At 36.5% G+C, this 42,383-nt stretch carries 34 protein-coding genes and 5 tRNA genes (1 of these 39 only partly in view); 6 read left to right on the forward strand and 33 right to left on the reverse strand.

The window, feature by feature from the left end; all coding sequences use genetic code 11:
- On the forward strand, window positions 1–1,497 hold the 3' portion of the coding sequence (locus WH267_RS21075) for a GH3 auxin-responsive promoter family protein (protein ID WP_123320184.1). The gene continues 18 nt to the left of window position 1, outside the view; the window shows 1,497 of its 1,515 coding nt (coding positions 19–1,515); its start codon lies beyond the left edge, outside the window; the stop codon is at window positions 1,495–1,497.
- Between the two features lie 101 nt (window positions 1,498–1,598).
- Here WH267_RS21075 and WH267_RS21080 read toward each other — a convergent pair whose 3' ends face one another.
- The 19 genes from WH267_RS21080 to WH267_RS21170 all read right to left on the reverse strand — a co-directional run bounded on the left by WH267_RS21080 (window position 1,599) and on the right by WH267_RS21170 (window position 24,815).
- Window positions 1,599–2,936: a M12 family metallopeptidase gene (locus WH267_RS21080; protein ID WP_340010785.1), complete on the reverse strand. Its 1,338-nt coding sequence runs from the start codon at window positions 2,934–2,936 to the stop codon at window positions 1,599–1,601.
- Window positions 2,937–3,243: 307 nt separating this feature from the next.
- Window positions 3,244–3,690, reverse strand: coding sequence for a hypothetical protein (locus tag WH267_RS21085; protein WP_123320186.1), 447 nt, complete (start codon window positions 3,688–3,690; stop codon window positions 3,244–3,246).
- A gap of 30 nt (window positions 3,691–3,720) precedes the next feature.
- On the reverse strand, window positions 3,721–4,083 hold the full coding sequence (locus tag WH267_RS21090) for a hypothetical protein (protein WP_123320187.1): 363 nt from the start codon (window positions 4,081–4,083) through the stop codon (window positions 3,721–3,723).
- A gap of 4 nt (window positions 4,084–4,087) precedes the next feature.
- Entirely contained in the window at window positions 4,088–5,059 is a 972-nt protein-coding gene (locus WH267_RS21095) for an endonuclease/exonuclease/phosphatase family protein (RefSeq protein WP_115972071.1), read from the reverse strand.
- Window positions 5,060–5,132: 73 nt separating this feature from the next.
- Window positions 5,133–6,134 carry an endonuclease/exonuclease/phosphatase family protein gene (locus WH267_RS21100; RefSeq protein ID WP_340010788.1) on the reverse strand — a complete coding sequence of 334 codons (1,002 nt, stop codon included), beginning with the start codon at window positions 6,132–6,134 and terminating at the stop codon, window positions 5,133–5,135.
- 9 nt (window positions 6,135–6,143) lie between these two features.
- Window positions 6,144–6,872 carry a rhomboid family intramembrane serine protease gene (locus WH267_RS21105; protein WP_115972112.1) on the reverse strand — a complete coding sequence of 243 codons (729 nt, stop codon included), beginning with the start codon at window positions 6,870–6,872 and terminating at the stop codon, window positions 6,144–6,146.
- 4 nt (window positions 6,873–6,876) lie between these two features.
- The gene (mutL, locus tag WH267_RS21110; protein ID WP_115972072.1) at window positions 6,877–8,673 is read right to left on the reverse strand and encodes a DNA mismatch repair endonuclease MutL; all 1,797 of its coding nucleotides are present in this window, start codon (window positions 8,671–8,673) and stop codon (window positions 6,877–6,879) included.
- Window positions 8,674–8,912: 239 nt separating this feature from the next.
- Window positions 8,913–9,740 carry a YoaK family protein gene (locus WH267_RS21115; protein WP_340010790.1) on the reverse strand — a complete coding sequence of 276 codons (828 nt, stop codon included), beginning with the start codon at window positions 9,738–9,740 and terminating at the stop codon, window positions 8,913–8,915.
- 32 nt (window positions 9,741–9,772) lie between these two features.
- A complete protein-coding gene (locus WH267_RS21120; protein WP_340010792.1) occupies window positions 9,773–10,267 on the reverse strand; it encodes a hypothetical protein in 495 nt (164 codons plus the stop codon).
- Between the two features lie 372 nt (window positions 10,268–10,639).
- Window positions 10,640–12,043, reverse strand: coding sequence for a sensor histidine kinase (locus WH267_RS21125; RefSeq protein WP_340010793.1), 1,404 nt, complete (start codon window positions 12,041–12,043; stop codon window positions 10,640–10,642).
- Window positions 12,044–12,046: 3 nt separating this feature from the next.
- Window positions 12,047–12,754, reverse strand: coding sequence for a response regulator transcription factor (locus WH267_RS21130; protein ID WP_115972076.1), 708 nt, complete (start codon window positions 12,752–12,754; stop codon window positions 12,047–12,049).
- A gap of 318 nt (window positions 12,755–13,072) precedes the next feature.
- A complete protein-coding gene (locus tag WH267_RS21135) occupies window positions 13,073–13,549 on the reverse strand; it encodes a GNAT family N-acetyltransferase (RefSeq protein WP_340010796.1) in 477 nt (158 codons plus the stop codon).
- Between the two features lie 17 nt (window positions 13,550–13,566).
- Entirely contained in the window at window positions 13,567–14,985 is a 1,419-nt protein-coding gene (locus tag WH267_RS21140; RefSeq protein WP_340010798.1) for an aminotransferase-like domain-containing protein, read from the reverse strand.
- 43 nt (window positions 14,986–15,028) lie between these two features.
- On the reverse strand, window positions 15,029–15,394 hold the full coding sequence (locus tag WH267_RS21145; protein ID WP_340010800.1) for a hypothetical protein: 366 nt from the start codon (window positions 15,392–15,394) through the stop codon (window positions 15,029–15,031).
- Between the two features lie 530 nt (window positions 15,395–15,924).
- A complete protein-coding gene (locus WH267_RS21150; RefSeq protein WP_340010801.1) occupies window positions 15,925–20,727 on the reverse strand; it encodes a DNA repair ATPase in 4,803 nt (1,600 codons plus the stop codon).
- Window positions 20,728–20,905: 178 nt separating this feature from the next.
- A complete protein-coding gene (locus WH267_RS21155) occupies window positions 20,906–22,927 on the reverse strand; it encodes a flotillin family protein (protein ID WP_340010803.1) in 2,022 nt (673 codons plus the stop codon).
- A gap of 113 nt (window positions 22,928–23,040) precedes the next feature.
- Window positions 23,041–23,697, reverse strand: coding sequence for a hypothetical protein (locus WH267_RS21160; protein ID WP_340010805.1), 657 nt, complete (start codon window positions 23,695–23,697; stop codon window positions 23,041–23,043).
- Window position 23,698: 1 nt separating this feature from the next.
- Window positions 23,699–24,400, reverse strand: a complete 702-nt coding sequence (locus tag WH267_RS21165; protein WP_340010807.1) for a PspA/IM30 family protein — start codon at window positions 24,398–24,400, stop codon at window positions 23,699–23,701.
- A gap of 19 nt (window positions 24,401–24,419) precedes the next feature.
- Window positions 24,420–24,815 (reverse strand): YbjN domain-containing protein, encoded by a 396-nt coding sequence (locus WH267_RS21170; RefSeq protein WP_115972085.1) that lies wholly within the window; start codon window positions 24,813–24,815, stop codon window positions 24,420–24,422.
- A gap of 126 nt (window positions 24,816–24,941) precedes the next feature.
- Here WH267_RS21170 and WH267_RS21175 point away from each other — a divergent pair, with 126 nt between their 5' ends.
- Complete coding sequence (locus WH267_RS21175) at window positions 24,942–25,547, forward strand: helix-turn-helix domain-containing protein (protein ID WP_340010809.1); 606 nt, start codon at window positions 24,942–24,944, stop codon at window positions 25,545–25,547.
- Window positions 25,548–25,743: 196 nt separating this feature from the next.
- Here the strand turns inward: WH267_RS21175 and WH267_RS21180 are convergent.
- From WH267_RS21180 to WH267_RS21200, 5 genes are all read right to left on the reverse strand, one after another.
- Window positions 25,744–25,827: transfer RNA gene (locus tag WH267_RS21180), tRNA-Leu, on the reverse strand.
- A gap of 49 nt (window positions 25,828–25,876) precedes the next feature.
- Window positions 25,877–25,961: transfer RNA gene (locus tag WH267_RS21185), tRNA-Leu, on the reverse strand.
- 121 nt (window positions 25,962–26,082) lie between these two features.
- Window positions 26,083–26,166 (reverse strand) — tRNA-Leu (locus WH267_RS21190).
- Between the two features lie 6 nt (window positions 26,167–26,172).
- Window positions 26,173–26,248, reverse strand: a tRNA-Gly gene (locus tag WH267_RS21195).
- A gap of 4 nt (window positions 26,249–26,252) precedes the next feature.
- Window positions 26,253–26,334: transfer RNA gene (locus WH267_RS21200), tRNA-Leu, on the reverse strand.
- Between the two features lie 178 nt (window positions 26,335–26,512).
- On the opposite strand from WH267_RS21200, the gene WH267_RS21205 reads away from it, so the two are divergent.
- The 3 genes from WH267_RS21205 to WH267_RS21215 all read left to right on the forward strand — a co-directional run bounded on the left by WH267_RS21205 (window position 26,513) and on the right by WH267_RS21215 (window position 28,470).
- Entirely contained in the window at window positions 26,513–26,890 is a 378-nt protein-coding gene (locus tag WH267_RS21205; RefSeq protein ID WP_045492249.1) for a DUF3127 domain-containing protein, read from the forward strand.
- Between the two features lie 61 nt (window positions 26,891–26,951).
- The gene (gene aat, locus WH267_RS21210; RefSeq protein ID WP_340010813.1) at window positions 26,952–27,605 is read left to right on the forward strand and encodes a leucyl/phenylalanyl-tRNA--protein transferase; all 654 of its coding nucleotides are present in this window, start codon (window positions 26,952–26,954) and stop codon (window positions 27,603–27,605) included.
- On the forward strand, window positions 27,592–28,470 hold the full coding sequence (locus WH267_RS21215) for a DMT family transporter (protein WP_340010815.1): 879 nt from the start codon (window positions 27,592–27,594) through the stop codon (window positions 28,468–28,470). Before aat ends, WH267_RS21215 begins: the two co-directional genes overlap by 14 nt.
- A gap of 443 nt (window positions 28,471–28,913) precedes the next feature.
- Here the strand turns inward: WH267_RS21215 and WH267_RS21220 are convergent, their stop codons facing one another.
- The 8 genes from WH267_RS21220 to WH267_RS21255 all read right to left on the reverse strand — a co-directional run bounded on the left by WH267_RS21220 (window position 28,914) and on the right by WH267_RS21255 (window position 38,648).
- Window positions 28,914–30,296, reverse strand: a complete 1,383-nt coding sequence (locus WH267_RS21220) for a tetratricopeptide repeat protein (protein WP_115972089.1) — start codon at window positions 30,294–30,296, stop codon at window positions 28,914–28,916.
- 210 nt (window positions 30,297–30,506) lie between these two features.
- On the reverse strand, window positions 30,507–31,478 hold the full coding sequence (locus tag WH267_RS21225; RefSeq protein WP_115972090.1) for a quinone oxidoreductase family protein: 972 nt from the start codon (window positions 31,476–31,478) through the stop codon (window positions 30,507–30,509).
- A 535-nt stretch (window positions 31,479–32,013) separates the two neighbouring features.
- Entirely contained in the window at window positions 32,014–32,595 is a 582-nt protein-coding gene (locus WH267_RS21230; protein ID WP_123320205.1) for a Crp/Fnr family transcriptional regulator, read from the reverse strand.
- Between the two features lie 45 nt (window positions 32,596–32,640).
- Window positions 32,641–34,023 carry a phosphoglucosamine mutase gene (gene glmM, locus WH267_RS21235; RefSeq protein ID WP_115972092.1) on the reverse strand — a complete coding sequence of 461 codons (1,383 nt, stop codon included), beginning with the start codon at window positions 34,021–34,023 and terminating at the stop codon, window positions 32,641–32,643.
- Between the two features lie 69 nt (window positions 34,024–34,092).
- Window positions 34,093–35,106, reverse strand: coding sequence for a DUF4421 family protein (locus WH267_RS21240; protein ID WP_340010820.1), 1,014 nt, complete (start codon window positions 35,104–35,106; stop codon window positions 34,093–34,095).
- Between the two features lie 219 nt (window positions 35,107–35,325).
- Window positions 35,326–37,359, reverse strand: coding sequence for a ferrous iron transport protein B (feoB, locus tag WH267_RS21245; protein WP_340010822.1), 2,034 nt, complete (start codon window positions 37,357–37,359; stop codon window positions 35,326–35,328).
- A complete protein-coding gene (locus tag WH267_RS21250; RefSeq protein WP_123320209.1) occupies window positions 37,359–37,613 on the reverse strand; it encodes a FeoA family protein in 255 nt (84 codons plus the stop codon). The genes feoB and WH267_RS21250 overlap by 1 nt, the downstream gene beginning before the upstream one ends.
- Before the next feature lie 135 nt (window positions 37,614–37,748).
- On the reverse strand, window positions 37,749–38,648 hold the full coding sequence (locus WH267_RS21255) for a GLPGLI family protein (protein WP_340010825.1): 900 nt from the start codon (window positions 38,646–38,648) through the stop codon (window positions 37,749–37,751).
- A 213-nt stretch (window positions 38,649–38,861) separates the two neighbouring features.
- Here WH267_RS21255 and WH267_RS21260 point away from each other — a divergent pair, with 213 nt between their 5' ends.
- Window positions 38,862–39,359: a DinB family protein gene (locus WH267_RS21260; protein ID WP_115972097.1), complete on the forward strand. Its 498-nt coding sequence runs from the start codon at window positions 38,862–38,864 to the stop codon at window positions 39,357–39,359.
- A gap of 53 nt (window positions 39,360–39,412) precedes the next feature.
- Here WH267_RS21260 and WH267_RS21265 read toward each other — a convergent pair whose 3' ends face one another.
- Window positions 39,413–42,124, reverse strand: coding sequence for a hypothetical protein (locus WH267_RS21265; protein ID WP_340010827.1), 2,712 nt, complete (start codon window positions 42,122–42,124; stop codon window positions 39,413–39,415).
- Window positions 42,125–42,383 lie beyond the last annotated feature (259 nt).

The following is a 42,383-nucleotide window of genomic DNA, read 5'->3' on the forward strand; positions in this document are numbered from 1 at the left end:
TTTAATACTGTAGTCAACTGGTTTATCCGCCAAAGGATAGATCAGATTCAGAACTTTATGGATCATCCCATTGAGACTCAGAAGGGTATATTATTCTCCCAACTGTTTCATGCGGAAGACACAGAATATGGCAGACAGTATGGTTTTAATTCCATTTCAAGCTATCAGGACTTTAAAAATAAAGTTCCGGTTGTTACCTATGAAGAAATGGAGCCTTATATTGAAAAAGCAAGACAGGGACAAAAAGATGTAAGCTGGCCAGGACTGATTAAGCATTTTGCAAAATCCTCCGGAACAACAAATGCAAAAAGCAAATTCATCCCCATTTCTGCAGAAAGCCTTGAATATTGCCATATGAAGGCAGGGAAAGACATGGTTTCTATTTACGCCAACAATCACCCGGAAAATCAACTTTTCAACTATAAAAATTTGCGTCTGGGCGGAAGCTCTGAACTATATGCTGATTTTAACACTAAATTTGGCGACCTATCCGCTATTTTAATTGATAATCTCCCATTTTGGGTAGAAATTACCACCACACCAAGTAAGAAGGTTTCTTTAATGGGTGAATGGGAAAGCAAGCTGAAAGCCATCACCTCTGAAGTAAAAAATCAAGACGTGGGAAGTATCCTTGGAGTTCCAAGCTGGATGATGGTTCTTTTACAAAGAGTACTGAAGGAAACCAATGGAGCCAATATTTCAGAGCTGTGGCCTAATCTGGAGGTGTTTTTTCACGGCGGAATCAGTTTTAAGCCCTACAGGGAGCAATTCCATCAGATCATCGGAAAAAACATCAATTACTACGAAATTTACAATGCTTCTGAAGGTTTCTTCGGGATACAGGACAGATCCAATAGTGACGAGATGCTTCTGATGCTTGATTATGGTATATTCTACGAGTTTATTCCAATGGATCAGTTTCATTTTTCCAATCCAAAAGTAGTAAGCCTGGAAGATGTAGAGATTGGGAAAAATTACGCTATGGTCATCACTACCAACGGCGGATTATGGAGATACCTGATCGGTGATACAGTTGTATTTACTTCTATCAACCCTTTCAGAATAAAAATAACGGGAAGAACCAAGCATTACATCAATGCTTTTGGGGAAGAACTAATGATTACCAATGTAGAATCTGCTCTTTCCAAAGCATGTGAGCTAACCGGGGCTCAGATTACAGATTTTACAGGCGCTCCTGTCTTCATGAAAGAAAATGAGGGCGGTGCCCATGAATGGATCTTTGAATTCAGCCAGCAACCGGATAGCCTGGATAGTTTTGTTGATGCCTTTGATCAGCATTTAAAGAAAATCAATTCGGATTACGAAGCGAAAAGGTATAATAATATCACTCTCAGAAAACCCATCGTTCATATTGCCAAAGATAATTTATTCTATCACTGGCTGGAGTCCAAAGGAAAACTTGGCGGGCAGAATAAAGTGCCGAGATTGAGTAATGACAGGGAATATATTGATCCCTTACTAGCACTCAACAAATAAGTAAAAAACAATCATAAATACAGCCGGATAATTTCATTCGTTGAAAATAAAAATGCAGTTGAATCAATCATTCAACTGCATTTTATTTATACTTATTCTGATCAATTGGCGTTATTCAATTTAAATCTCTGTCTATCAGGAACCTGACCGGTTGTAGGATTACTCTGATCAGTTCCAACAACAAGCAATGTTCCGTTAACAGCCTGTCCGTTTCTTACTTCCAGCCTTAAACCGGAAGCATTAAGTGGTTCAAAACTATAGCCGTCATTCCCTAAATTGTATAGCTTCCATTTTTGATTATTTCCATTGGTATTTCTTCGAAATTCAACAGCTGAGCCATTTGCTGTACCACTAATTGTAAGCACCTTTGTTGCATCCCAAACAGATCTTATAGTATAATATCCATGATCTGATTTACGTAAAATAAACTTCTGGTTATTATTTACTGCAGCCTGAGACAAAACAACATTGATTTTATTCTGATCAGCAGCATCTCTCTGAGACGCGATATTCAGCCCGTTGCCTAATGCAGAGGCAAAGTTATAAACACCAACAATACCATCATTAACAGGAGCATATAAATGGTTAATCCCATTATAATCACCATCAGAAAGACGAACTCTTTGCTTGGTAAAAAGTGACCCATCTAACCTGGTCATGACTGGAAGAGTTGGGTTTATTGCAAAATCTGTAGGCCCATACATCATTACTGATTCAAAGTCAAAATCTCCATATCCAGACATTGTAGGATCTATATTAAAATTAATTAAATATCGTTGATCCGCTCTATTTAAATTCACAATCATGTATTGCCCCCTGTCCGGTCTGCATTGTTCATGCATTATCCCCATAGAGTGCATTGTTTCATGAGCAATAATAGCAGGAATATTATAATTGTAAATATTAATGGTATTAAAGATTTGTCCGTATGCCTCACTCCCTCTCCATCCTAAAGGAGAGTTATTAGCAGATGATGAATATTGAAAATGCAGATATTCTGGCTGTGTGGTTTTTTCTACAAATTCAATTTTTGTTCTTGAAGAAATGATATTAAATGCACTGTCAAGATTTTTTTTAAACATTCCGTAGTTTGCATTGCTAAGTGTCCCCTGATCCGGAATTCTGTAGTAAACAATTCCATTAGGCCAGGTTCTCGCAAAAGACTTAGCAATAGTGCTGCGTCCATTAGTACTTCCTGCAGCTAATTGTTTTAAATAATTAAATTGGTCTGGTGAAATAATCACATCATCTGCAAAATAGTATTTACCATCCACCTCATTAACATAAGTTGGATTACCATTAATCATCAGTTTATGGGTAATAACATTTGATTCTTGGACGCTCGTGGAGTTTGGATTCCCCGAAGTATCTTCAATTTCTGATTTACAAGAATGTAACAAAAACAGACATCCCAATAAAATTATAACTTTTTTCTTCATGTTTTTTTACTTAATGTGTTAAACAGATGTAAATATATAAATTAACAACTTTACATTATTTAACATAATAAATTGATAAAAATGCAACAGAAATAAAATAAATGAATAATAAAATACAAATACTTTAATTTTTATTAAATAAAAAAATACAAAATAATAGTATGGGGAAAAATTGATAGTATAGTTAAGAAATATTTATTTCTCTGTTTCCAGTTGTAGAATTACACGAAATGCCTATCAACGAATTTAATATATAATAAATAATCACTAAACAGAAAAGCCGCAGAATAACTGCGGCTTTCTTTTTTTATTTACTTAAATCTTCTTTTAATTTTTTAGCAGCATCTTCTACTTTCGCTGCACCTTTTCGAGCAGCTTCTTTTGCATCCTTTCCTGCTTCCTGAGCCCCTGTTTTGATATCTTTTCCTACTTTATTTGCTTCAGTTTTGATATCATTACCTGCCTTGTTCAGGTCCTGTTTTGTTTTATCTGCTGTTGCATCAATTTTATCTTTAGCCTTTTGAGCAGCATTATCTATCTTATCTCCGGCCTGATCTAATTTTGCATCAACCTTTTCCTTAGCTTCGTTAACTTTCGCTGAATCAACCCCATGAGGAGAAGTTTCAGTAACTGTTGTCGTTGTGGTAGTTACAGTTCCATCTGTATTTTCCACTTGCTCTGTCTTTGTTGTTGATTTTGTGCAAGCAACAGTGAATGTAGAAATCACTAATGCCGTCAGAATTTGTTTTTTCATATTGTATATTTTTAAAGATGTTTTTTGGATTTATTCAGGTTTGGTTTCAGCAGAAGGAGAAGTTTCGCCAGTTTTTTTCTTTTTCTCAGCATCTGCTTTTTTCTTTTCTTCCTCTTCTTTCTTTTTGCTTTCTTTTTCCACTTCTGCTTTAAGTTTCTTCTCTTCTTCCACAAGCTTTTTAGCCTGTTTTACAGAGTCGAGATACTGGGGAGAAGACATTTTGATTTTACGGGCAATATCCACAGTAACAGCCCCATTGGAAAAGGAATCAACAGCAACTGTATCATAATGGATTTTTACATCCTGCTCAACGGCAAATCCAGGAGATTCTTTCTTGGAACAAGCCGTAAAAAGAAGGGCAAAAATGAATATTGCAGACAGTAAATTTTTCATGGAACTAATTTAACAGAAATTCTGCAATTACAGGATAATGATCCGACAATTTCACAGAGTGGTCTACTTTATAGCTAAGTGGAATGATTGATTTTGAACTGAAAATATAATCAATTCTTAAAGGAATTTTATAATCATGAAAACTGGAAGCACTTCCCTTTCCAGCAGTTAAAAAAGCATCCTGAAGATCTTTTCCCAAGCTATAGTATTCGTATGAATTCGGAACAGAATTAAAATCGCCGGCTAAAATTACCGGATAAGGAGAAAAATCAATTGCTTTTCTGATTTTTTTAATCTGATCTTCATGAGCCTGAAAAGTAGGAATCATATGAGAAAGAAGAGTGGATAGATTTCCAATTCCCATAGCATCCAGCTTTGTAAACATTGTTTTCTGAAGTCGGAAAGGTTCCAGATAAACATTTACAATTCTGATGATCTTTCCATTGATGTCTACATCTGCATAGAAAGAATTCCCTCTTGAATTATCTTCTATAATCTCTGCCTGTCTTACAATTTTATGCTTTGTTTTAAGAATGACTGAAGGATATTTTACCAAATCCTGTCTCAGGGCACGGTTTGTGTCTTTTTCCTGAACCAGAATAATATCCGGATCCTGTTCTTTGATATAGTTTTTTACTTTATCCCATCCGTAATCGCCATATTTCACATTAAAAGTCAATACTTTGATATCCCTGATTGTTTTTACCTGATCTGTTTTGGGAGAAAAATTAACCCATCTTCTTATCGGGTTATAAAAGAGTAATGTTCCCAATGCAAAAGCAATGGCAATTTTATTTTTTTTGAAAATCCATACCAGTGTAAGAATAATGTGTGCAGATATGAGATAGGGAAAACCAAGAGAAAGCAAATTAAGGTTACCTAAAATATTAGGTGGAACCCATGCATTTCCCAATGTGCACAACAATAAAACAGCAACAGCGATATGTATAAATAGTAATATCTGATTCGACTTCATGAAAAAACGGTCTTGGTACGCATTTTTTTAAGCAAAAAGCCTACCAAGCAACCAATTTTAACTATTTTTATGATTATTTATCGCTCACAGAAAATTCAGTAATGACCGGATAATGGTCTGAAATACTGACAGAACGGTCAACGACGTAAGATAGCGCCTTCAAAGATTTTGAAGAAAAAACATAATCTATCCTAAGTGGAAATTTATAATCATGAAAACTGGTAGCACTTCCTTTTCCTGATGTCATAAATGCATCTTCAAGCCCTTCTGACAGGTGATAATATTCGTAAGAATTGGGTACAGAATTAAAATCTCCCGCTACTACAACAGGATATGGAGAGTTTTCTACAGCCTCCCGGATTTTCTTCGTTTGATCCTGATGTATTTTGAAAGTAGGAATTAATTTTTTTATAACACCCTTCACTTTTCGCTCATTAGCTTCTGAATCTCCATCAAGCTTGACCATCTTTTTTTCGAACTGAAACGGATAAAGATAGATATCAACAAATCTATAGGTCTTGCCTTTTATTTCAATATCTGCCTGAAGACCACTTTGTAATTCCATATTTTCATCTTCAGAAAAAAATAATTTTTCGTTAGACAGATTATACTTTGTCAGAATGGTTAAGATCCCATTCGTCTGGGTTCTGTTATAGCCTTTAAGTGTTGGATATTCCATTCCTCCATCTTCCTGTAAGAGAATAACATCTGCATCTTGAGCTTTTAGATACCTCAATACCTCTTCCTTCCCCATAAGTCCTGCTTTTATATTAAAAGACACAACTTTTATAGTGCTGGAATCGTTCCTTTTTTCGGAAGAAAAATTAACCCATCGTTTTACAGGATTAATAAAAGCCAATCCTATAAACATGAATATAAATGCTCTTTTTTTCCAGCTGATTACCCAGAATATTGTTAAAACAATATACAGGATCATCAGAACAGGAAACCCTAAAGAAAGCAGATTAAACCACGGAAATATCTTAGGTGGAACATAGGCATTCAATAAAGAGCCCAGCAATAAAAATAGGATTCCTACATGTAGGATCAGGAGTATAAGTCGGAAAATCTTCACAGGAAATAATTAATTGAATCTATACAAATGCTTTTTCCAGCTTATTGCCAAAAGCCAGCCAACTAGAGCTCCACCAACGTGAGCAAGGTGGGCAATTCCGCCTCCATTTCCGGAAATCCCAAGATATACAGAAACTACAATAACGATCGGCAAAAGATATTTTACCTTTATAGGAACCGGAATAAACATGATTCCGATTTTTGAATCAGGATATAATGTTGCAAAAGCAGCTACCACTCCGAAAATTGCTCCGGATGCTCCTACCATAGGAGTTGCTACAATTCCTTTTAAACTATCCAATAATTCTTTCTGCTTCATAATTGCCTCTGCACTTCCTGCAAATTGGACACTGGCACCAGACATATAAGCATCAACATTAAAGCCTAACTGTTGCAATTCATTGGAAAGCTGCTGAGCCTCAACAAAATTCCATAAATTAAACAGGAAGAAAGCTCCCAGACCACTTAAAAAATATAGAATCAGATATTTTTTATCGCCTAGTGTCTGTTCCAGGATAGGACCAAAACTAAAAAGCGTCATCATATTGAACAAAATATGCATGATACTTCCATGCATAAACATATGGGTAATCACCTGCCACGAGTGGAAGAACGGTGAGAAAGGATAAAATCCGGCAAGATAACCAATCACCTGATTTCCCATTAAAGAGGTAACAATAAATACAATCACATTGATAATGATGATATTTCTTGTAATTGGCGGTATATTATTAAACATATTTTTAAAATTTGTTTTTAAAATCATTAAACGGAACTTCATAGAAACACCTTTTCCCATCTGGTAAAAACTCCGGGAATCCTAATGCTGTAAAGTCTTTGATTACCTGTTCCGCATCTTTTTTATAAATAAAGTCAAATCTTGATTTCGACTGCATTTTGCTCCATTGGTTATGATAGTACTGCATAAACTCATCTTCTGTCTTGTAATCCAGGATCTCAAAAAGGTTCTCCAGAAACTTCATAGCTTGTGTTTCTTTCAACCCTTCAGGAAGCGAATCTATTCTCAGCACGCTTTCATGAGCAATTTTCATGTCAAACCCAATTTCAGGAAGATATTTTTTGATAGATTCGTATTTATTTTTCTCAATCTCGTTCATATGATACTCCAAAGAGAAAAGCAGGGCATGGCTATTTGTCCCTGTATTTGTTTTTCTGGTAGATTTATTATTTTCTGAAACTAACAGCCTGTGCATTCTTCCCAAATCAAGCATCAGGGTAACATCTCCTTTATTAAATAGCCAGTATCCGTTAGGCAGCCTCATAAGATCTTCATCAAAGTCCTCATCTTCAAACAGATTGATTTTTGAAGGCTCTGCAGTAATACTCTGATGATACATCTCCGTAAGATTTTGAATTTCTTCAGGATGTACTACATTTCTTTCTTCTAAAAAGGGGTTATAATCTCTATCTACAATAATTTCAGGCATTTTTATAACACCGCTACCTCCCCCATTTCCTTTACTGGGAATAGGTTTATTCATCATCTCATCCAATTCCGGATCTCTATCAAAATCAAGACTTGGAGAAACGTTATAGATTCCCAATGATCTCTTGATGGTTGAACGCAGTAAAGCAAAAATAAGATGCTCATCCTCAAACTTCACTTCAGTTTTCTGCGGATGGATATTGACATCAATCTTCTCCGGATCCATCTCCAGATAAAGAAAGAACGACGGAACATATCCCGGCTGAAGAAGGCCTTCAAAAGCTTCCTGTACTGCTTTATTAAAATATGGACTCTTAAAATATCTTCCGTTGACAAAAAGGAACTGCTCACCTCTTGCTTTTTTCGCTCCTTCAGGTTTAGCAACAAATCCATGAAGTTTACACCAGATGATATCTTCTTTGATAGGAATTAGAAGCGGCTGCAGTTTTCTTCCGAAAACATCCACAATACGCTGCATCTGGCTTCCTTTTCTTAATCTGAAAACAGCTTCATCATCATGAAACAGAGAAAACTCCAATCCTTCATGAGCCAATGCAACACGCTGAAATTCATCAATAACGTGTCTGAATTCGATATTGTTGTTTTTAAGGAACTTTCTTCTGGCAGGAACATTATAAAAAAGGTTCTTTACCAGAAAATTTGACCCTTCTGCTGTCTGCACAGGATCCTGAAACTGGAAAACTCCACCTTCAATATATATGTTGGTGCCAATGGAGGCCTCCTTTTGTTTTGTTCTCAGCTCAACCTGTGAAACGGCAGCTATAGAAGCTAACGCTTCCCCACGGAAGCCTTTTGTTACGATCTTAAAGATATCTTCTGTTCCTCTGATTTTGGAAGTAGCATGTCTTTCAAATGCCAGTCTGGCATCTGTTTCGGACATCCCTTTTCCATCGTCTACGACCTGGATAAGGTTTTTGCCGGCATCCCTGATGATCAGTTCAATCTTTGTTGCATCTGCATCTATAGCGTTTTCCAAAAGTTCTTTCACGATGGATGCAGGTCTCTGCACCACCTCTCCCGCCGCAATTTGGTTGGCTACATGATCCGGTAAAAGCTGAATAATATCTGACATAAAAACGTAAATCAACTTACAAAAATAGTCAATGAAAATGGGAATTAAAACATTAAAACCGTGAATTAATATTTAATTATCAACATTTCAACAATACAGCTTTCAGCAAATTCTGCTCCAAACTATTTGAAATATTATCTTTTTGAAGAGAACAATCCCCTATTGTTTTACATCAATAGAGGATTGAACCAGCTAGTTTATACAAAAAATAATAGTAATATTTCCCCTGCACCGGAGATTTAGTCTTCAAAGACTAATTTTCTTTTCTTATTCGTTTTAGGGATCCCGTGGATCTTTTCATACAGATAAGCCAAAAGATTCGGTTTTTTATAGATCCTGTTATATCTGTACTTAGTGTTAAAGTGTCGTACATGAATTTTATAAGCATCATATCCTATCACAATCATAAGGCATAGACTGATTACATAGAATACTCTAAATTCCAGGTAGTAATAGGTTAGCCCGGAGAAAACAGCCCCTAAAACATAGGCTATCATAATACTTAAAAGTAATTTTGCCCTTCCAATTAATTCTCCGTTTTTCCTGTATTTCTTTTGGGTAAACATGGAAACCAGAATCCCCAAATCGGTCGTAGTTCCCGTAAGGTGAGTTGTTTTAACCGAGAAGTTGGAAATACTTGCCGTTAAACCATTCTGCAAGCCTGTCGCAAAAAGCATCACTGCAACTAAAATTTCCGTTTCCATCAGTGTTTTTTGATAATATAATTGTCCATACACTCCTACTCCAAACAGGCATAGTATTTCCAATACCAGAGGCATTGCATGGGCAAAATATTTACTCTTTTTATTAAAATTAATCACAATGAAGTTAGACAGGAAACTTCCGAAGAAGAATAAAAAGATCCAGCTTGCCATTATGGCCACCTGAGACCAGTTTCCTTTGCTGATTTCTGCTGCTAAAATCGCATAGTGACCTGTTACGTTCGATGTAAAAGAGAGAAATATAAGTAGGGATGCAATATTTATAGTACCTGCTGTAAAGGCAGTCAGCGTCCCCAACCTGATATTGTCTCCCAATGTTCTGCTGTTACTATAATTTCTTAACATTTTTTATTTTTTTTAAATTGTGTTGATGATGATTAAACCTCCACAAAGATTTCTGCCAGTCTGCCCCTTTCAGGAAGCCTTTCTCTGATTTCCAGTGTAATTTCTTCAGACTGCAGCCCTTTGCATTTTTTGATATAAGGAACAAGATCAAATTTTCCTTTTCCTTTACTTTTAATAGAGTTAGAATAATAAGCTTCTTCAATTGTATTAGCCTCTACATATTGGTTAAACGTTCTTTGAAAGCTTCCTGTAAAGATGTCGCAAGTAATTTTATTAATTAAATGAGGATACTTATTCTTGATGATTTCATAGCCATCACAAAACTCTACAGGTCTGATCTTGTTGAAAATTGTTGTTTTGGTATTGAATAAAAGATCTCTGATAGAATCTCCTGAATCATATCCTGAAACCAAAAGGATGTTATACTGATTTTGATCTTCAGAAGCGTCTTTTTCTCTCAGAACTTTTTTCAGTATGTTTAATGACTCAAGAGAGTAATCTGTTGCAATTAAAATTGTTTTAGCCATGTCTTATTATTTTGTATTGTGTTTATCTTTTTTGATGATACAAAACTAAAACGGCAAGATTAGAAGTTCTTTGGAACGGAATTAAAATGTCATTAAAGAGATTAAAATGAGATTAGAAAATTGTTAATAGCTATTAATATAAGAAGAAAGGGCATAGAGAAAAACAACACAAAATATTAACTATCAATAAATTATATCAATATTGTCAAATTTTATCATAGATAAAATCTTTGCGCCTTAAAAGCGCTCACCATGTTAAAAATCTTGCGACTTTGCGTTTTTCCAAGAGCAATATTCTATGTACCATTTATGAGGTTAGAAAATTAAACCACATAGGCACATAGCCTTATGACTTAGCATTGAAAATGATATTTACATGGTTTCTTTTTGTGTACTGTAAAAGTTGGGGAAACGCATCTGTACGGTAGTTCCCTGATTTTCATTTGACGTAACAATCAGTTCACCATGGTGCATTCTTACAATATTTCTGGCCAATGGGAGCCCTATTCCATACCCTTCGTAATTATTGGTATTGGAAGCCCTGAAGAAAGGATCATAGATTTTATTCATTTCCGATTGAGGAATTCCAATTCCGTTATCTTTCACAATGATATAAACATCTGCATCTGTTGCCCCCAAAGAAACTTTAACCTGCTGGAAATTAGAATATTTACAGCCATTACTGATAATATTGGCAACAGCAAGATGTAGAAGCTGCTCATTTCCCTGTACTTTCAGTTTTTTAGGATTATCAGGAAGCATACTGATATCCAGATAGATATTATTTCTGGAATCAATTTTTCTCAGGGTTTCAATAACATCCCAAAGCAACTGATCCATTCTTACTTTATCCATTTTCTGGATCTTCCCATCAAAGCCAGTTTGTGCAATCATTAATAAGGCTTTAATCTTTCTGTCCAGTTTTTCAGCTTCATCCAGAATGATTTCAAGGGTTTCTTTATACTCTTCCGGTGTTCTGCTTATAGAAAGAGCAACATCAGCTTCCCCCATAATTGAGGTAAGCGGAGTTCTCAATTCATGGGAAACATTTCCGATCAGATGATTCTGGGTTTCAAAAGATGTTTCGATACGGTTCAGCATTCCATTGAAAGTATCTACCAGCTCATTCAATTCCTTATTATCAGGATGTGGCTCCAGTCTCAGGTGAAGATTTTCCGAGCTGATCTCTTTTACTTTTCCTGTAATTTTAAGAATAGGTTTAAAGAGTGTTTTCGACAGATAAAATGAAAAGATCATGCTGAAGAACAATGATAATACAATACAGGTAAGCAGTGTTCTTTTTAAAAATCCAAGGTAGTAAATTACATAGTGGTTTTTGGCTGAAGCAATAGCAATATAATCTTTATCATCATATTTAAAGCTCTGCCCGATATAATAGAATTCTTTATCATTATAGTTATCCTCTCCTTTTTTGAGAACATTTTTAAAGAAATAATCGGGAATATGAACTTCCTGAGAAATCTTCTTGAAGTTAGAATCCGTAGGAACTGCAAAAACATAGTCTTTTTCCATTGGAAGCTCTTCATCATTCAGGTTACTGAGAATATAGTTTTCGGGAAGATCAAGATGCCCCTTACTTTTTTCTATCTGAATAATAGTAGCAGTACGGATCTTTAAAAGCTCATAAAACCTCTGATGGGAAAAGTTAACGATTGAAAAATAAACCAAACCACCGAACAACAGAACAATGACGGTAAAAACCAACATTAAAAGTACCATCGTCTTGGTCTGATTTGTAATCACTTTATTAAACATCTATTATGTTTTTTTCAGAACATACCCCATTCCTATAACAGTATGAATCAATTTGTTATCATCCCGGTCATCCAGCTTCTTTCTTAAATAATTCACATATACATCTACCACATTGGTTCCCAGCTCATAATTTACCCCCCAGACAGCATCCAGAATTTCGGCTCTGGAAATTACTTTTTCCGGGTTATTAAGGAAATAAAGTAACAGTTTGTACTCAGTAGACGTAAGGGTAATTTCTTCTCCGGAGCGGGTCACCTTTTTGGTATAATCATTTACTGTTAAATCTGAAAACTGAAAAACATGCTCATTATCCGGTTCTGATTCTGTAATTTCCTGAGGACCATTATTATGACTTCTTCTCAGAAGTGATTTAACACGGGCAACCAGCTCGATGAATTTAAATGGCTTCACCAGATAATCATCACCTCCACTCTCTAATCCCAGAACAATATTTTCAGAAGTTCCCAAAGCGGTTAAAAATAAAATCGGAACACTCTGATTCGTTTTTCTGATCTCCTTACAGACATCCAGTCCGTTCATTTCCGGCAGCATAATATCTAAAATCACCAAATCGAAGTCATTGGCCTGTACCAGCTGTACACCGGTACGCCCGTCAAAAGCCACGGAAATTTCATATCCGTTTTCCTGAAGTCCCTTTTTAATAAAAGATACTACACTGGTTTCGTCTTCGATGAGAATTATTTTTTTCATAAATGAAATAACGAGTTTTACAAAAATAGGGAAATTTTATTGGGCGAGGAATATTGAAGGAAAAAGCTTTTTAGACAGGAAGAGGGAGGCTGGAAGCTGGAGGTTTCTTGAAGGCCATGTAGAACTGAAGATTATTTATTGAGGTTTTTAACACAACGTACTCAAAGAATTTAAAAAAATATATGTAAAGGCATTTCATTCAGCTACGGATTGTGTATCCAGCCCCTACGATCTAAAAATAAAACAGTAAAACAATTAGATTTAAATTTTGATATTGGAACAAGGATATGATTATCCGAGTTCCAATATTTTTTTTGCCTATGACTTAAGGTCCAGCTCCATCTGCACATCTACACGGTCGTAACCCGGATTGGTAATTTCAGTATGCTTAAACCCTAGTTTTTCATATAACTTTATAGCAGGAACCAATATAGAATTGGTTTCCAGAAAGATTTTTTCTGCTTTTAATTCTCTGGCTTTTTCAACAAGAGCATTTCCGAGCAGATACCCGATTTTCTTTCCCTGTGCTTTAGGACTTACTGCCATTTTAGACAGTTCAAAAGCAAGAGGTTCTTCCTGCGCTCTCACTAAAGCACACGTCCCTACTGCTTCATCATTCAACAAGGCAAAAGCAATATATCCGCCTTTGTTGATAATGTACTCTTCAGGATTATCAAGCAATTTATAATCACCGGACTCCATCACAAAGAATGTTTTGATCCATTCTTCGTTTAAAGTCTTAAAAGCCTCTTTGTATTGAGGTTCATAACTTATAATTTTTACTTCATTATTCATATCATTCATCTCTTAGTTTAATATATTCTGTTTTTTATCATTTTCCCCAGTTTTTCGAGATCGCTTTCTACACGGTCTGTCCATTCCAGGGCATAATTTAATCGCATACAGTTTTGATACTGATTGTATTGTGAAAACATTCTTCCCGGAGCAAAGTTTACTTTCTGGCTAACTGCTTCATCATAAAGATCTTCAGTGCATATTCTTTTATCCAGTTCCAGCCATAACATAAATCCTCCTTTTGGTTCTGAAATCTTGGTATTATCCGGAAAATACTGTGTTACCGACTTCTGAATCTGAAGATAGTTGGCATAAAGCTTTTTTCTGAACATCCTCAAATGATGATCATAACGCCCATGTTCAAGGAAATCAGCGATCACATCTGAGAATAAAGACGGGCCGGAAACGGTCTGTACCAATTTTTGTCTGATAATCTTTTCTTTAAATTTTCCCGGAGCTACCCAACCTACCCGATATCCCGGAGCTAAAGTCTTAGATACCGAACCTACCCACATTACAATGCCTGCCTCATCATAAAATTTGCAGGGTTTTGGCCTTCCTGCTCCGAAATAAATGTTTCCATAAACATCATCTTCCACTAATGGAACATTATGCTCAGTAAGCATTCTTACCAGTTCTTTCTTATTTTCATCCGGCATCTGAAAGCCTAAAGGATTATTGTAATTTACCACAAAACAACAGGCTGAAAGCTTCGGCATTACTTTTTTTAAAGCATCCAGATCTATTCCGGTAATAGGATGGGTAGGAATTTCCACGGCCTTCAATCCCAGCAACTGAATAGCCTGAAGAATTCCAAAATAAACAGGACTTTCTACCGCTACATAATCTCCCGGCTGGGTAACAGCCATCAGACAGTTGTACACTCCGTTCATAGCACCGGAAGTAATGACCAGATCATCTTCAGTAATTCGTCCTTCCATCACAATAGACCACTTGGCAATTTCCCTCCTGAGCCCTACATTTCCCTGCACCGGCTCATAATTGGTTCCGCTGTCATTCTTCCGCTTCATTACGTCAATCATGCACTTCTTCATTTTGGCAACGGGAAGAAGGCTTTTTCCTGGAATTCCCAACGCAAACTGCGTCATATCTGTTCCTCCAATGGCACCAAACACTTTTCCGATAAGATCTTCCGGGCTGTTCTTTTCTTCCGAAACCTTCATTTTAGCCACAGAAGGTAACGCCAGCTTTCTTTGAGAGGTCTGGCTCACATAATAGCCGTATTTCGGGCGTGACTCTACAAGCGAACGGCTCTCAAGCTCCATATAAGCCTGTTTTACAGTATTTAAACTAACATTATATAGTTTTTGAGCACTTCTCAGCGAGGGCAATCTGTCTCCAAACTGCAAGGTCTCACTTTTGATCTGTTCAGTGACAGAATTGGCTATTTTAAGATACAGAACATCTTTAGGCATTGATCACAGTTTTAAGTAAAAATACAATTTTATCCCTGTTTTATTACATATTCAGCCAGCTGATCATCTTTTGGATGCTGCTTTTTAGCTGCTCCGGATTCCGGAAGTTAGGAGCTGTACTGGCTTTAATATAATTCTCTGCTCTTGATACAAAGTTCTTTCTTTCAGTTTCCGGCATTGCTTTCTGTTCGAAAATTTTAAAAGCTATTCCATTCTTTTCCTGAAAAACCAAACTTGCAAATCCTATCACTTCATTTTTCTTTCTGACTAAAAGGAAAGGAATACCAAACTCCGGATTGATTTTTCTGGTATTCTGTATCTGTTGAAATATATTTTTCAAAGCGAACATGTCTGAAATATAAACTTCTGCATATTGAAAAGGTTCCTGATGTTGAATGTTGGTTTCCATAGTATTCTTCTTGACAAAACAAAATTATGGAGTCTTCTAGTTTGGACACAGATACAGAAGTATTGAATATTGTGGGTACAGATTTTTATACGTGAAGAGATTTGTTGGAAAACGCGAAGACGCAAAAGGATTTACCTAGCCTACTGTTTTTAAGACGCAAAGATTTTATCTGCGATAAAATTGAATACTACTAAATACTAAAGCTATGTTTAGATGCCCACTAATTCACGAATAAAATAATTCTATACGACCTATAAGCCTATGTGGTAAAAGATTTAAACCACAGAGATATTGCTACTAAAATATACGCTTGCTGAAAATCTTCGATTTTCTTGTGCCTTAAAAGAAGCATATTATTTAAAAACCTTGCATCCTTGCGATTTTCCAACAGAGGTATTATCTTTTCTCTTGCTGATGCTGATTAAGCAGATATTCTTGTAAAATCTACGTTATCTGCAAGAATATTTAAAATAAAATCGGCTGCTTCAAAGAAACAGCCGACTATTTTTAGATTTATGAGATCTGGAGGGCTACTCTACTTTTTTCAAAGCTTCTTTAATTCCTTCCAGCCCGTCTCCGAATTGGGCCAGCAAAGCTACAATCTGAGACATTCTATCATTTTCTCCCAGCCCTTTTAAAGTTTTATTTTTTATAAAAGTCTTCTTAATCTCTTCCCAACGTTCTGTTTCCTCTTCTTGGAGGATACCCATCAATTCTTTCAACTTCAGCATATTCGATTCGGCACCTGTTGTCAGCGTCTGAGATTCATTCTGATAATGGTTCAGTATGATCTGGATCACTTCATTTTCCTTTAAAATAGGCTGAATCTGAGTAATCAGTTTATTCATATTACGATAGGATCCCTGAAGCTTGAACGGAGGTTCATTTCTGTAATCATCAGACATTGCTGCTGAAGCAATATATTCTTTGTTGACCTTCAGAATCATATTTCTGACCATGATGGTATTTTTCAGTACCGCTCTGAAGTCTGATATTTCATTGGAACTGAAATTTCCTTTCAGATTGTCTGCAGGATTATCGGTTACCACACAATCATAGAGCTCGTAAAGATTTTCCATTCCCGGCTGGGTCAGTCTGGTCAGATATTCATTGGACATCAGCGAGTTTTCAATGAGGCTGAGATCAAAAAGGTTTGTTTTTGAGCCGGATATTTCTCCTAAATTGTAAGTATCTGAACGGTTCGCCAGCATATCAGGAATTTTAAATTTCTCACCGCTTTCCGTATATGGATTTCCTGCCATGACCAGACAGAATCTTTTCGAGCGGAGATCATACGTTTTACTTTCTCCGTTATAGATTCCTTCAATTTTTCTCTGTCCATCAGCAAGTGAAATAAACTTCTGAAGGAATTCAGGGTTACAATGTTGAATATCATCAAGATACAACATCACATTATCTCCCATTTCCAAAGCAAGGTTCAGTTTCTCCAATTCCTGTCTTGCGCCTGCATTTCTGGCTTCTGCCGGATCTGTGGAAACGATATCATAGCCTAATGAAGGGCCATTGATCTTCATAAACACCAGTCCCATACGTTCTGCCATATATTCCATCAGGGTGGTTTTACCATATCCCGGAGGGGATACCAGAAGAAGCATTCCCATTCTGTCTGTTCTCTTATCTGAACCCACTGTTCCCAACTGTTTCGCAAGGTTAGCTCCAATCAAAGGAAAATAAACATCATTAATCAGTTTATTTCTGACAAATGAACTTAATATCTGTGGTTGGAAAGTATCCAGCTTCAGTGCTTTTTTCTTTTCATTCACCCAGCTGTATTTCAATTCCTGAAGTCTTTTATATTTCGGAACAGTAACGGTATTAAAATGGCTCAGTCTGGATACAAATTCAAAATAATTCAGATTGTATTCTGCCTCTTTTTCAAGGGATTTCAAACCTTTAATGGCTGATTCATAGGAAACGCTTCTGATATTTTTCGGATCAAATTTCTGGGTAATGATAAAGCCAAGAACCTCATCTATGATATTTTTCTCCGCATTCGGATCAAAGGCTTTTAATGCTCCTTCCGCAATATAATAACATGCTGAAGGATACTGATACATAGCCTGTATCTGAACAAAAAACTCCAGATCTTTCCCTTTTTCCTTAAGTTCTTTTAAAAATAATCCATACAGTGCCCCTGCTTTTTCCGAAATCAGAAAATTTTCCTTGTCTTCCTGTTTCAGATATACTGCCGCATTGATATAATCTGTCTCTGTAAAAATACCATTCACTGATGCAAATGATTTCATTTCTTCTGCCAGCTCTTTGCTTAGGTAATCAAATCCTTGTTTTACAGCAAAAGATTGTGAAATAATTGCTGTAGCTGCAAACTGTTTGGCGTAATATTCTTTTCTTTCAGGATTCAGGAAGAACCAGAACAGCTGTGCTAACCCTCTTTCCTGAGCTGTAAACCTCATCAGTCCTAATTCATTATGTACTTGCTGAAGCTTCGTAACAATAATCTGGGCGTCTTTGTCATGAATTCCTTTTACCAGCCCTTCACCAAAATGTTCTGCTGTAAACTGCTGAACCACCTGCTCATTCTGCTGTTCTGTAACAAGCTCTTTATGGTTGGAAAATACATTCCAGGCAAGGTATTCAAATCTTTTTACCCAGGTATTTTCTGAGACAAATTCCTGAGTCCATACCTCTTTGAATTCATCTGCAGTATTGAAGTTTAAGGGTTCATAAAAGCTGGTTCCGGTAAGATGATAGTAGTACTGAGCATTTCTCACAACAAGTGTAAGATCCAGTTTCTGCTGATTGACCGCAAATTTATAATCTCCTAACGCTATAATGCTTTCACCGTCTACATAGATCTCTTTTTTATCTTTAAGCTTTCTTACGGATTCCTGCTGACTTGTTTTTAAAAGGGTCTGGATTTCTTCTGATTTTGCAGAATCTTCTAATTCTGCCAATTGCCTTGCAAGATCCCTCACTTTTTCCACCATCAGATCTGAGGCAAAATACCCGTTGATCTCATTTTCTGAATCAAAGGATTCTGCTTTAGTCTGAACGGATTTCAGGATTCTTTGCGCCGCATCAAAGAGACTTTGGGTTCTTTTGTTTCTTGATTCTGTAAGTTGTACTCTTTTATTCTGGAAATGTCCGTAGACTTCTTCTCTTTTGGTTCCTATCTGCTGGATAAACTCATCAAAATCAATGAATTTAGTTTCCATCTCTTCCAACTGAATGGAAAGTTTGGTTAGATATTCATCACATTTCTCCGGAGTCTGTGAAAGTTCCAGAAAATTAATCACAGACTGATCAAATAATGTAATCTGGGCCTGGAAATCTGAGGCCAGTTCTTTTCCTGAGATCTCCCGCTTCCTTTTACTAAGCTCCAGTCTTTCCTGATTGAGTCGGGCAAAGATCAAAGAGATGTTTTCAATGATCTGGGTAGATTGTGAAGTATCTTCAATTTTAAGATTATTAACGATGTCTACCAACAGTTCCAACTGCCCGGATAATGTGCTTATGTTTTCATCAATGGTTTTAGCATCAATAGCTTTTTGTAATGCGATAATATCCTCTGAAATTGTCTGAGCTTTCTCCTCATAAGGCAATAGAGCGCCTTCCTGCAGCAGAAAATCCACACAGGCATTGGAAAGTTCGGTATAACGGTCTGAAAGAGCTTTTTCCAGTGAATCCAATAAAGCTGTATCTGCATATTTCAGCTCTCTGGCTCCTGTTACTTCTCCTCTTAACGCCCTGATTTGTGAAAGAGCATCAATATATTCTGTAAGTTGGGAATAATGAAGCCTTTTGGTATCATCAAGGATCTTATCACAGGACTGTTTTATTTTTTCTAAAGCTTCTTCTGTGTTTTTCCTCTGCTCAACTACTTTTTCATATTCGTTGATCGCTGAATGGGCAATTTTACGAATTTCTTTTAGCGGCTGATCCAGTTTCTGAACTTCATTTTCACCCAAAAAGTAATAATTATCCAGAATAAAAGTGGAAAGCTTTACAATATCATCGTATAATCCGCTGTAGGAATCTTTTTTATTCAGAAGCGTGATAAGTTCCTGACTTTCTGCCATTACTCTTACAATATCTTTGTTTCCGATCTTGTAAATCAGACTGTCGGCTTTTTCAGCGTTCGGCTGTAGTTCTTTTGAGAAAGGAGTCTGCCAGATTTGGGTCAGATGGTGCTTAGTTGTTTCAATACTCTCCCGAAGATAGATCAGTTTTCCATCATTGAGAAGCGAAAAACCGCTGCATCGGATGGGTGTTTCTATCGTTTGGGTGATGATATTATAGGAAATCAGCTGATAATTATTCGTTTTATCATCATAGAAAACATACAAGAAGTTTTCTCCGTTGGGTTCTATAACGGTTTTCAGGTAATACAGTCTGTTCTGATCCTGTGAAATCACCTTTAGCCCACCGGTCTGGAGAGCATATCCGTTTGAAAATAGTACTCCCTGATTTTCTGGCAGCAGCAAACCTGAATATTTAAGAGCATCAGCTCTTGAAACGGTTTTTTCTTTATGGTTATAAATGAAATAACGCTCTGTTTCCTGGTACGGCTTTATTTTAAACAAAACAAGGTTATCCAGATCGCAAAAATGGATCTCAGCATCATCCAGGTTCTGATCTTTATGGATCACATCTTCGGAATAGATTCCTTTCCCGGTATCTGTATTATCTTCAACCTTGATCGTAATATCTCCACCGATGCTTTCTACGAAAACCTTATCAGCCAGTGAAATATGCGGATGTTTTCCGGATCTTTGCATATCTCTTGTCGCTTTTGTCCATGCAAAACCATGCTGAGGCGGGTATGATGTTTCTGAAGCGCTTCTGGAATCTACATAAATAAGCTGATTATCTTTAATCAACCATTTGAATGCTTTAATATCTGTAGTGCTTTCTGAAAGCTGGAACACCATATAAAGATAGTTCTCTGTAAAACTAAATCGGGCAAAGAAGGTATTCCTGTAGTATTTGTAAAGATTTTTAAACTCATCAATAAAGATCTCATCATTGATAAGAGCATAATCCTGAGGTTCGAACCTGTTTTTATTGATTTTATAAACGGAAAAAACATCCGAAATATTGATTTCAGTCTGTAGGCCTAAATGCGCATTGGAGCCAAATATCAAATGGTCACCTAAAGAATAAATATCCTTGGCAATACAGCTATGTTCTGTGGAAATCCTTTCATTGGCAATCAACGAAAAATCTATTCCACCGAAGATATTTTTACGGTCTTCATTAAGCTGCTGAAGCCTTTGTATAAGGTCATTCTTCTGCTCATTCAGACGGTTCTGAATAATTTCGTAAGTTCCGGAATTAAGTTTTTCTGACATAGTGTTAGATTAGATGGTCATGACTGCTACTGGACAGCAGATCTTTGGGTAGAACTTATTATACTTTGCCTTTATCTTCATATAAGCCTTATAGGTTTTGGAAACCTATAAGGCTTGTCAGGCAAACAGTCAATCTATTTTTTAAACTGATTATCAAAAGATTAACTGTTTTTGTATATTAAACATGGTTATTGTTTACCGGTTTATTGTCCACACCCAAATGTCTGGCCATATCAAGAGCTCTTTCCAGAATTCCTTTTTCCTGTTGATTGGCAACACCGTTCAGCTTAAAGATCAGGGAGGCAATACTCATGTTTTTGATATCGTCTGATGAAATATTGTATTTGTCTACCATTCCCATTACCTTGGCTATGATATTTTCACCGTCTCCTAACAGGTTTTCTCTCAACATCTGTGCATTTTCGCTATGGTTTACGAACTTATCCAGACCTTTTCCTGCGGATACCTGGCGAATCACATTATCAAAGAAGGTATTATCTCCACCTACGATATCAATTTTCGCTGTTTTGAATGCTTCTGCCAATACCAGAGACTGAGCTTCTGCAATGTCTTTCTGAATCGCAATTTCAGCCAATTCAACTTCTTTTTCTTTATTCAGTCTCAGACGGAATTCTTCGTGATCTTTTCCTGCTTCATTCAGTTTCTTCATTGCTTCTGCCTTTTCATTAATTCCGGCAGCTTCTGCCAATGCTTTTTCTTTGATTACTTCTGCCTGGGCAATGCCTTCTTTCTTTACGGCATCAGCTTTTTTCTCAATCACCACGGCTTCTGCAATACCCTGTCTTTCTGCAGCGTCTGCTTTTGCATGCATCACCTGAGCTTCGGATAACCCTACAGTAGCTTCTTCTTTAGCCTTAGCATCTGCTATAATCTTACGTGCTTCTGCTTCTTTTTCTGCGGCATCTCTTTTCGCCTGAGCTTCAATCACATATTTCTGAGCATCTTTTTCTGCGGCCAGCTTGCGTGCTTCTGCTGCTCTGGTTTCTTCAATCAGTTTTTTCTCTGCTTCCTGAGTAGCAACTGTAATTTCAACCTGCTTATTTCTTTCTGCAGTTTTGAAAGCTTCCAGATCTTTAATTCCCTGCTGCTCTTCCACTACTGTTTTTTCCATAGTCAAACGTTCGCGGATTGCATCCTGAATGCTTTTCTTTTCTATCTCTATCGCTTTCTCTTTTTCAATCTGAGCAAGGGAAACAATTCTTTCTCTTTCTGTAGCCTCTAAAGCTTTATCTTTTAATACTCTTTCTGTTTCTACCAGATCTGCACGTTCTTTATTTTTAGCAGCAATAACTACCTGACGAAGTTTATTTTCTTCTGCAATCTGAAGTTTTTCTTCTGTTGCAATGCGTACCGTCTCATATCTCAGGCGTTCTTCTTCTTCTACTTTCAGAATTTCTGCATTTTCACGGGCTTTGATATTGGCCACTTCTCTTTTCTGAGATTCTTCTTTCTCTGCCAGTTGTTTTTCCAACTCCAGAATAGCTTCTCTTGCTTCTACATTTTGTTTTGTGATTATTTTTTCTTCGTCACGACGAACCTGATTGGCTTTAATATTCTGTGTTGCGGTTAATTCCGTAATCTTTTTAATCCCCTCAGAATCTAGGATATTATCTTTATCTAATTTATCAATGGAAGTCTGTTCCAGATAGTCAATCGCACAATCATCCAAAACATATCCGTTCAAGTCTGTCCCGATGATATCAAGGATTTCCTGACGGAATTCACTTCTTGCTTCGTATAGTTCAGTGAAATCAAATTTTTTTCCTACAGTTTTTAAGGCTTCCGAGAATTTAGCTTCAAAAAGCTCTCTTAAGGTCTGAGCATCAGAAGCTCTCTGACATCCAATTGTTTGCCCTACATTAACGATATCATCTACTGATTTATTAACACGGATAAAGAATGCCACTTGAATATCAGCTCTCATATTGTCTTTACAGATCAATCCGGCTCTTCCTTCTCTTGATATTTCCAGTTTTTTCACCGAAATATCCATAGATTCCATACGGTGAATGACAGGAATTACGATTCCAGCGTTAAAGAAAACCTTTGTGCCACCATAACCGGTTCTTAAAATAACAATTCCCTGAACAGTTTTTTTATACATGGATAAAATCCAGAAAATCAATCCGATTGATGCTACCGCAACAATGATAATTCCAGCAATTAATGGTAAGTTCATAGTTTTATAAGTTTAGTAGTTTATATAAATGTGTTTTTTTAAAAGGTGTTGAGAAAGATCTTCAACATATAGTTCAACATAATTAAAAATAAGCTGAGCATGGTTATTTGTTTTTAATACCTCATGGATTTCTGTACATAGTAGATTCGCTTATCAAGATCTTCATCCACGATCATAACACGGGTTCCGTGTTCCAGCTTGGTTCCGTCATGGCTTCTTACCATCAGGGTCATAGGATCGCTTCCGATAAAGACCTCCATCATTCCTATTTTGTCATCTTGAATGCTAGACTTCAGTCTTCCTTCTCTTCCCAGAAATGCATACGACACTTCTCCTTTATGGTTAATTTCCTTGAAAAAAGGATTTAAGGGTTTCAGGATTACTTTGGTGAGCAGCATTCCGGCAATAAACAATGGAAACAAGATCAGTATTCCTAACCATGTCGGCAATGGAATGAAATAATTCAGATAAAAAGACCCAAGCCATGTCATCAATAATGAAAGTGTCAGGAAATAGGTAATAGGAACAATATCCAGATTAAGAAACTTCAGGAAATGCATCCATGCAGAAGGATCGTGATCAGGGGTATGAAAATGTCCATCCGGAACATGGGTATCTGCACCAATATCCAAGTCAGAATGTAGTCCCACATCGATATCCAGCCCCGTAATAATGGTAAATAACCAATACACAACCGAAAGCCCCAGCAATACACTCAAAACAGTATTTACCGGTGAAAATGCTATATTTAAAAATTCCTGAAAGGTCATATTAGCCTTTTTTAAGTGTTTCCTTTAATCTGTTCAATGCTTCTTCAGCTTCACTGTCTTTGTTATTTACCATAGCATCAATCTCTTCATCAATCGTCTTTCCCGATTTCGATAGATCAGAATAGGCTTCTGCCAGTGTTTCCTGCTGTACAACTCTCTCTTTCAGTTTTTCAAGCATGCTTACCGTACTTCCGGTATCCATCTGGGTCATTTTCTGATTAATATCTTTTGTAGCTTCGCTTACCTGTACTCGCGCTCTAAGGGTCTTTAATTCATTTTCCCATTTGGCGATACTGGATTTCAAGTGATTAATAGTTGCCTGCATCTTTTCACATTCTGAGTGAAGCTTTTCATGCTCTTTATGCAGCTGGTCTGCATTTTGCTGGGAAGAAGCCTGCCTTTTTAAAGCTTCTTTAGCAAGACGGTCCGCCTCTGAAGCTTCCACCTCTCCTTTTTCGGCTTTCTGAACAATCACTATCGCCTTATTGTAATAATCTTTTGAGGTTTGTTCTTCTGTTTCAGCTTCATTTTTCTTTCGGATGGTAAGAGCTTTTAACTGAGCCAGAGATTCTACACTTTTCCCCAGTTCTTCTTTCATTTCACGGATTCCCTGTTCCGTTAAGTTGATAGGATCTTCAAAATTGTCGATCACGGAATGGATCTCTGCTTTTCCTATTGTTAATAATCTTTTGAAAATGTTCATTTTAAATATCTTTTGTGAATTACTTACTCATTTCAAGCATCTCGTTGGTAAACTCTCCTACCAGAATTCCTAATGAATTGATGGATGCCATCACTTCATTCTGTGCCATATGGTCTGTAGGAAGGGTATCCCTGAAAATGACCCGTTTTCCGGTGCTGTCTAAAACAAAAGCTCCATGCACAATATCTCTGTTTTTCTGAAGCAGCCTTCTAAAGATTTGTTCTGTAGGATTTTTTATTTCGAAAAGAAACTGTTCCATAATAAGGATAGAATCTGATATAATAAGGATCATATTTTTGATTCCGTTAGATTCTTTTTCAATGATTAAGATTCTCTGAGCCTCATCTTCCAGGATGATGTTAAACTCATAATCTAACAACCACTCTTTGACTGTTCTAAATATTTGATTCTTCATGCAGGCTGGTTTAGTGTTTTGATTTTTCGTTCTACACAAATATAACATAAAATTTTCAAATTGCAAATATTTTTAGCAATCATTTGTTTAAGATTCTCTATATTTGCAAAAAAGATTAGACAAATAATGAGCTTCTTTGGATCCAATATTAAGAAAATAAGGCAGGTTAAAGGCTTGAGCCAAAAGGCTTTTGCTGATTTATTTGACTTAAACAGAGGGGTGATAAGCTCTTATGAAGAAGGCCGCGCAGAACCAAAGATCGAAACCATACTAAAGGTAGCCAGCCATTTTAATCTTGATCTTGACAAACTGTTAACTGAAACCCTGCAAGTGAATCAGTTAGCTAGCGTTTCAGACATTGATCAGTTGATGCTTTTCCCTGAATTGGCTATCAACGAAAAGAAAGAAGCAGTAAATCCAAAAGAAAATAATTCTGAAAGCACTTCTATTGTGCAAAAAATATTAGCATCCGTAGATCTGGTCTATGAATTTACCCAAGAAAAGCAATTGCTTTCCCCTTATCATTATGGTGATATTCTATTTTTGAATAAAGCAGATCTGAAAAAAGATCCCAATCATCATTTATTAGCAGTGGTTAATGGAAATTTAAAATACACTACTCATACTGAGAATCAGGATCTTTATAAAATTGTAGGGCATGTTTCTACTGCTGAAAAGAATATCTTTACTGATATTTTGGAAAGATTGGAAAGACTGGAAAGAAATAGCTAAAACAACTAGATCCAGATACTGGATTCAATAATGGAAAATAATATATAAAGCTCTTACCGTAGAATGTAGGAGCTTATTTTTTAAATTAAATAAGTCGAGTCACTTTAAAACATAAAGCCCTTAGAAACTATTCTTTTATTTACAAATAAGTATATAAACAAAAAAAACCTCCGTATTCAAAATACAGAGGGTTTTGTACCCCAGACGGGACTTGAACCCGTACGTCCTTGCGGACACAGGATTTTAAGTCCTGCGTGTCTACCAGTTCCACCACCAGGGCCGGTGTGTGGTACAAAAAAAGGATTTGAAAGCAAATCCTATTGTTTGTATGGTGCGGATGAAGGGACTCGAACCCCCACGCCTCACGGCACCAGATCCTAAGTCTGGCGTGGCTACCAATTACACCACATCCGCTGGTTATATTGATCTGTTTTCACAGATTCAAAATCAATTCTCTTACAAATATAAGAAATTCTATTAAAGAACACTCTCTATATAAACAAAAAACCCTCCGTAGCAAATACAGAGGGCTTTGTACCCCAGACGGGACTTGAACCCGTACGTCCTTGCGGACACAGGATTTTAAGTCCTGCGTGTCTACCAGTTCCACCACCAGGGCATGGTGTGGAGCGAAAAACGGGATTCGAACCCGCGACCCCAACCTTGGCAAGGTTGTGCTCTACCAGCTGAGCTATTTTCGCATAGTGCGGATGAAGGGACTCGAACCCCCACGCCTCACGGCACCAGATCCTAAGTCTGGCGTGGCTACCAATTACACCACATCCGCTGGTTTTTTGTATTGTAAGTTTTAAAGAGCTTGCTTCGTTTTTGTGAGTGCAAATATAGGACAATTTCCTTTACCTCCAAACTTTTTCAGGAAAAAAATTAAAATTTCCAGATTTTTTTTCAGCAGCAGCTATTATTACATTTCATTTTCTTACTTTTACATCGTTAATAATTACGATATGGAATTACAAGGAACGGTAAAGAAACTTTTTGAAACTCAAACATTTGCAAGTGGATTTCAAAAAAGAGAATTGGTTATTTTAACCCAGGAACAGTATCCACAGCCGATAAACATAGAATTTTTGTCTGATAAAATTAGTTTATTAGATAACCTTAAAGAAGGTGAAAACGTAAAAATAGGAATCAACATCAGAGGTAGAGAATGGGTTTCTCCACAGGGTGAAACTAAATACTTCAACTCTATTACAGGATGGAAAGTAGAGAAGGTTTTTGATAATGGATCAGAACCTACTCAGGCTATGCCTCAGCAATCAGCATCTCCTGTTTCCAACGAAAATCCTTTTGCTGGAGACGATGACGACGATTTACCTTTCTAATTAAAGAATTAAAATCAAATATAATCCTGCTTTCTTAAAAGTGGGATTTTTTTTCCAAAAAATGGTCCGACTAGACGAAAATGAGATTTCATTTCCTGATCCGGAAGTGTATGATGGACATGACGGGCTGATTGCCTTTGGTGGAGATTTGTCTGTAGAACGCATTTGGTTCGCTTATCAATTGGGTATCTTCCCCTGGTACAATCCGGAAGAGGAAATTCTATGGTGGTGCCCAAATCCCAGATTTGTTCTGGTTCCAGATGAAATAAAGGTTTCCAAATCGATGAGAAAAATCCTGAACAGGAATATTTTTACTTTTTCGGAAAACAAAAACTTCAGAGAGGTCATCAAAAACTGTCAGCAAACCGAACGAAAAGGGCAATCCGGGACATGGCTTTCTGATGAGCTGATGAATTCTTTCATTCAACTTCATGAATATGGTCTGGCCAAAAGCATTGAAGTATGGCAGGATGGCGAATTGGTAGGTGGTTTTTACGGTTTACAGATTGGTAATGTTTTCTGTGGTGAAAGTATGTTTACAAAAGTAAGTAATGCCTCAAAAGCCGGATTTATTCACTTTGTAGAAAGCAATAAAGATTATATTGAATTAATTGACTGCCAGTCTCATACCGAACATCTGGAAAGCCTGGGGGCAAAAATGATTCCTAAGAAAGAATTTTTAAAAATCCTACACGAAAACAATGAACGCAGATAAAGAAAAATGGATTCTTCTGACAATCCTGAGTATTATTTGGGGGTCTTCTTTTATTTTGATCAAAAAATCACTGGATCATTTCAACCCGTATCAGGTAGGGTCACTAAGAGTCCTTATTGCCGGTATTGTTCTGCTGCCAATTGCCATATCCAATTATAAACTTTTTCCGAAAAGGCAATTGAAGTGGCTTATCCTGGCTGCTTTTACCGGAAACTTCATCCCTATGTTCCTGTTTCCTATTGCAGAAACAGAAGTCAGCAGCAGCATTGCAGGAATCATCAACTCTATGATGCCTATTTTTGTAATTATTGTAGGAGCTTTGGTATGGAAGTTTGAAACCACAAAGAAACAGATCATAGGAACGCTGATAAGCTTTACAGGAGTCTGTATTCTGGCTTTTGGCGGTGGTGACAGTGGTGAACTTAAAATAATCCCAATTTTACTGTTATTACTCGCTACCTTATGCTATGCTGTGAGTACAACCACCGTAAAATCAAAGCTTATGGAGGTTTCTTCCGTAGTTTTATCTTCTTTTATATTTTCTTTTGTTTTAATTTTTCCTTCCATTATTGCCCTTACAAGTACAGGTTTTTTTTCTGAGTTCAGTTTTTCAAAGGACAATATGCTTGGGCTTATGTTTGTAAGTTTACTTTCTATTTTCGGAACTGGGCTTGCTATGACCATGAATTATCGGTTATTAAAAGTTTCCACTCCTCTTTTCGCCTCAACGGTCACGCTTATCATGCCTATAGTAGCTATTATTTGGGGCCTCATTGATGGTGAAAAGCTAACTGTTTTCCAATTTATAGGTGCGGGAATTATTATTGCCGGACTGATCTTTTTAAGAAGTAATCCGAAGAAATAAAGGTCTAGTTGAAAAGACTGGAAGCTGGAAGAAGGAGGCTGTAAGTTATTTTTAGTGATCTGATTAACTGATTATTTGTTAATGGTTATTCCAGAATTATTTTAACGCAAAACTCACAAAGGGTTTGATTGAAAAAATTTCGTTCGCAAAGGCGTTTCACTTAGCTATGTTCGCATTCTTTGCTGAATGAGCTGCCCTTGCGGGCGAAAACATTCCTATAGTTTGATGCTTCTTTGCGTATCCTTAGCGTTAAAAAATATCCTAATCTGAACTCCGGTTCATTAATGATTCTTACTTCAAAACCTTCCTAAAAAACGATTAAACAGAAAGGACAATAATTATTCTCCGCTTTCTTTTCCAACTCTCAGCTTCGAGCTTACAAAATCGTTTATCAATAAAAAAAGCCTGCATTTCTGCAGACTTTTTCGTTATTTGGAGTATGTTTAGTTCTTTTTCTTTACTTTACTCACCTTCACCTTTTTCACCTCATCTTTGATGAACGGGTATTTCTTCTGCATATCCTTTACCAGAGACGGATCCAGCTCTAAAGCTTTCTGAAGGGATTCTATTCCTTTGTCCTGATCTTTCAGATTGAAAAAACAATTGCTTAACTGATAGTATAGCTCTGCTCTGTCATGATGTTTTATTGCTGCATTTAAAACAGTAACAGCGTCTTCATATTCCCCTACAAGCATAAGAACTTCTGAGTAAGCATACCAGTTGTAAAACCTTGATGGTTCAGCATCTACCAGTTTTTTAAGACAGGCAAGACTTTCTTCAAATTTCCCTGAATCAATGAACAGGAATGCTAATCTTTTCTGATAATCAAGATTATTTTCATTCAACTGTGTTGCTTCCTTAGCAAAATGAAGTGCTTCAGACATACCACCCATTTCTTCATATAAATAAGACTGCTCCATCATCGCCAGATAAAACTGGGGGTCTTCTCTCAACGATTTCTGAAAAGAATTTAAAGCTAAAATAGGCTGCTTTAATGCTTTGTTGCACAATCCGATTTTATAAAAAGTAAATGCTTTGGTATATTCCAGTTCAAGCATTTCCTCATAGGTATCAATAGCTTTCTGGTATTGTCCTAAAGCCTCATAACATGCTGCTTTATTGGCATATACTCCTACAGAATTTGAATTGATAGCCAATAGATAATCATACCCTTTTATGGCTTCATCGAAGTTCTTTCGGTTGAAGTAGAATTGTCCATATTCAAACCATGCGGTTTCAGAATAAGAGAATTCATCTAAATATTCATTAAGAAAGGCAATAGCCTCCTCACTCTTATTCAGATCACTGAAGCACACCATTGCATTTTCCAGCGAATATTCATCCGTAGGATCTTCTTTAAGTGCTTTTCTGTAATGTTTAAGAGCGTTAAAAGGATCACCCAGATTTACATATTCATCTGCAATAAAGTTGTGAAGAAAGTTTTCTTCTTCCTCCAGCGTAAGAGCTTTTTTACAGATTTCAATGGATTTTCTAGGGTTACCCAGGTTCGAATAATACTTAGCGTAGCAAACTAAAAAGTCTGTATTCTCCATGGAAGAACCTTTTAACTCATCAATAAGATCTTTCGCTGTATTATATTCTTCCCACTCCAGAAGAATTTCAAGTTTTTTGATCTTGATATCTAATGAATTGGGGTGAAGCTTTAGTCCATAATTAACAGCTCTATCAGCGTAATTAAAATCACCCAGCTCCAAATAATAAACAATAATATCTTCCAACTCCTCAGTATCGAAGTAGAATTCGTCATTGTTTTCCATCATTTCTTCGAACTTTTTTACAAGTTCATTTCCAAAATACTCTTCCAATAGTGTCCTCTTTGTCGGCCCGATGCCTGAATTTGCTTGCAGACCCCGGCAAACTTTATTAATTAATAATATATCTGAAACTGATATTCAAATATTTATGCAAAGTTGCAACTTTTTTTTGAAATATCCTTTTCATAAATTTCTATTATAAAAATAGTAAAAAAAGAAAACCGATAAAAGGATTGTGGATAAAAAAACGAAAATTGGGGGTTAAATTTTTATTACGAGCCTTTTTCCTGTTTGTATCTCAGCATTCCATGCTTTTTCGATATTTTTTATATCAGCCTCTTCTGTTTCTATTTTAATTTTTCCTTCCACAGCAGCCTGAAACATTTCGGGAATAATTTCTGAAAATAACAGTGCTGATTCTTCTTTTGTCCAGCTTCCCAATCCTGATCCTGAAATCTGGATATCTGTCGCTCTTAGAATCTGAGAAGACAGCTGAATCGTATCGCTGCTCATCCCGCCAATAGTAATCAGTTTTGTTTTATGAGAAAATGTTCCGTCTCCTTTAAATGCTGATAAAATCATTTCTACAGAATGGCCCCAGATATAATCGATAACAATATCAATAGGAGTTTCATTATGAATTTCCTTTATTTTTTTTTTAAAATCTTCGTCACTTAACTGCAGGGAAACAGCCTCATCTGCTCCCAGTTCACGGAGTGCCTGCAGAGATTCTTCGTTTCTTCCGGTAACAATAATTTTTGAGGCTCCATATACCTTCGCAATCTGAACCGCTATTCTGCCTGTAATTCCGGTTGCTCCATTTACCAGAACAACATTTCCCGGTTGTATACCTGCTTTGAATTTTAATGCCATCGCCGACCCCATCACTGCATTGGGAAGGGCTGCTGCAATGGAAAAATCAAGTCCGGCAGGAACATTAACCATCATTTTCTTATCTGCAAGGGCTTTTTCAGCCACCGTTCCTTTTTTACTGAAAAAATATACTTTTGTCCCGTCTTCGAGCATCCCTACTCCATCTGAACCTACAACTGTTGGCTGATGAACTTCATTTTCTGTAGAATAGTGTTTTCCACTGGCTCTTGCTTTATCCAGATTTTTAATGGATGCTGCTTTTACCGTAACCAATACTTCATTTTCATTGGATATTACCGGCTCAGAAAAATCTGCATACTGAGGAATACCTCCTTTTTCAAATACTACTGCTGCTTTCATTGTTTTAAATTTTTGTACAAAATTATGACGAGGAAAACCGTGAGACGATAACATTTGTTATCAGTTGAAGAAAGGCTGGAAGCTGGAAGAGGGAGGCTGGAGGCTATATGAGTCGTGAGTATAAATGAAAAGGGTAAAAACGCAAGGTTCGCAAGGGTTTTATGGTTATGTTTTATTTTTTGTCCGCAAGGGTGCTTTGCTCAGCTAAGAAGACGAACATTACTAAGTGAAACGCCCTTGCGAATGTTTTTATAAATATTATTTTTAATTCTTTGCGTACACTGCGTTAAAGATTTTTGTGAAAAGACTAAAAAGCGAAGACCACAAGGTTCTTTATCATGCTGTTTTATTTTTTGTCCACAAGGGCGCTTTGCTCAGCTAAGAATGCGAACATCGTTGAGTGAAACGCCTTTGCGTACGTTTTATGAGCATCATTTTTTAATTCTTTGCAGCTGCGTTAAAATCTAATTCATTTGTTCCTTCATCTGCATACCGTCTGCAAGAAACTTCCCACCTCCAGCATCCATCTTCCAGCTTAAGAACTCTCCTCTTTCAATATTTTAGACTTTATCCTGCTAAGATGCACAGTGGTAATACCCAGGTAAGAAGCAATATAATGCTGGGGAACTCTTTTGATGATTTCCGGTTTTTGCTGGGTAAGCTGAATATACCGCTGCTGTGGGGTATCTTTTATGAAGGAAAAAAAATGCTTCATATAATCGAAGATTCTTTCAAACAGCGCGTCCATCAATAGGTTTCTGAGTTCGGGGGTTTCGTAAGCCTCTTCAAGAAATGCTTCTACATCAGGCTTTTTAATTTTATATAAAATACAGGGTTCCACTGTTTCAAAGGAGACCATGCTGGGAAGACCTTTTTTAAAACTTTCCAGAGAAGAAAACATTGTGTTTTCAAGAAAGAACTGAAAGGTAACATCTTTACCATCGTTATTATACCAGGCTCTTACAATTCCTTTTTCAAGATAGAACGCATTATTTGAAACTTCTCCTTCGTTTAGAAGCAGGGTTTTAGCAGGAACTTCCATCCGTTCGAAGTTGCCTAAAAATTTTCTCCATTTTTCTTTTGGAAAAGGGAATCTGTTTTTGATGTGTTCAAACATTCGGGTATAAAAAAAGAACGGAACAAGTCCGTTCTTATAAAGTATTTAAATTAAACTTTTAATTTTCGCGATGATGTCATCTCCTAATTGATCAGCTTCTTCCTGAGATTTTGCTTCTGTATAAATTCTGATGATCGGCTCTGTATTGGATTTTCGAAGATGTACCCAATTGTTTTCGAAGTCAATTTTTACACCGTCAACAGTAGAAACATCTTCGTTTTCATATTCTTTCTCCATCTTACTTAGGATAGCATCTACATCGATCTCCGGAGTCAGCTCTATTTTCTTTTTACCCATGAAATAACTTGGATATCCTGCTCTCAATTCGGAAACTGTCTTATTTTCTTTTGCCAGATGGGTAAGGAATAAGGCTACACCTACTAAAGAGTCTCTTCCGTAGTGAAGATCCGGATAAATAATTCCTCCGTTTCCTTCTCCACCGATTACGGCGTTTTTCTCTTTCATTAGGGTAACCACATTTACTTCTCCTACAGCACTTGCAAAGTATTCTGAATTTTGTGACTGCGCAACATCTCTCAATGCACGGCTTGAAGAAAGGTTAGAAATTGCAGCTCCTTTTTTATGTTTTAGTAAATAATCGGCAACGGCTACCAATGTATATTCTTCACCGAACATTTCTCCTTTTTCATCAATCAGAGCCAGTCTGTCTACATCCGGATCTACCACGACTCCTACATCTGCATTTTCTTTTTTTACCAATTCGCAGATATCTCCCAAGTGTTCTTTTAACGGCTCCGGGTTATGTGGAAAATGACCTGTTGGTTCGCAGTATAATTTAACCGTTTCACAACCTAATTTATCTAATAGCATTGGAATGGCAATTCCTCCAGTAGAGTTTACAGCATCCAACACCACTTTAAAGTTTTTAGCTTTAATGGCTTCTACATCTACCATTGGCAAATCAAGGATCTGCTGAATATGAATATCAAAAGCATCTTCTCTGGTCTCATATTTTCCAAGATGATCTACTTCTGCATAGTTGAAATCTTCGCTTTCAGCTAACGCAAGTACATCTGCTCCGTTTTCACCAGTGATGAATTCTCCTTTTTCGTTTAAAAGCTTAAGGGCATTCCATTGTTTTGGATTGTGAGATGCGGTAAGGATAATTCCACCGTCTGCTTTCAGCTCAGGAACCATTATTTCTACTGTAGGAGTTGTAGAAAGTCCTAAATCAACCACATTGATTCCTAATCCCTGTAATGTTGCTGTTACCAGTGAAGAGACCATCTGTCCTGAGATTCTGGCATCTCTTCCGATAACCAGCGTTAAGTCTTTTTTATTTTTATTATTCTGAAGCCATGTTCCGAATGCGGAAGCGAATTTTACCACATCTAATGGTGTCAAGTTATCATTTACTTTTCCACCGATGGTTCCGCGAATTCCCGAAATAGATTTTATTAACGACATTCTGTTTTATTTCTTATTGATTAGTGTAATAATTTATGCGAAACAAAGATACTTAAAAAGACATTGACCTTATAAAACAGGAATCTTTTTTTGAACTTTATCATAAGTATTCTTTACAACTCTTGGAGGAGCAAAACGATAACCTATGTACAGTAAACCATATAGGCTGTTATTCTGTACGGCCTGATTTCTTGTCTGGTTATAGGCATAGGCACTGAAATTCATTTTCCCGCCAAATAAAAACCGGTCTGTATTGTATCCTATATGAAGACCTCCTTCCATTCTTAACGTCAGATATTGGACGTTCTTTATCGAACCATCCCCAAAAACATCGCGATAGGTTGAAAATTTCCCTCCGAGTCCGAGAGCAAGATAAGGGGCAATATTTACATTTTTTCCAAGTACCCAGTTATAGAAATAGCCCATATTGGCTCCTAATTTATACTGTGTTTCTTTGGCTTTCTGATCTTCTATTTTATTTCTTAAAATAGTAAGGTCATAATCCAGAAACGGAACCCAGCTGCCACTGCTCTTCTTTTGCCATTCGCCCTGGGTGTAGATACTTCTTGCAGAAAAGTTTTTATTAAGAATATAGGCCGTAGAGCCTCCGAAGCTTTGTACTCTTAAATCCGGGAATTGCATATAAGAATCTCCTTCCTTCCAAGCTGGAAAGAGCTCTTTCATATTTTCAATATAAAAGCCTTTTACATTTTTGTAATAAAGATTCTGGATCAGTCTATTGGGGAAAAATCTGACACTAAAGTCTGTATAAGAACTATTTCCTTTCAGATCATTGTCATTATTCCCTTCAAAGAAACGGGGTGCAAAGGATATGGTAGCACTTATAATCCTATAGTCTACGGAAAATGAAACTTTTGTTTTATTATTGATGGAGAAAATCTGTTTTTTTTCATTTCCTTTTTCGCCTTCTGTAAAGATATAGCTTTCAATATTGGTATCCAGATTGGCGCGAATCATCACCTGATCTGCGTAAGATTTAATATCTGTGGTATCTCTTTGTGCATCGACCTGAATGATCAACAGTAAAAATAATACAACAAATATTCCTTTTGTAAGACTCAATCTGGATATTTTAAATTAAAAAAATGAAAATACTACATTTTTTTCAATTATCCATGTGAGTTTTATATTAAGAACAACCGCAATCTTTATCGCAGCTTGATCTTTTGGAGCTGAATTTTTTAGGGGCAAAATTCTTTTTAAGCACTTTGAATAAAGAATAGCAGGCAAATACTACCAATAAAGCAATAAGTACATACTGAATAACTAAGGAAGAATCCATTATTTTAAAATTTGATATACTATCATCGACACAAAATATGCCAAACCTGTCATCATAGCTACCTGAAAGCCTGTCCATTTCCAACTTTTGGTTTCTCTATAGACTACTGCAAGTGTAGAAATACACTGCATTGCAAACGCATAAAACAGAAGAACGGAAATTCCGGTTGCAAAGCTGAAGACTTTTTCTCCATTGGGCTTTACATCTCTTCTCATTTTATCAATTACCTTTACTTCCGGAGCATCATCCTCAAGACTATACAGCGTTGACATAGTGCCTACGAATACTTCTCTTGCTACGAAGCTGGTCAGGATTCCTACTCCCATTTTCCAATCGTATCCCAGTGGAGCGATCAGCGGTTCTATTCCTTTACCCATTTTGGCCAGATAAGAATGATCTAAGTGAACGTCTGAAGCAACAAACTCATTCGGCTGTTGTTTTGGACCGAAATAGCTTAAAACCCAGATAATAATACTTACAATAAAGATTATTTTTCCGGCTCCGGTAATGAAATCCCATACTTTCCCTAAAACCATTTTAAGATCATATCCGAAAAGTGGCTTTTTATAAGCTGGAAGGTCCATTACCAAATATGTTTTTCCACTGTCTTTAATGAATCTTTTCAGAATAGCTGCAGAGAACAAAGCTACTAAGAATCCTAAAAGATACATTCCCATCAGAACCAAAGCTTTATATTTTATTCCCAAAAACGATCCTTCTGAAATAATTAATCCGATGATAATACTGTATACCGGAAGTCTTGCAGAGCATGTCATAAAAGGAGTTACCAATATCGTCAGTAATCTTTCCTTAACGTTTTCAATATTTCTTGTGGAAATCACTGCCGGAATTGCACAAGCGGTTCCTGAAACAAGGGGTACAATACTTTTACCATTTAATCCAAATGGACGAAGAAGCCTATCCATCAGAAAAACAACTCTAGCCATATATCCTGAATCTTCTAATAGGTAAAGGAAATACAGTAAAATACCAATCTGTGGTGCAAAGACTACAATTCCTCCTATTCCCGGAACGATTCCGTTAGAGATTAACGAATTGATTGGTCCTTCCGGAAGATGTTCTCCTGTAAAAGCTGACAGCCATGAGAAAAGCTCTTCAATCCAATTCATCGGATATTCTGCAAGGAAAAAAACGCTTTGGAATATCACCAATAAAATCAGTAAGAAAACCACATATCCCCAGAATTTGTGCACCAAAACTTTATCCAGTTTCTCTGTAAGCAATTCTTTGAACTGAGGCTGTTTGGAAATAACGTTGTCTAATATTTTATCTACATTCTGATATCTCCTAACGGTCTCCTGAACCTGTAATCTTTTAGGAACCAGACTTTTAACATCAGAACTATTGATCTGATCCATTTCAGGATCTATTTTTTCAAGGTTTGTTCCCAGTGAAAGACTCATCCAGGCCTTATATTCATTATCAAACCCTTTTTGAGAGACAAGTTTCTGAATAAAATCTTTATGTTCGTTCGGGGTTTCAAAAGAAACTTTTTCTGTTTTTACAAACTCATTGTTATAAACAGCATCTTTCACTTCGTTGATCCCGATTTGCTCTTTTGCATTGGTCTGAATAATCTTAATGCCTAATGCATCAGAAAACTTTTGAATGTCTATGGTAATTCCTCTTCGCTCAGCCTGGTCAATCTGATTGACAATCAGAATCATTGGGATCCCAAGATCCTGTATCTGCTGGAATAGAAGAAGGCCTCTTTTTAAACTTAATGCTTCAAGAATATAAACAACTCCCTCATAATTTTTCTGCTCATCAATAAGGTATTTTGAAAAAATAGCCTCATCTTCTGAACTTGGATAAACGCTGTAAGAACCTGGAAGATCAATGACTTCGATGTCCTCATTCTTATGCGTATAATGTCCTGAATGGCTTGCAACGGTAACCCCTGCATAATTTCCGGTTTTCTGCTTTTTGTTACAAAGCGCATTGAAAACCGTTGATTTTCCTACATTAGGATTTCCGACTAAAAGTATCTGTTTTTTCTTGTTTGCCTGCATTAATTCAATTCTTCAACAATGATATAATCTCCTTCTTCCTCACGAAGAGCAATCCGGCTTTTTTCGGCTCCAAATTCCACATACATCGGTCCATTAAACGGAGCCTGGTATAAAATTCTGAAAATGGTCTCCGGAAGAAGTCCCATTTCAATAATTTTATTGGGCATTTTCAGATGGTCATTATCATATCCCAATATCTTTCCCATTTTGTTTTTAGGAAATCCACTTAATTTATGTAATTCTTTCTCTTTCAAAGCCCTATTATTTTGTAGCGCAAATATACGCTATTTAAATTTAATCTAAATAACGTTTTGGCTATAAAAAGAATCAACCCAAATACATTACTGTACCTGGGTTGACTCGGAATATAATTTAGTTGATATGAATGCTTATTTTTTCTTTTTATCAGAAGAATCCTGATCTTTTTCAATCGGATTATCATTTGAGTTAAAGTAATCCTTCGCCATCTTTTCTTGCTTTTTAAGTGCATCTCCAATGGTAACATCTGATCCCGGCATTTTCATGTTCATCATTTCGGGGCTCACTTTCTGGCGGATTTCAGCCATTGGATCCTGCTTAAAGCTGGCGTATGCTTTGTCAAATTTTTCTTTTGTAGTAGATGTCACTGTATTGGAAACACCATATTTCGCATTGATCTTATCCGAATAGGTTAGTTCATCATAATTTTCAATCTTCTTATTTCCGCTCAGCATCCATGAATAGTTTTTCTCATCATCTTCAATCTTAACGATGAGCCCCGGAAGGCCATAGAATTTATACGGACCATCCTGAAAAGGAATATCTGAACTGAACCATGCAGTCCATTTTCGACCTCCATATTCTGTAGTTGCTTTCTGGGTATTGTATTCTCCTATTTTCTGTTTTTCCGGCTGGATATTCCAAACAAACTTAACTGGAGCATCATATCCAAATAAATTCATGCTTACTCTATCAAGATACTGTTGTTTCATTTCCGGATAAGTTTTTACAATCTTGTAAGCAAATTTAGGAGTCTTGATAAGTTTAGAAATATCTTTCCATACTTTTGCTTTCTCCATTTCCTCAACAGCAAGCCTGATAATAGAATCCTGAGCGGGCATGGTATAATCCTGATAAATGGACTTTTTGGGCGTAATATCCAAAATTGTAATGAGCTTGTCCAGTTTTGCAGAGTCTTTCTTCGGCTTAAAGGTTAATTCATAAAAGAATCGGTTTGCCGTTTCTTTGCTGCCCTGAGCATTAGCAAAGGCAAAAAGTATGATAAGAAATACTGAAAATAGCTTTTTCATTCCTCAATTTTAATAATTAGTAATCACTGTTAAGAATTTGTTACAGTTTTTCTTCAATTTATTTTTTAAAAGATAAAATCAGGAAGGGGGAAATTTATCTGAGCAAACGGTAATTTCCACTATAAAATTAAGGAATGTATAAAAATTATGATTCTCTTAAAACATTTTAAGATATAAAATTTTTACCTTTAAACTTCTCAAAAACAAAATATTATGGATACTCTATCGCAATTTAAAAATGAGCTGGAAGCTGAATATCAGACGACCAGAAAATTCTTTGAAATTTATCCTGAAGAAAAAAATGATTATGCTCCTCATGAGAAAAGCATGAAAATGTTGCCCCTTGCCACTCACATCGCTGAAGTTTTTGAATGGCCCAACACTATGCTTACCACTTCAGAGCTTGATTTTGGCAAAGGAGATTATCAGCCTAAACAGCTTTCTACGAAGGCAGACCTTCTTCAAACTCTTGATCAGAATTTTAAATCTGGAAAAGAAGCTCTGGAAAGTGCAAATGAGAATGACCTTACTGCAAGCTGGGCACTTAAAAACAATGGAGAAGAGCTTGCAAAATGGTCTAAATATGAATCCATCCGCCATGCGCTTAATCAAATTACCCATCACAGGGCACAATTAGGCGTGTATTACAGGATCAATGATATTCCTTTACCGGGAAGCTATGGTCCTTCTGCTGATCACCAGGCTTTTTAAGTCCTTATATATCTCAATAAAAAACCAATCCACTCGGATTGGTTTTTTTTATTTTATTTAAAGTTGAATTTTACAGTAAACATGACCTGGCTAGGGCGAAGCTGCATGGAGGTGGAAGTAATCGCAGCATTGTCAAAATCAATTTTTTCAAATACTTTTCTATTGGCAATATTCATCCATTTCAATTCAAAATCTACTTTCTTCTTAGCCCAGGAAAACTGATAGGAAAGGTCAAAGAATCCGTTATTATACTTTGCATCACCTGATTTTGAATTGATCTGATCCCAATAAAATCCAATGGTATGGTTTTCTATCGGATAAAAGAAGACATTCAGGTTATGGGTGTACCCTTCGCTTTTTCCTAAATTTCCTGTCATGAAGATGTTAGACTGCTTATTCCATGTTTGAGAGGCGTTAAAGTCTACACTCATCCATGAAAAATAGTTATTATTGAATTTAAAGCCTACTGTGTTTGCAATGGTCTTATTATCAATAAAAGCAGTATTTCTTATTAACTGTGATTTAGACAGGGTATTGTTAAATGTAAAAGAAGCATTGGTTTTAAATTTTGGAAAATATTTTCCTATTTCTGCATAATAGCTGTTGCTGGTTCTCTTATTTTCTCTTTCCAGATATTCAGTCACTCTGAATCCAAATGGATTGACAAAAATGGAGGAGATAAGATTATTTTTGGTATCCCCTATTCTGCTTCCTACATTGAAGAAAAGGTTATTCAACGGGTTTCTGTATTCTAATCTTGCTCCTAAACTTTTTGTAGTGGTCTGAGGAATCGGGTTGTTCGGGTTCATGACGCTGAAACTTCCCGGATTGGTCATAATATATCCGCCGTAAGCAGTCTTTATATCTCCAAAGTTATTACTGATATTTCCATTGACACTTGCTTTAAAGAAAGAAGCAAATGAATACTGCACAAAAATATTAGGCGTGAATGTCGTTTTATTCAATGTTTTTGAAACGTTTCTAATGACATCATCTGCCTTAATGTTATTAAAGTTTACCGGAAAACTGGCAAATAGACTCCAGGCTTCTGATTTATAATTAACTCCTAAAGATGCTGAAGGGGTAATTTCAGTAAATTTCAGGCTGTTTTCATAAGTCGGGCTGTTAAAATCAGGTTGTCCGGAGGTTGTAATTCCGTCAAAATTTGTATCCAGTTTATCAGTAGAATAATCAAATCCTACCTGTGGAGTAAAGGTCCAGCCTTTCTTTGTAAAGCTTATATTTGCAGAATGTGATGTATCTAATGTCCTGATTCTGAATCGTTGTAATGCAAAACTTCCCGGAACAAAATCGATCGTTTTCATTGAATCTTTGATTGAATTTCTGTACGGAATCTGCATATAATTAGCAGGAGAGATCTCCAGAGTCTGGTTATCATCCTGATAGCTGATATAGGATTTCAGGTTGATCATCTTTTCTTTCCAGGGAATAATTGTACTTAATGAGTTCTGGAAAGAGGACGTTGGAGATTGTACAGCTTCAAGCCCGTTTCTTTCAGAAACACTGTCTTTTCTGTATGCGTTGGTACGGTCTCCGTTCCAGTACTGTGAAAAGGTAGTTGTATTTTTGAAGAACCCTTTCTTTGCATTTTTAGTGAAAATAATCTCGCCTTTTAGTTTATCTGTATAAAAATTATTTAAAAACCGTGTTCCATATTGAGTCTTTTGCTGGAAATCATTCGTGTTGCTTGATGATTCTCTTTCTACTGCATTATTGGTATAATTGGCATTGACCTTAAGCTCCCATTCTTTTTTCTTATCAATATTGGTAAGGTAATTCGCTGAAAGATAATGTACACTATTGAATAGATATCTTTTCACAGGAAGATCAGGCGTTACTGCATTTTCCACACTCAGCCAGTTATTCTGGGAAATATTGGACCTTCTTCCTTCCCATCCACTTCCGAATGCCAAAATATTCCCCTCATTTTCTACCTGCTCACCCATATTATTGGTCTTATAGTTAACTACCCATTGGCTTTTCTGTCCGAAAAACATAGGAGTCAGTTTTACATTCCATAGCCATGGTTCTCCAAAGCCTGTTCCGACTTCGCCACGACCGGTCATGGTTACTGAGTTTTTAAGCTTAATATTGATCGCCGCCTGATCTGAAGGTACTTTATCCTGAAGAATCTTTACCGGCTGGTGGTTTTCAAGGACTTCCACTTTTTGTACAGCATCTTTGGGCAGCGAGTTGTTGATTGTTCCATAGCCGCCTTCCATAAGGTCTTTTCCGTTGACATAGAATTTATTGATTGCATTTCCCTGATAAAGAATAGTTCCGTCTGTATTGACTTCAATTCCCGGAATTTTCTTCATTACATCGGCAAGGGTTCTGTCGTTTTTACTGTTGAAAGCTTTAAGATCATAAGAAATGGTATCTCCTCTGGCAGTGATCATTTTGGTTTTCAGCTGTACTTCCTTAATTTCTGTAGCTTCAGACTGCATTTTAAAATTCAGGGTTTGCTCGCTATTGCTGATTTGCTTTGTAAGCGGCTTTTGATTGAAGGCCTTTACTTTAAGATCCACATTAGATTCTGAAGAGGTAAAAGTGACTTTGTACTCTCCCTTGGAATTGGTGATTCCATAAGCCAGAATAGCATCTTTACCCGGTTCCTCGATCGTTACACTGGCACTTGGTATGGCTGCTCCTTCATCATCTGTAATTTTCCCGGAAATTGTTTTCTGCGCGAAGGTGAATACCATCATAAAAAGCATCAGAAATAAGGAAATATTTTTTTTCATATTCACTATTTGACTAATTAGTTAATCATTGTAGTTTTTCGTTACACTTTCTTTAAAGATATATTTTTGTTTTAAAAGTTAAATCCTTTCACTTTACCTCTTTATATTTTATCTTGTTTGTAAAGGAAAAGTATAGTTACAGAAAAATTCCAGATATTTTCTCATTTATATCAAGAGAAAATACAAATCAACAACATGAAAAATCACCACCAGTTGAATAACAACAAAGTCTAACTATCTCACTTTAAGTAATTTGAAA

The organism is Chryseobacterium sp. MYb328 (genome assembly GCF_037572595.1).
Lineage (GTDB): Bacteria > Bacteroidota > Bacteroidia > Flavobacteriales > Weeksellaceae > Chryseobacterium > Chryseobacterium pennae.

Coding starts and splice junctions, on each gene's coding strand:
- WH267_RS21080 (WP_340010785.1), bottom strand. CDS start 2,936: ATGAAGAAAAAAGTTATAATTTTATTGGGATGTCTGTTTTTGTTACAT.
- WH267_RS21085 (WP_123320186.1), bottom strand. CDS start 3,690: ATGAAAAAACAAATTCTGACGGCATTAGTGATTTCTACATTCACTGTT.
- WH267_RS21090 (WP_123320187.1), bottom strand. CDS start 4,083: ATGAAAAATTTACTGTCTGCAATATTCATTTTTGCCCTTCTTTTTACG.
- WH267_RS21095 (WP_115972071.1), bottom strand. CDS start 5,059: ATGAAGTCGAATCAGATATTACTATTTATACATATCGCTGTTGCTGTT.
- WH267_RS21105 (WP_115972112.1), bottom strand. CDS start 6,872: ATGTTTAATAATATACCGCCAATTACAAGAAATATCATCATTATCAAT.
- mutL (WP_115972072.1), bottom strand. CDS start 8,673: ATGTCAGATATTATTCAGCTTTTACCGGATCATGTAGCCAACCAAATT.
- WH267_RS21115 (WP_340010790.1), bottom strand. CDS start 9,740: ATGTTAAGAAATTATAGTAACAGCAGAACATTGGGAGACAATATCAGG.
- WH267_RS21120 (WP_340010792.1), bottom strand. CDS start 10,267: ATGGCTAAAACAATTTTAATTGCAACAGATTACTCTCTTGAGTCATTA.
- WH267_RS21125 (WP_340010793.1), bottom strand. CDS start 12,043: ATGTTTAATAAAGTGATTACAAATCAGACCAAGACGATGGTACTTTTA.
- WH267_RS21130 (WP_115972076.1), bottom strand. CDS start 12,754: ATGAAAAAAATAATTCTCATCGAAGACGAAACCAGTGTAGTATCTTTT.
- WH267_RS21135 (WP_340010796.1), bottom strand. CDS start 13,549: ATGAATAATGAAGTAAAAATTATAAGTTATGAACCTCAATACAAAGAG.
- WH267_RS21140 (WP_340010798.1), bottom strand. CDS start 14,985: ATGCCTAAAGATGTTCTGTATCTTAAAATAGCCAATTCTGTCACTGAA.
- WH267_RS21145 (WP_340010800.1), bottom strand. CDS start 15,394: ATGGAAACCAACATTCAACATCAGGAACCTTTTCAATATGCAGAAGTT.
- WH267_RS21150 (WP_340010801.1), bottom strand. CDS start 20,727: ATGTCAGAAAAACTTAATTCCGGAACTTACGAAATTATTCAGAACCGT.
- WH267_RS21155 (WP_340010803.1), bottom strand. CDS start 22,927: ATGAACTTACCATTAATTGCTGGAATTATCATTGTTGCGGTAGCATCA.
- WH267_RS21160 (WP_340010805.1), bottom strand. CDS start 23,697: ATGACCTTTCAGGAATTTTTAAATATAGCATTTTCACCGGTAAATACT.
- WH267_RS21165 (WP_340010807.1), bottom strand. CDS start 24,400: ATGAACATTTTCAAAAGATTATTAACAATAGGAAAAGCAGAGATCCAT.
- WH267_RS21170 (WP_115972085.1), bottom strand. CDS start 24,815: ATGAAGAATCAAATATTTAGAACAGTCAAAGAGTGGTTGTTAGATTAT.
- WH267_RS21175 (WP_340010809.1), top strand. CDS start 24,942: ATGAGCTTCTTTGGATCCAATATTAAGAAAATAAGGCAGGTTAAAGGC.
- WH267_RS21205 (WP_045492249.1), top strand. CDS start 26,513: ATGGAATTACAAGGAACGGTAAAGAAACTTTTTGAAACTCAAACATTT.
- aat (WP_340010813.1), top strand. CDS start 26,952: ATGGTCCGACTAGACGAAAATGAGATTTCATTTCCTGATCCGGAAGTG.
- WH267_RS21215 (WP_340010815.1), top strand. CDS start 27,592: ATGAACGCAGATAAAGAAAAATGGATTCTTCTGACAATCCTGAGTATT.
- WH267_RS21225 (WP_115972090.1), bottom strand. CDS start 31,478: ATGAAAGCAGCAGTAGTATTTGAAAAAGGAGGTATTCCTCAGTATGCA.
- WH267_RS21230 (WP_123320205.1), bottom strand. CDS start 32,595: ATGTTTGAACACATCAAAAACAGATTCCCTTTTCCAAAAGAAAAATGG.
- glmM (WP_115972092.1), bottom strand. CDS start 34,023: ATGTCGTTAATAAAATCTATTTCGGGAATTCGCGGAACCATCGGTGGA.
- feoB (WP_340010822.1), bottom strand. CDS start 37,359: ATGCAGGCAAACAAGAAAAAACAGATACTTTTAGTCGGAAATCCTAAT.
- WH267_RS21255 (WP_340010825.1), bottom strand. CDS start 38,648: ATGAAAAAGCTATTTTCAGTATTTCTTATCATACTTTTTGCCTTTGCT.
- WH267_RS21260 (WP_115972097.1), top strand. CDS start 38,862: ATGGATACTCTATCGCAATTTAAAAATGAGCTGGAAGCTGAATATCAG.
- WH267_RS21265 (WP_340010827.1), bottom strand. CDS start 42,124: ATGAAAAAAAATATTTCCTTATTTCTGATGCTTTTTATGATGGTATTC.